At 68.9% G+C, this 57,671-nt stretch carries 40 protein-coding genes and 7 pseudogenes (2 of these 47 only partly in view); 29 read left to right on the forward strand and 18 right to left on the reverse strand.

The window, feature by feature from the left end; translation table 11 throughout:
* The 4 genes from QUE33_RS14360 to QUE33_RS14375 all read left to right on the forward strand — a co-directional run.
* Window positions 1-709 carry the 3' portion of an inositol monophosphatase family protein gene (locus QUE33_RS14360; RefSeq protein ID WP_286300904.1) on the forward strand. The gene continues 140 nt to the left of window position 1, outside the view, so 709 of the gene's 849 nt are visible here — the last part of the coding sequence; the start codon falls outside the window, past its left edge; it ends in the stop codon at window positions 707-709.
* 31 nt (window positions 710-740) lie between these two features.
* Entirely contained in the window at window positions 741-1,529 is a 789-nt protein-coding gene (locus tag QUE33_RS14365) for an HAD family hydrolase (RefSeq protein ID WP_286300905.1), read from the forward strand.
* Between the two features lie 64 nt (window positions 1,530-1,593).
* A complete protein-coding gene (locus tag QUE33_RS14370; RefSeq protein WP_286300906.1) occupies window positions 1,594-2,358 on the forward strand; it encodes an inositol monophosphatase family protein in 765 nt (254 codons plus the stop codon).
* 151 nt (window positions 2,359-2,509) lie between these two features.
* A complete protein-coding gene (locus QUE33_RS14375) occupies window positions 2,510-3,688 on the forward strand; it encodes a thiolase family protein (RefSeq protein WP_286300907.1) in 1,179 nt (392 codons plus the stop codon).
* 64 nt (window positions 3,689-3,752) lie between these two features.
* On the opposite strand, the gene QUE33_RS14380 is transcribed toward QUE33_RS14375, so the two are convergent.
* A complete protein-coding gene (locus QUE33_RS14380) occupies window positions 3,753-4,754 on the reverse strand; it encodes a hypothetical protein (protein WP_286300908.1) in 1,002 nt (333 codons plus the stop codon).
* Between the two features lie 315 nt (window positions 4,755-5,069).
* Between QUE33_RS14380 and pulA the strand changes: the two are divergent.
* The 6 genes and pseudogenes from pulA (at window position 5,070) to QUE33_RS14410 (ending at window position 16,335) form a co-directional block, all read left to right on the forward strand.
* Window positions 5,070-11,292, forward strand: a pseudogene (gene pulA / locus QUE33_RS14385) (pullulanase-type alpha-1,6-glucosidase).
* A gap of 90 nt (window positions 11,293-11,382) precedes the next feature.
* Window positions 11,383-12,893, forward strand: a pseudogene (locus QUE33_RS14390) (CoA-acylating methylmalonate-semialdehyde dehydrogenase).
* On the forward strand, window positions 12,893-14,080 hold the full coding sequence (locus QUE33_RS14395; RefSeq protein ID WP_286300910.1) for an acyl-CoA dehydrogenase family protein: 1,188 nt from the start codon (window positions 12,893-12,895) through the stop codon (window positions 14,078-14,080). The pseudogene QUE33_RS14390 and the gene QUE33_RS14395 overlap by 1 nt, the downstream one beginning before the upstream one ends.
* A pseudogene (gene mmsB, locus QUE33_RS14400) lies at window positions 14,077-14,963 on the forward strand (3-hydroxyisobutyrate dehydrogenase). Before QUE33_RS14395 ends, mmsB begins: the two are co-directional and overlap by 4 nt.
* Before the next feature lie 147 nt (window positions 14,964-15,110).
* A pseudogene (locus QUE33_RS14405) lies at window positions 15,111-15,886 on the forward strand (enoyl-CoA hydratase-related protein).
* 101 nt (window positions 15,887-15,987) lie between these two features.
* Window positions 15,988-16,335: a putative immunity protein gene (locus QUE33_RS14410; protein ID WP_350226563.1), complete on the forward strand. Its 348-nt coding sequence runs from the start codon at window positions 15,988-15,990 to the stop codon at window positions 16,333-16,335.
* 196 nt (window positions 16,336-16,531) lie between these two features.
* On the opposite strand, the gene QUE33_RS14415 is transcribed toward QUE33_RS14410, so the two are convergent.
* The 3 genes from QUE33_RS14415 to QUE33_RS14425 all read right to left on the reverse strand — a co-directional run bounded on the left by QUE33_RS14415 (window position 16,532) and on the right by QUE33_RS14425 (window position 18,162).
* On the reverse strand, window positions 16,532-16,975 hold the full coding sequence (locus QUE33_RS14415) for a YdeI/OmpD-associated family protein (protein WP_286300914.1): 444 nt from the start codon (window positions 16,973-16,975) through the stop codon (window positions 16,532-16,534).
* Between the two features lie 201 nt (window positions 16,976-17,176).
* Window positions 17,177-17,626 carry an SRPBCC family protein gene (locus QUE33_RS14420; protein ID WP_286300916.1) on the reverse strand — a complete coding sequence of 150 codons (450 nt, stop codon included), beginning with the start codon at window positions 17,624-17,626 and terminating at the stop codon, window positions 17,177-17,179.
* Window positions 17,626-18,162, reverse strand: a complete 537-nt coding sequence (locus QUE33_RS14425; protein WP_286300917.1) for a MarR family winged helix-turn-helix transcriptional regulator — start codon at window positions 18,160-18,162, stop codon at window positions 17,626-17,628. The genes QUE33_RS14420 and QUE33_RS14425 overlap by 1 nt, the downstream gene beginning before the upstream one ends.
* Window positions 18,163-18,305: 143 nt before the next feature.
* Between QUE33_RS14425 and QUE33_RS14430 the strand changes: the two are divergent.
* The 5 genes and pseudogenes from QUE33_RS14430 (at window position 18,306) to pntB (ending at window position 24,899) form a co-directional block, all read left to right on the forward strand.
* A pseudogene (locus tag QUE33_RS14430) lies at window positions 18,306-19,080 on the forward strand (electron transfer flavoprotein subunit beta/FixA family protein).
* A 2-nt stretch (window positions 19,081-19,082) separates the two neighbouring features.
* Entirely contained in the window at window positions 19,083-20,051 is a 969-nt protein-coding gene (locus QUE33_RS14435) for an electron transfer flavoprotein subunit alpha/FixB family protein (protein WP_286303175.1), read from the forward strand.
* 2 nt (window positions 20,052-20,053) lie between these two features.
* Window positions 20,054-21,823 (forward strand): cytochrome b/b6 domain-containing protein, encoded by a 1,770-nt coding sequence (locus tag QUE33_RS14440; RefSeq protein WP_286300918.1) that lies wholly within the window; start codon window positions 20,054-20,056, stop codon window positions 21,821-21,823.
* A gap of 137 nt (window positions 21,824-21,960) precedes the next feature.
* On the forward strand, window positions 21,961-23,502 hold the full coding sequence (locus tag QUE33_RS14445; RefSeq protein ID WP_286300919.1) for a Re/Si-specific NAD(P)(+) transhydrogenase subunit alpha: 1,542 nt from the start codon (window positions 21,961-21,963) through the stop codon (window positions 23,500-23,502).
* Window positions 23,499-24,899 (forward strand): Re/Si-specific NAD(P)(+) transhydrogenase subunit beta, encoded by a 1,401-nt coding sequence (gene pntB, locus QUE33_RS14450; protein ID WP_286300920.1) that lies wholly within the window; start codon window positions 23,499-23,501, stop codon window positions 24,897-24,899. Before QUE33_RS14445 ends, pntB begins: the two co-directional genes overlap by 4 nt.
* Before the next feature lie 119 nt (window positions 24,900-25,018).
* Here the strand turns inward: pntB and QUE33_RS14455 are convergent, their stop codons facing one another.
* Window positions 25,019-25,525 carry a GNAT family N-acetyltransferase gene (locus QUE33_RS14455; RefSeq protein WP_286300921.1) on the reverse strand — a complete coding sequence of 169 codons (507 nt, stop codon included), beginning with the start codon at window positions 25,523-25,525 and terminating at the stop codon, window positions 25,019-25,021.
* Between the two features lie 119 nt (window positions 25,526-25,644).
* On the opposite strand from QUE33_RS14455, the gene QUE33_RS14460 reads away from it, so the two are divergent.
* From QUE33_RS14460 to QUE33_RS14470, 3 genes are all read left to right on the forward strand, one after another.
* The gene (locus tag QUE33_RS14460) at window positions 25,645-26,205 is read left to right on the forward strand and encodes an acyl-CoA thioesterase (protein ID WP_286300922.1); all 561 of its coding nucleotides are present in this window, start codon (window positions 25,645-25,647) and stop codon (window positions 26,203-26,205) included.
* A gap of 65 nt (window positions 26,206-26,270) precedes the next feature.
* Window positions 26,271-26,924: a hypothetical protein gene (locus tag QUE33_RS14465; RefSeq protein WP_286300923.1), complete on the forward strand. Its 654-nt coding sequence runs from the start codon at window positions 26,271-26,273 to the stop codon at window positions 26,922-26,924.
* 78 nt (window positions 26,925-27,002) lie between these two features.
* Window positions 27,003-28,442 (forward strand): hypothetical protein, encoded by a 1,440-nt coding sequence (locus QUE33_RS14470; protein WP_286300926.1) that lies wholly within the window; start codon window positions 27,003-27,005, stop codon window positions 28,440-28,442.
* Here the strand turns inward: QUE33_RS14470 and QUE33_RS14475 are convergent.
* Genes QUE33_RS14475 through QUE33_RS14485 form a run of 3 tightly spaced genes read right to left on the reverse strand, consistent with a single transcriptional unit; the run spans window position 28,331 to window position 30,179 of the window.
* Entirely contained in the window at window positions 28,331-28,936 is a 606-nt protein-coding gene (locus QUE33_RS14475; RefSeq protein WP_286300927.1) for a hotdog family protein, read from the reverse strand. The two genes, QUE33_RS14470 and QUE33_RS14475, sit on opposite strands and share 112 nt — an antisense overlap.
* Window positions 28,936-29,484 (reverse strand): DUF4352 domain-containing protein, encoded by a 549-nt coding sequence (locus tag QUE33_RS14480; protein ID WP_286300929.1) that lies wholly within the window; start codon window positions 29,482-29,484, stop codon window positions 28,936-28,938. The genes QUE33_RS14475 and QUE33_RS14480 overlap by 1 nt, the downstream gene beginning before the upstream one ends.
* Entirely contained in the window at window positions 29,481-30,179 is a 699-nt protein-coding gene (locus QUE33_RS14485) for a hypothetical protein (protein ID WP_286300931.1), read from the reverse strand. The genes QUE33_RS14480 and QUE33_RS14485 overlap by 4 nt, the downstream gene beginning before the upstream one ends.
* A gap of 79 nt (window positions 30,180-30,258) precedes the next feature.
* On the opposite strand from QUE33_RS14485, the gene QUE33_RS14490 reads away from it, so the two are divergent.
* Window positions 30,259-33,963: a proline dehydrogenase family protein gene (locus tag QUE33_RS14490; protein ID WP_286300933.1), complete on the forward strand. Its 3,705-nt coding sequence runs from the start codon at window positions 30,259-30,261 to the stop codon at window positions 33,961-33,963.
* A gap of 259 nt (window positions 33,964-34,222) precedes the next feature.
* A pseudogene (gene ddaH / locus QUE33_RS14495) lies at window positions 34,223-35,103 on the forward strand (dimethylargininase).
* Window positions 35,104-35,306: 203 nt separating this feature from the next.
* On the opposite strand, the gene QUE33_RS14500 reads toward ddaH, so the two are convergent.
* Together QUE33_RS14500 and QUE33_RS14505 are read right to left on the reverse strand one after the other, a co-directional pair.
* A complete protein-coding gene (locus tag QUE33_RS14500; protein ID WP_286303176.1) occupies window positions 35,307-36,641 on the reverse strand; it encodes an MFS transporter in 1,335 nt (444 codons plus the stop codon).
* Between the two features lie 5 nt (window positions 36,642-36,646).
* On the reverse strand, window positions 36,647-37,078 hold the full coding sequence (locus QUE33_RS14505; protein ID WP_286300934.1) for a MarR family winged helix-turn-helix transcriptional regulator: 432 nt from the start codon (window positions 37,076-37,078) through the stop codon (window positions 36,647-36,649).
* 95 nt (window positions 37,079-37,173) lie between these two features.
* Here QUE33_RS14505 and QUE33_RS14510 point away from each other — a divergent pair, with 95 nt between their 5' ends.
* From QUE33_RS14510 to QUE33_RS14530, 5 genes are all read left to right on the forward strand, one after another.
* A complete protein-coding gene (locus QUE33_RS14510) occupies window positions 37,174-37,923 on the forward strand; it encodes a copper homeostasis protein CutC (protein WP_378761058.1) in 750 nt (249 codons plus the stop codon).
* A 142-nt stretch (window positions 37,924-38,065) separates the two neighbouring features.
* Window positions 38,066-38,479 carry a PRC-barrel domain-containing protein gene (locus QUE33_RS14515; RefSeq protein ID WP_286300936.1) on the forward strand — a complete coding sequence of 138 codons (414 nt, stop codon included), beginning with the start codon at window positions 38,066-38,068 and terminating at the stop codon, window positions 38,477-38,479.
* Between the two features lie 83 nt (window positions 38,480-38,562).
* Window positions 38,563-39,426: an alpha/beta fold hydrolase gene (locus QUE33_RS14520; protein WP_286300937.1), complete on the forward strand. Its 864-nt coding sequence runs from the start codon at window positions 38,563-38,565 to the stop codon at window positions 39,424-39,426.
* Between the two features lie 45 nt (window positions 39,427-39,471).
* Complete coding sequence (gene lplAB, locus QUE33_RS14525; protein WP_286300938.1) at window positions 39,472-40,521, forward strand: lipoate-protein ligase LplAB; 1,050 nt, start codon at window positions 39,472-39,474, stop codon at window positions 40,519-40,521.
* Window positions 40,518-41,477, forward strand: a complete 960-nt coding sequence (locus QUE33_RS14530; RefSeq protein WP_286300939.1) for a DNA-methyltransferase — start codon at window positions 40,518-40,520, stop codon at window positions 41,475-41,477. Before lplAB ends, QUE33_RS14530 begins: the two co-directional genes overlap by 4 nt.
* 211 nt (window positions 41,478-41,688) lie before the next feature.
* On the opposite strand, the gene QUE33_RS14535 is transcribed toward QUE33_RS14530, so the two are convergent.
* A protein-coding gene (locus QUE33_RS14535; RefSeq protein WP_378761055.1) for an IS3 family transposase occupies window positions 41,689-43,181 on the reverse strand; the annotation gives its coding sequence in 2 pieces (ribosomal slippage) (window positions 41,689-42,809 and window positions 42,809-43,181; 1,494 coding nt in all).
* A gap of 969 nt (window positions 43,182-44,150) precedes the next feature.
* Here QUE33_RS14535 and QUE33_RS16295 point away from each other — a divergent pair.
* Complete coding sequence (locus QUE33_RS16295) at window positions 44,151-44,426, forward strand: matrixin family metalloprotease (RefSeq protein ID WP_350226564.1); 276 nt, start codon at window positions 44,151-44,153, stop codon at window positions 44,424-44,426.
* A 215-nt stretch (window positions 44,427-44,641) separates the two neighbouring features.
* Here QUE33_RS16295 and QUE33_RS14540 read toward each other — a convergent pair whose 3' ends face one another.
* Window positions 44,642-45,535 (reverse strand): LysR family transcriptional regulator, encoded by an 894-nt coding sequence (locus QUE33_RS14540; RefSeq protein ID WP_286300940.1) that lies wholly within the window; start codon window positions 45,533-45,535, stop codon window positions 44,642-44,644.
* 192 nt (window positions 45,536-45,727) lie between these two features.
* Here QUE33_RS14540 and QUE33_RS14545 point away from each other — a divergent pair, with 192 nt between their 5' ends.
* The gene (locus QUE33_RS14545) at window positions 45,728-49,183 is read left to right on the forward strand and encodes a bifunctional proline dehydrogenase/L-glutamate gamma-semialdehyde dehydrogenase (RefSeq protein WP_286300941.1); all 3,456 of its coding nucleotides are present in this window, start codon (window positions 45,728-45,730) and stop codon (window positions 49,181-49,183) included.
* Window positions 49,184-49,348: 165 nt separating this feature from the next.
* On the opposite strand, the gene QUE33_RS14550 is transcribed toward QUE33_RS14545, so the two are convergent.
* From QUE33_RS14550 to galT, 5 genes and pseudogenes are all read right to left on the reverse strand, one after another.
* Complete coding sequence (locus QUE33_RS14550) at window positions 49,349-50,785, reverse strand: carboxylesterase/lipase family protein (protein WP_286300942.1); 1,437 nt, start codon at window positions 50,783-50,785, stop codon at window positions 49,349-49,351.
* Between the two features lie 129 nt (window positions 50,786-50,914).
* Window positions 50,915-51,424: a GNAT family N-acetyltransferase gene (locus QUE33_RS14555; RefSeq protein WP_286300943.1), complete on the reverse strand. Its 510-nt coding sequence runs from the start codon at window positions 51,422-51,424 to the stop codon at window positions 50,915-50,917.
* Between the two features lie 17 nt (window positions 51,425-51,441).
* Window positions 51,442-52,419, reverse strand: coding sequence for a UDP-glucose 4-epimerase GalE (gene galE, locus QUE33_RS14560; protein WP_286300944.1), 978 nt, complete (start codon window positions 52,417-52,419; stop codon window positions 51,442-51,444).
* 115 nt (window positions 52,420-52,534) lie between these two features.
* A complete protein-coding gene (galK, locus tag QUE33_RS14565; protein WP_286300945.1) occupies window positions 52,535-53,716 on the reverse strand; it encodes a galactokinase in 1,182 nt (393 codons plus the stop codon).
* Between the two features lie 109 nt (window positions 53,717-53,825).
* Window positions 53,826-54,979, reverse strand: a pseudogene (galT, locus tag QUE33_RS14570) (galactose-1-phosphate uridylyltransferase).
* A 157-nt stretch (window positions 54,980-55,136) separates the two neighbouring features.
* Between galT and QUE33_RS14575 the strand changes: the two are divergent.
* Entirely contained in the window at window positions 55,137-56,111 is a 975-nt protein-coding gene (locus QUE33_RS14575) for a LacI family DNA-binding transcriptional regulator (protein WP_286300946.1), read from the forward strand.
* Between the two features lie 30 nt (window positions 56,112-56,141).
* On the opposite strand, the gene QUE33_RS14580 is transcribed toward QUE33_RS14575, so the two are convergent.
* Complete coding sequence (locus QUE33_RS14580; protein WP_286300947.1) at window positions 56,142-57,170, reverse strand: zinc-dependent alcohol dehydrogenase family protein; 1,029 nt, start codon at window positions 57,168-57,170, stop codon at window positions 56,142-56,144.
* A 186-nt stretch (window positions 57,171-57,356) separates the two neighbouring features.
* Here QUE33_RS14580 and QUE33_RS14585 point away from each other — a divergent pair, with 186 nt between their 5' ends.
* Window positions 57,357-57,671, forward strand: the beginning of a protein-coding gene (locus QUE33_RS14585; protein ID WP_286300948.1) for a DUF2264 domain-containing protein. The gene runs 1,641 nt beyond the window's last position; only the first 315 of its 1,956 coding nucleotides appear in the window; it begins with the start codon at window positions 57,357-57,359; its stop codon lies beyond the right edge, outside the window.

Below are 57,671 nucleotides of genomic sequence, written 5' to 3' on the forward strand. Positions count from 1 at the left end.
CGTGCACGACAAGGCGGCCGAGCGCAGCATCACCGCGGTGCTGCTCGATGAGCACCCAGACTCGATGATCGTGGGCGAGGAGGGCGGCGTCAGCGGTTCCGGCCGAGTGCAGTGGCATATCGACCCGATCGACGGCACCTCCAACTTCGCCCGCGGCCTGGCCTACTGGTGCGTGTCGATCGCCGCCGTCATCGATGACGCGGTCGTCGCCGGGGTCGTCCTCGACCCGATGACCGGCAACCTGTTCAGTGCCGACGCCGACGGAGCCCTGCTGGGCGACGCCCCGCTGAGCTCCCGTGCCGCTGCGCGCGAGATCGACGCGACGCTGATCTCGAGCTTCCCGAACCCGAAGGACACCTGGCTCTTCGGCGAGAGCGCGTACCAGGCGCAGTCGCGCCTGGTCGACGCCTTCCAGGCCGTGCGCAATCTCGGCAGCGGAGCGCTGAACCTGGTGCACGTGGCCGCCGGATGGGCGGATGCCACGATGGGCTTCTACACGAACTCGTGGGACATCTCCGCAGGAGGATTCATCCTGCAGCAGGCCGGCGGCAGCATCCGGGGCCTTGCCGGCGGCGAGAACCGCGAGCCCTTCCACACCTCACCCGACTACTACGCGATCGGCGCGGGCGGCGACTATCCCACCCTCTCCGACGTGATGCGGACCTGGTCGTCGCGCTACGACGCGACCAACCCGCCGCCGCGTCCCTGACACACCACCCACACCGAGGAGAAGAACAAGAATGACGAAACTCATCAGGCCCCGCGGTCTGCTGGTCGACTTCGGCGGCGTCATCGTCGAGACGGCCAACCGCACCGGCTGGCAGTCCGAGCTGGCCCAGATCGTGCAGTCGCGACTGACCGAGGCGGGGATCGATCTCCCCGCGCTGACGGAGGACGTGATCGAGAACGACATCCGTGAAGGGGCCAAGGCCGACTCGCGCTGGAAGGATGCGATGTCCCGCCCCTTCGCGCCGGCCGAGCTGAAGTACGAGGAGTTCTGGGAAGGGTTCGTGGCGGGGGACTGGCCGACGGTGGCCCGGGAGTACGTGCGCGAGCACGCCAAGGAGCTGTGTCGCGTGATGGGCGAGATGAAGCAGGAGCGCACCACGCGCGACGGGTTCATCGAGGTGCTCGATCTGGCGGACGAGGCATCCATCCCGGTCGTGATCGTCAGCAACACGCTGATGGGACAGGTGCACCGCGACTATCTCACCCGCAACGGTCTGACCGATCGCTTCGTGGAGCAGATCTACAGCGACGAGGTACGGGTGCGCAAGCCCAACCCCGAGATGATCCACCTCGGTGCGCGGGCCATCGATGAGACCGCGGCGACCTGCTGGTACGTCGGCGACAACTTCGACCGAGACGTGCTGTGCGGTGTTCGCGCCGGGGTCGGAGGCAACATCCTCATGGAGGCCCGCAGCACCTACGACCTGCCCTATCAGCTCTCCGTGACGGCCGACGCGATCGTCGCCGACCCGCGGGGCCTGCGCGACCTGATGGTCGCCTCGCTGGAGCGCGTGGCATGAGCAGCGAGTCGGCGACGGCGCAGTCGCGCCGGCTGCGCGCGATCGCCGAGGCGCTGCGCGCTGCGTGCAGGAGCAGCTGCGCGCGGCGTTCCGCGGGCAGATGTCGATCGATCACAAGCGTGATGCGCGCGATGTGGTCACCGTGCACGACAAGAACGCTGAGAAGGCCATCTCGGCGTACATCTTCAAGCAGGAGCCCGACTCGCGGATCCTCGGTGAAGAGGGCGGTGCGGTCGGCGACGGTGCGGTGGCCTGGTTCGTGGATCCGATCGACGGCACGAGCAACTTCGTCGACGGCATCGCGTTCTGGTGCGTATCGGTCGCCGCGGCCGTGGACGGCGAGGTCGTCGCGGCCGCGATTCTGGATCCGATGGCCGACGATCTGTTCTCGGCCGACCTGGAGGGCGCGCTGCTGAACGGTGAGCCGCTGCTGTCGACGGCCGCGGCCACCGAGGCGGAGGCCACGCTGATCACCGGGTATCCGAACGCCCGACAGCTCACCGCGCACGGTGGCGTCGCCCTGACCGACTTCGCCGAGCTGGTGCTGGCGTTCCGGGCTCTGCGCCGCCCCGGCAGCGCGGCGCTGACTCTGGCTCACGTCGCCGCCGGCTGGGCGGATGCCGCTGCCGGCTTCAACGTGAACCCCTGGGACATCAGTGCCGCCGAGCTGATCGTGAAGAAGGCGGGCGGCAGCTACATCCCCCTGGCGGTCGGCCAGCACGAGCGCCCGGTGCACTCCTACGACCATCGCGGCTACGTGGCGGTCGGAGGCGGTGCGTCGTATCCCACGCTGATGTCCATCGCCCGCGACATCGCCGCACGCAGCTAGCAGTCCCCCTGCGCGGCCACCCGGTTCGGTCCGTCCGCTACCTCCCCTGCCTCCCCCGCAGAATCCGCTCCCGTCGCGAAAACCGTCGCCCCGAACCAGGGAAAGCGACGGAAAGTGCGACGGGAGCGGAGTGCACGGGCATGATGGAGGCATGAGCAGCGAAGCCGTGATCGTCGATGTCGTCCGCACCCCGGTCGGACGAGGCAAGCCCGGAGGATCCCTGTCGGGGGTGCATCCGGTGGACCTCGCGGCGGGGGTGCTGCAGGCGATCCTGGAGCGCAGCGGACTGGAATCCGGGCAGATCGACGACGTGATGCTGGGCTGCGTCAGCCAGGTCGGCGACCAGGCGATGAACATCGCCCGCCAGGCCGTGCTCGCCGCCGGCTTCGACGAGCGCATCCCGGGCACCACGATCGACCGGCAGTGCGGCTCCAGCCAGCAGGCCGTCCATTTCGCCGCGGCAGGCATCGCCGCAGGCGAAAACGACATCGTCATCGTCGGCGGGGTGGAGTCGATGAGCCGGGTGCCGCTGGGCTCTTCGGCATCCGGTGGTTCGCCGATGTCGCCGCGACTGCGCTCTCGCTACCCGGACGGACTCGTGAACCAGGGCGTCAGTGCCGAGCTCATCGCGCAGCGATGGGGCCTGGGCCGCGAGGCGCTGGACTCCTTCGCGGCCGAGTCGCATGCGCGGGCGGCCGCGGCCTGGCGCGACGGATTCTTCGACCGCACGGTCGTCGCGGTGCCCGAGGCTCCGGATGCCGCAACCGACGAGACCGTGCGGGAGGGGACGACGGTCGAGAAGCTCGCCGGTCTTGCCGCCTCCTTCCGCACCGATGCGCTCGCAGAGCGATTTCCTGACCTCGAATGGAGCATCACGCCGGGCAACTCGTCCCCGCTCACCGACGGGGCCTCCGCCGCGCTGATGATGAGCGCCGACCGTGCGGAGCAGCTCGGGCTCACCCCGCGGGCGCGCTTCCGTGCCTTCGACGTGATCGGGGATGATCCCTTCTTCATGCTGACCGGTCCCATCCCCGCCACCCGCCGCGCGCTCGAGCGCGCCGGCCTCGGCATCGACGACCTCGACGCCTATGAGGTCAACGAGGCGTTCGCCTCGGTGCCGTTGGCGTGGGCGGCAGAACTCGGAGCCGACCCCGCGAAGCTGAACCCGCGTGGCGGTGCGATTGCCCTCGGCCATGCGCTCGGCTCCTCGGGCACCCGTCTGCTGGGCACGCTGCTCGACCACCTCGAGGCCACCGGCGGCCGACTGGGGCTGCAGACCATGTGCGAGGGCGGCGGAATGGCGAACGCCCTGGTGCTCGAGCGGCTCTGACCCCCTCCTCTGGCTTCATGTAGCGCAAATTGCTCCCGTCAGCCTCTGATTCGAGCAATTTGCGCTACACGAAGATCGGGTGGGCGAGGGCGTCGGCGACTCGCCGGACCAGTTCCTCGGGGCGCTTCAGCAGTGGTGAGGTGATCTCGACGACCGTCCACCCGGCGGCTCGCAGCGCTGCGAGCCGCTCGACATCGGCGGCCCATTGCTCGCCGTGCAGCATTCCCAGGTACTCCACCGCGACACGCTGATCCGGGTACGCCATGTCGACGCAGCCGAGGAACCTGCCGCCGGAGTCGAACACATCGACGTTGAGCTCTGGTTCGGGCAGGTGGGCCTCGAGAAGGATGCAGCGCACGAGCGACTCGCGCGGCGACCACGAGTCCTCGCGGATCAGCGAGAGCGCCTCGCGCAGTCGAGCTGCTCCATACCGTCGGCCCGCCTCCAGCGCCGCCTCGAGATCTGCTCTGGTCGCGAGGGGTGCTCGGCCGGCATCCGGTCTGCCATAGCCCTCCCGCCATTCGCGGCAGAAGAAGTCGCCGAGCGCGACCAGATCGTGAACCGAGAGCCCGCCCAGTGATACCCAGGTGGTCGCCGGGGATGCCACGCGCAGCCCGATGTGCTCTGTGACGGTGGTGAGGCTCGAGTAGGTGCGATGCCCGACGATGCCGGATGCGCGAGGGAAGGGCAGGTATCCGAGCACACTGACGTGCAGCGCCAGCGCATCTCCTTCGGCGAGGGCCCCCGATTCCGTGAACTCGATCGGCAGGGGTGCTCCCCAGATCGACGCGGCAGTCTGATGGCTGAAGAAGTGCCCCGTGTGCAGCCTGGCTGCGTAGGTTCGTGCCCGTTCGATGCGGAAACGGCGCTGCCGCTCGTAGGGGTTCTCGATCCCGGCGATCGCGACGGCTGCGGGCTCCACGGCGTTGGACTGTGCGCGCACGCCGTGGAAGGGAGCCTGCAGATCGTGCCCGCGCAATCGGCCATGGCCGATTCCGTGCGCTCGGGCGACCCGCACCGAGAAGATCTCTCCGAATCGATCAGCCAGGTTCTCGTCGCCGTTCATGTGCTCACTGTTCCACGTGCAGCGGCCCTCGCGCGGAAGTTATCCACAGGCCAGATCATCGTTCGTGTAGCGCAAATTGCTCCACTTCCCCCGGAATCGGAGCAATTTGCGCTACACGAACGAGGGGAGGGGAGCTTCTGGAAACGGTTGCTGAATGACGGGAGAGAATCTGAGGTGGGGCGCGGGGAATCGCGGGAATATTACTGGAAGCGCTTGCAATCAAGTCGCATCCCCTGCTAGCTTCACAGGAATCGCCTGGGCGCACAGCCGTGCCCGCCGTCCCTCCCTGGAGCATCCGTGTCGAAGAAGACCGCTGTGTCGAACGCCCGCACCACCCGCCGCCTCGCCGTGCTCACCATCGCCGGCCTGCTGGCATCCGGACTCTCTGCGCTGGGCGTGACGGCTGTCCCCGCGGTCGCCGCCGACCGCACCGTCGCCCTCGTCGGCGACCTGCAGTCCGAGCTGGGCTGCAGTGCGGACTGGGCACCCGACTGCGCGGCGACCGAGCTTGCGCCGACGGGCGCCGAGGGCATCTACTCCGCCGTGTTCGACGTTCCTGCCGGAACATACGAGTACAAGGTCGCGCTGAACGGCGGGTGGGATGAGGCCTATGGCCTCGACGGTGGCGGTGACAACATCCCGCTCACCATCGACGGCCCGGTCTCCCTGCGCTTCACCTTCGACGACGATCTCAAGCGCATCGGCGTCGAGGTGGCCGAGCCGAGCACCGGCTACTCAGCATCCGACGACGCGCTCATCGCGAAACCGGTGCGTCAGGCCGGCTCGGACGAGCAGTTCTACTTCGTCATGACGGATCGGTTCACGAACGGCGACACCTCCAACGATGAGGGCGGCCTCAGCGGCGATCGGATGGTCACCGGCTTCGATCCGTCGGACAAGGGGTTCTACCAGGGCGGGGATCTCGCCGGCCTGCGCGATCGGCTCGACTACATCCAGGGGCTGGGCACCTCGGCGATCTGGCTCACACCCAGCTTCGCCAACAAGCCCGTGCAGGGCGTCGGAGCGGACGCCTCCGCCGGGTACCACGGCTACTGGGTCACTGACTTCACCCGCATCGATCCGCACCTGGGCACCAATGCCGAGCTCGAGAACCTGATCGCCGATGCGCACGACCGCGGCATCAAGGTGTACTTCGACATCATCACCAACCACACCGCCGACGTCATCGACTACTCCGAGAAGCAGTACTCCTACATCGACCAGGCCACCCGCCCCTACACGGATGCGAGCGGCGACGCCTTCGATCCGTCCGATCTGGCGGGCACGAGCGCCTTCCCCGCTCTCGACCCCGCCACGAGCTTCCCCTACACACCGGTCATCGCCGAAGCAGACAAGGATGCCAAGACGCCGGCCTGGTTGAACGATCCGACCCTGTACCACAACCGCGGCAACTCGACCTGGACAGGCGAGTCGGTCACGTACGGCGACTTCGATGGCCTCGATGATCTGATGACCGAGGATCCGGCCGTCGTGGACGGCTTCGTGAAGGTGTACCAGGACTGGGTCGACCTCGGCATCGACGGCTTCCGCATCGACACCGTGAAGCATGTGAACTTCGAGTTCTGGAAGACCTGGAGCACCCGGGTGCTCGACTACGCGCACGACAAGGGCAAGAAGGACTTCTTCATGTTCGGCGAGGTCTACGACGCCGACCCGGTCAAGCTCGCCCCGTACATCCGCGACACCGATATGAACTCGGTGCTCGACTTCACGTTCCAGTCCTCGGCGGTCAGCTACGCCTCCGGCAACTCGGCCAAGGGCCTTCAGACGCTGTTCGCCGGCGACGACCGGTACACGACGCCGGATTCCTCGGCATCCGCTCTGCCCACCTTCCTCGGCAACCACGACATGGGCCGCGTGGGGTCGTTCCTGCAGAACACCGACGCCCCGCTCGAGCGCGTGGAGCTCGCGAACGAGCTGATGTTCCTGACCCGCGGCCAGCCGGTGGTCTACTACGGCGATGAGCAGGGCTTCGCCGGCTCTGGTGGTGACAAGGACGCCAGGCAGACGCTGTTCGCGACCCAGGTGGACGAGTACGCCGACCAGAAGCTCATCACCGGTGAGCAGGCCGGATCCGTCGATCGCTATGCGACCGATGCGCCGATATACCGGCAGATCGCCGCGCTGTCCCAGCTGCGCCGCGAGAACCCCGCCCTTCTGGACGGTGCTCAGATCGAGCGATACGCGGCATCCGGCGCCGGTGTCTACGCGTTCTCACGGGTCGCCGCTGCCGACAAGATCGAGTATCTGGTGGCGGTGAACAACGCCACCACCGCACAGACGGTCGAGTTGACCACGCTCACCGCCGACGCCTCGTACGCGGTGCTGCACGGAGACGCGGCGCCGATCAGCACGGATGCTGGCGCCGCGACCTCCTCACCGTCCCCGCCCTGTCGGCCGTGGTGTGGAAGGCGGATGCCACGGTCACCGCGCCCGCCGAGCCGGCGCCGATCGCCCTCACTGTCCCCGCCGCCGGAGCCGGCATCTCCGGCCAGTCCGCCGTACAGGCCCAGATCGCCGATCAGTGGGCGCAGACCAGCTTCTCGTGGCGCGTGGTCGGCTCCGACACCTGGCACGCGCTCGGCACCGCCGAGAACACCACCCCGCGTGTCTACCACGACATCCGCGGGCTGAAGAATGGCACGCTGGTCGAGTACCGCGCCGTCACCACGGATGCCGCGGGGCAGCACGCCGCAGCATCCACCTACGCCTCGGTCGGAAACTCCGTCGCACTCGGCGCCCCCGAAGAGCAGCCCGAGTCTCCGGTCTCGATGGTGACCGTGCCCGGCAGCCTGAACTCCGAGATGGGGTGCGCCGGGGACTGGACCCCGGATTGCGAGGGGGCGAAGCTCACCGAGCGCACCGACGGGGTGTGGGAGGGCACCTTCGACCTGCCCGCCGGCGACTACGAGTACAAGGCGGCGATCGACGGCAGCTGGGCGGTCAACTACGGTGCGAACGGCGTGCTGGACGGGCCGAACATCGCGATCAGCCACCCGGGCGGCTCGATCACGTTCTACTTCGACCCGCGCACGAATGTCGTGCAGTCCACCTCAGAGGGACCGATCATCACGCTCGCCGGCTCGCTGCAGGACGAGCTCGGCTGCTCCGGTGACTGGATGCCGGACTGCCTGAGCACGCTCATGGCCGATGGCGACCACGACGGCGTCTACGAGTTCTCGACGGCGGATCTGCCCACCGGCGCCTACGAAGTCAAGGCCGCACACGGTCTGAGCTGGGCCGAGAACTACGGCGCCGACGGCGTGCGCGACGGTGCGAACATCTCGTTCAGCGCCACCGAAGGCAAGGTCACGAGCTTCCGCTACACCCTCAGCACCCACGTGCTCGAGATCACCAGCGACGACCCGCCGCTGCCCGGGACGGGCGAGCAGCGTGCGCAGTGGATCGACCGCGACACCATCGCGTGGCCGGCGAAGCTCGGCCGGGCCGATCGCGCCGCGTACCGGCTGTTCGCGTCGCCCGACGCGGCGCTGACCGTCGCCGACGGCGAGGTGACTGGTGCAGAGCCGATCGCGCTCAGCGTGGTCGAGGGTGGCCTCACGGATGCTCAGAGGCAGCGCTTCCCCGCGCTGGCTGGTTACCTTGCTCTGCAGGTGCCGTCGGATGCCGACGTGCCCGCACTGCTGCGCACGCAGCTCGCGGTGGCTCAGACCGACACCGCCGGCGAACTGACCGCGTTCACCGGCGTGCAGATCCCTGGCGTGCTCGACGACCTGTACGCGGCCGAATCCGCCGATCTGGAGCTGGGCGTGACGTTCAGCGGCGATGCCCCCACCTTCCGGCTCTGGGCGCCCACCGCGCAGTCGGCGACACTGCTCACCTGGGACGCCGACGCGGCAGCCGGCGACCCGATCCGTCACGAGGCCGACTACGACGCGGCCTCGGGAGTCTGGGCCGTGAAGGGCGGTGATGCTCTCCGGGGTGACGAGTATCTGTGGCAGGTCGAGGTCTACGCGCCGACCACGGGGAGGATCGAGGCCAACAGCGTCACCGATCCCTATTCGGTCGCGCTCACGGTTAACTCCACGCGCTCTGTCGCCGTCGACCTCGCCGACGCGGCCTTCCAGCCCGAGCAGTGGCGGACGACCGCGAGCCCCGTGATCGACAAGCCCGTCGACCGGGCGATCTACGAGCTGCACATCCGTGACTTCTCCATCGGCGACGACACCGTTCCCGAGGCCGAGCGCGGCACCTATCTCGCCTTCACGCGTGACAGCGCGGGCACGAAGCAGCTGCGACAGCTGGCGGATGCCGGGATCGACACCGTGCATCTGCTGCCCTCCTTCGACATCGCCTCCATAGAAGAGGAGCGCTCTGCGCAGGCGGTGCCCGACTGCGACCTGGCCTCGTACGGCCCGGCCGATACGGCGCAGCAGGCCTGTATCGCGGCTGTCGCCGGTCAGGACGGCTTCAACTGGGGGTACGACCCGTACCACTACACGACTCCCGACGGCGCGTACGCCGTGAACCCTGAGGGCGGCGAGCGGATCTCGGAGTTCCGCTCCATGGTCGGTGCGCTGCACGGCATGGGCCTGCAGGTCGTACTGGACCAGGTGTTCAACCACACCGCCGAGTCCGGACAGTCCGAGCGGAGCATACTCGACCGCGTGGTGCCCGGCTACTACCACCGTCTCAACGCGGCCGGCTCTGTGGAGACGTCGACCTGCTGCCAGAACGTGGCGACGGAGCATCTGCTGGCGCAGAAGCTCATGATCGACTCCGTGGTCACCTGGGCGCGCCACTACAAGATCGATGGCTTCCGCTTCGATCTGATGGGCCACCACTCGGCGCAAAACATGAAGCAGCTCCGAGCCGCTCTCGATCGACTGACGGTCGAGAAGGACGGCGTCGACGGCACGGCCATCTATCTCTACGGCGAGGGCTGGAACTTCGGAGAGGTCGCCGACAATGCCCTGTTCGAGCAGGCCACACAGGGTCAGCTGGGCGGCACCGGCATCGGCACCTTCAACGACCGCCTGCGCGACGCCGTGCACGGCGGCAGCCCGGTCGACAGCGGATCCACGTTCATGCAGGGCTTCGGCACCGGCCTCGGAACCGACCCGAACGGCGACGACATCAACGGCACCCCCGAGCAGCAGCTCGCAGCCCTCGGTCATGCCACCGATCTGGTCAAGCTCGGCCTCGCCGGCAACCTGCGCACCTTCTCGTTCCTCACCAGTGACGGCACGGTGAAGGAGGGATCTGAGATCGACTACAACGGCCAGCGGGCGGGCTACGCCGATCAGCCCGACGAGACCGTCAACTACGTCGACGCGCACGACAACGAGACGCTGTACGACCTGTCGGTGTTCAAGCTGCCGGTGGACACGCCCATGGCCGACCGGGTGCGCATGAACACTCTGGAGCTGGCCACGGTCACACTCTCGCAGTCGCCGTCGTTCTGGCATGCGGGCACCGAGCTGCTGCGCTCCAAGTCGCTGGATCGCAACAGCTATGACTCCGGCGACTGGTTCAACCGCATCGACTGGACCGGCCAGGAATCCACCTTCGGCTCGGGGCTGCCGATGGCGGCCGACAACGAGGACAAGTGGGCGATCATGGCGCCGCTGCTGTCGAATCCCGCGCTCAAACCGGCACCGTCCGACATTGCATCGGCCGAGGCCTCGGCGCTGGATCTGCTTCGGGTGCGCCGTGAGGTCGGCCTGCTGAGGCTCGGCTCGGCCGGCGCGATAGCGAAGAAGGTCACGTTCCCGAACGGGGAGCGGATGCCGTTCCCGGCGTCATCCTCATGCAGATCGACGACACGGTCGGCGCCGACATCGATCCGGATCTGGACGGTGCGCTCGTGGTGTTCAACGCCTCGACGGAAGCCGTCACGCAGACAGTGGCCGGACTCGCCGGACGCGAGTTCGCGCTGACCCCGGCGCAGGCCGACGGGGCGGATGCCGTGGTGAAGGCCACGACATGGGATGCCGAGGCCGGCACCGTCACCGTGCCCGCCCGCACGGTCGCCGTGCTCGTGGACGCGCAGGAGACCCCGGCCGAGCCAGGTGACCCCGGCGAGCCCGGTGACGACGGTGATGAGGGTGATGACGAGGTGACGCTTGAGCTGTCCGGCAGCACGGTCGAGCAGGGCGGCTCCGTGACCGTCACGGTGCGCGGTCTGCATGTCGGTGAACAGCTCGCCGCCACCCTGCACAGCGACCCGCTGGTGATCTCGGGTGTTCCCGTGGCGGATGCCCAGGGCGTGGTGCGCTTCGCGGTGCACATCCCGGCTGACTTCAGCGTCGGGCTGCACACGCTCGTGGTGACCACAGACACCCGGGCGCCGCTGCGCGCATCGCTGACGGTGGTCGCCGCGGGAGACCTGGCAACCACGGGTATGACATTCCCCTGGGGCTTCTGGGTGACCATCGCGGTGCTGCTCCTGCTGGGCGGCGTGATCACCGCGCGCCGTCGCCGCCTCGCCCCCGGCCGTTCATGTAGCGCAAGTTGCTCCGATCGGCACCGATTCGGAGCAACTTGCGCTACATGAGACCTGAGATAGTAGGTGTCCCTAGTAATTCGATTGGGGGCCGACTACCATGGTCACTGTGCCAACGACGGCGCAGAGGAGTGTCACACAATGACCCGTTTCATCCCCCATTTCGTAGGCGGAAAGTCGCTGGAACCTACCGGTGGCCGCGTCGCGGATGTCTTCGACCCGAGCACAGGACAGGTGCAGGCGCGGGTGCCGCTGGCCACGGCCGACGAGGTGCGTGCCGTCATCGAGAACGCCGCGGAGGCGCAGCCGGCGTGGGCGGCGACCAGCCCGCAGAAGCGCGCCCGCGTGATGATGCGCTTCGTCGAACTCGCGCACCAGAACATGGACGAGCTGGCACGGCTGCTCTCCAGCGAACATGGCAAGACCTTCGATGATGCCAAAGGCGACGTCATGCGCGGCCTCGACGTGATCGAGTTCTGCATCGGGGCCCCGCACCTGCTCAAGGGCGAGTACTCCACCGAGGCGGGCACCGGCATCGACGTGTACTCGATGCGCCAGCCGCTCGGCGTGGTCGCCGGCATCACCCCGTTCAACTTTCCCGCCATGATCCCGCTGTGGAAGGCCGGTCCGGCTCTCGCCGCGGGCAACGCCTTCGTGCTCAAGCCCAGCGAGCGCGACCCCTCCGTGCCGGTGCGCCTGGCAGAGCTGTTCCTCGAGGCGGGTCTGCCCGCCGGCATCCTCAACGTCGTTCACGGCGACAAGGAAGCCGTCGACACGATCCTCACCGATCCGCGCATCCAGGCCGTCGGGTTCGTCGGCTCCACCCCGATCGCCGAGTACATCTACGCCACCGCCGCCGCCAACGGAAAGCGTGCTCAGTGCTTCGGCGGGGCGAAGAACCACCTTGTGATCCTGCCGGATGCCGACCTCGACCAGGCCGCCGACGCCCTCATCGGTGCGGGGTTCGGCTCGGCCGGCGAGCGCTGCATGGCCATCTCGGTGGCCGTTCCCGTCGGCGAGGAGACTGCCGACGCCCTGGTCGCCAAGCTCACCGAGCGACTGCGCGATCTGAAGGTCGGCCCCGGCCTGCAGGAAGGCGTCGACTACGGCCCGCTGGTCTCGGCCGCCGCGAAGGAGCGCGTGGAGGGACTGATCCAGGAGGGGTGGATGCCGGTGCGGTGCTCGTCGCCGACGGCCGCGGCCTGACCATCGACGGACACGAGAACGGCTTCTACCTCGGACCCACGCTGTTCGACCACGTCACCGCCGACATGTCGATCTACCGGGAGGAGATCTTCGGGCCGGTGCTCTCGGTCGTGCGCGCCGCGGACTACGAGCAGGCGCTCGCCCTGGCATCCGATAATCCCTACGGCAACGGTGTCGGCATCTTCACCCGCGACGGCGACGCCGCCCGTGACTTCGCCGCGCGCGTGAACGTCGGCATGGTCGGGGTGAACATCCCCATCCCGGTCCCGATCGCCTCCTTCACGTTCGGCGGGTGGAAGGCCTCCGGATTCGGCGACCTCAACCAGCACGGCGCCGACGGGTTCCGCTTCTACACGAAGACCAAGACGGTCACCAGCCGCTGGCCCTCCGGCATCCGCGGGGGCGCCAGCTTCGTCATGCCGGCCACGACGGGGGAGGGGCACTGATGACCATGATCGACAGCACTGTCACCGCAGAGGAGCGCGAGGCGATCCTCGAAGCCGTGCGCGACTTCACCGAGGCCGAGCTCACCCCGTTCGCGTCCGAACGGGACGAGAAGCACCTCTTCCCACGCGAGACGCTGAACCGGGCGGGCGAGCTGGGGCTCGGCGGCATCTACGTCCGCGAGGAGTTCGGCGGCACGGGCCTGGACCGCGTCGACACCGTGGCGATCTTCGAGGAGCTCGCCAAGGGAGATCCCGCGGTCGCCGCGTACATCTCCATCCACAACATGGTCGCGTGGATGATTGACAGCTACGGCACCGATGCGCAGCGTGCGCAGTGGCTGCCGTCACTCACCGCGATGTCCGAGTTCGGCGGCTACTGCCTCACCGAGCCCGGCGCGGGGTCGGATGCCGCGAACATCGCCACCAGCGCCGTGCGCGACGGCGATGACTACCTGCTCACCGGCGTGAAGCAGTTCATCTCCGGCGCGGGAGAGGCGGGTGTCTACGTCGTCATGGCGCGCACCGGCGGGCCGGGCTCCGGCGCGAAGGGGATCAGCGCGTTCCTCGTGCCCGGCGATGCGGCGGGACTGAGCTTCGGCGCCCCCGAGAAGAAGATGGGATGGCACGCTCAGCCCACGCGCCAGGTGATCTTCGACGGCGTGCGGGTACCGGCATCCGCCCTGCTCGGCGAGGAGGGCCGCGGCTTCGCGATCGCGATGTCCGGGCTCAACGGCGGGCGGCTGAACATCGCGGCCTGCTCGCTGGGCGGTGCGCAGTGGGCGCTGGAGAAGGCGGTGCAGTACGTGCAGGAGCGGGTCGCCTTCGGCGAGCCGCTCGCCGAGATGCAGTCGGTGCTGTTCCAGGTCGCCGACATGCGCACCAAGCTGCAGGCCGCGCGCCTGATGGTGCGCGATGGTGCGCAGGCGGTCGACGAGCACGCTCCGGATGCCACGATGCGCTGCGCCATGGCCAAGAGGTTCGCCACGGATGCCGGGTTCGAGGTCGCCAACCGGGCCCTTCAGCTGCACGGCGGATATGGGTACCTTCAGGACTACGGTATCGAGAAGGTCGTGCGTGACCTGCGCGTGCATCAGATCCTGGAAGGGACGAACGAGATCATGCGACTCATCGTCGGCCGCGAGATGCTGCGGCCCGCGGGCTCGGCGTCGATGAGGGAGGCATCATGACCCGCATCGCGTTCCTCGGACTGGGACACATGGGCCTGCCCATGGCCGTGAACCTCGTCGAGGCCGGCCACGAAGTGCACGGCTTCGACCTCGTGCCCGCCGCTGTCGACGCGGCGCGCACCGCCGGCATCCCGGTGGCGGCCAGCGGAGCGGATGCCGTGGCCGATGCGGATGTCGTGATCACGATGTTCCCCGCCGGGAAGCATGTCATCGCGGCCTATCAGGACGAGCTGCTGGCTGCCGCGAGACCGGGCACATTGTTCATCGAGTCGTCGACCATCGCCGTGGACGAGGCGCGCAGTGCGCATCAGCTGGCCGTCGACGCGGGGCACCGCAACATCGACGCCCCCGTCTCGGGCGGCGTGGTGGGTGCCGAGGCCGGAACGCTGGCGTTCATGGTCGGCGGGGCCGAGGACGACTTCGCGGCGGCGCTGCCGCTGCTGGAAGTGATGGGCAAGCGCATCGTGCACTGCGGTGGACCCGGTCTCGGTCAGGCCGCGAAGGTGTGCAACAACATGATTCTCGGCATCTCGCAGATCGCCGTCGCCGAGGCGTTCGTGCTGGCTGAGCGACTCGGGCTGGAGCATCAGGCGATGTACGACGTCGTGTCGCAGGCGTCCGGTCAGTGCTGGGCGCTCACCACCAACTGCCCTGTGCCGGGGCCGGTGCCCGCCAGCCCCGCGAACCGCGATTACCAGCCCGGCTTCGCCGGCGCCCTGATGGCGAAGGACCTCGGGCTCGCGTTGCAGGCGATCGAGCAGACGTCGACGGATGCCAGGATGGGCCGTCTCGCGCAGGAGCTTTACGCCGCCTTCGCCGATGGCGAGGAGCGGGGCGCGACTTCTCCGGCATCATCACCGACATCCGCGCCGGCACCGTCTGACAAGCCCGTCTATTTGGCGCTCGTGCACGGCTTCTGCGGCGTGTCGCGTGCACGAGCGCCAAATAGACGGGTGGTCGGTGTGGCCCGGTGAGCTCGGGCACCTGGAATACTGGAGGGGTCGCAGTGCCGCGGCTGAGGGAGTGACACATGGCTGATTACGAGACGATCCTTGTCGAGCAGCGAGGACGAGTGGGGTGGATCACCCTGAACCGGCCGGAGGCGCTCAACGCGCTGAACGGCCAGGTCTCCCAGGAGGTCGCCGCCGCGGCATCCGCCTTCGATTCCGACGAGAGCATCGGCGCGATCGTCGTCACCGGCTCCGAGAAGGCCTTCGCCGCCGGGGCAGACATCAAGGAGATGGAGTCCAAGACCGGTGCCGAGATGCTCGACACCGACCACTTCGGGGCCTGGACGCGCTTCGCCGCCGTGCGCACCCCCGTCATCGCCGCCGTCGCCGGCTACGCGCTGGGCGGCGGATGCGAGCTGGCGATGATGTGCGACATCATCCTCGCCGCCGACAGTGCCACCTTCGGCCAGCCCGAGATCAACCTCGGCGTCATCCCCGGCATGGGCGGCACGCAGCGGCTCATCCGCGCCGTCGGCTACTACAAGGCTGCGGAGCTCGTGCTGTCCGGCCGGCTGATCAAGGCCGACGAGGCCGAGCGCATCGGACTCGTGTCGCGTGTGGTGCCGGCATCCGATCTGCTCGACGAGGCGACGAAGCTGTCCGAGACCATCGCGTCGAAGTCGCTGCCGTCGCTGTACGCCGCGAAGGCGACGCTGGATGCCGCCATGGAGACCACCCTCGAGGCCGGGCTCACCGTCGAGAAGCGCGCGTTCGCCGCCCTGTTCGACACCGCCGACCAGAAGGAGGGGATGGCTGCCTTCCGCGAGAAGCGCCCCCTCACTTCCAGCACAGGTGATCGCGGTGACGACCGACACGCTTCCGGAGGACACCGACCTGACACTGTCGGAGGCCGATCGTCGAGAACTCGTGGAGTGGACCATCGCCTGCGCCGAGCGGATGCTGCCGCTGTTCTTCGCGGAACGGCCCGACGATGTGCGCCCGCGGGAGGCGCTGGATGCCGCGCGGGCGTTCCTGCGCGGGGAGATGACCATCGAAGCCGTGCGCGAGAAGGCGTTCGCCAGCCATGCCGCCGCCCGCGAGGCAGGAGACCCCGGAGCGCTGGCCGCGGCGCGGGTGTGCGGGCAGGCCGCAGCCGTGGCGCACATGGCCGGCCACGCACGGCAGGTGCCGCGGTACACGGCCAAGGCGTTCCCGGGCGATCGCTCCCGCCGTGACGAGGAGCTCGCCTGGCAGCGGATGAACGTACCCGACCGCTTCGACCGCTACGTGTACGACGGGGATTGAGGCCTGGCCCGGGCGCGAGACTTCTCCTGGGGTGCGAGACATCTCCTGGGGTGCGAGACATCTCCTGGGGCGCGAGACTTCTCTTGGGGCACGAGACTTCTTCGTAGGGTTGCGAGACTTCCTTTCGAGCACGAGACATGGCGCAGCGCAGCATGTCTCGTGCCCGAAGAGAAGTCTCAGCGGAGGGCGCCGGGCGTCAGCCTCGTAGATCAGCAAGGGCCTTCGCGAGGCGGCGCTCGCGGGTGGCATCCTGCTTCGCGTCGGCGATCAAGCGGGCGATCTCCTTGCGGCGCGAGTAGGACAGCGCGTCGAAGGCCGCTTTCGCGGTGGAATCGGATGCCAGGGCCGCGGCCAGTGCATCCGGAATCTGCACCGTTCGCTCGGCGGTATCGGAGGCGATGATCACGTCGATCTCGTCGCCCAGCTCCACAGCCATCTCGGCGCGGACGGCCTTGCTGAAGCCGATCAGGTTCTTCCCGCCCATGCGCGCCAGCCGCAGCCGCGCGGTGCGTTCGCCGATGGTCACGACGACCGGGAATGCCTTGGCCGTGCTCAGCTGCGCGACCTGATCGTCATCGAGCACGATCGCTCCCGCCGGCCCCATCGCCTCGAGTACCGTGTGCAGCTTCAGCTCGCTCATGTGGGTCAGCCTAACTTCGGCACCCCGATCGCGCGAGACTTCCTTCCAGCACGAGCCGGTGCTTCTGCTGGTGAGTCTCGTGCTGGAAGGGAAGTCTCGGGGTGGGTGGGGAACTCTCGGGGAACCTCGGGGCCTCGGGGAACCTCGGAACCTCGGGACCTCGGAGAACTTTGGGGCGGGGAGGAGCGGGCGGAGCGGTGCTCAGGAGAAGTGCGCGCTGATGGCGTCGTTGCGCTCGGTGATGACGCCGATCAGGTGGCGGCGCATCACCACGGCATCCACCAGCCGGCCCAGCGGGCCGAGCGGCGAGCGGAACTCGATGGTGTCGCGCATCAGCGTCCCGCCGTCGTCGGCGGCGAGGAACTCGTGCGTGTGCAGGAACGAACGGAACGGCCCGCGCGTCTGGCGGTCGCGGAATCGGTGCGGACGGTCGACGTCGAACACGATCGACGACAGGCGGAATCGGATGCCGAAATGCCGGGCGCTCCAGGTGACCTCGTCGCCCTCGCCCAGCATCCCGCTGGTGGTGCCGGCGACCGCGCGCTCACCGCGGGAGCTCTGGGATGCCAGGTGCAGTCCGACATCGAGCGACAGATCGAACACAGCCTTCGGAGGAGCCGCGACGATCCGCTCCAGGGTGAATGACGCCATCAGAGCGGATCGGGCACCGGACGCGGATCGGTGAAGTCGCCGGCATTCTTGCGCAGCCGCGCGACGATGCCCACGAGGGCAGTCGCGTCGTCGGCATCGATGCCCGGGTTGCTGAACACCTCGGTGTTCAGTGCACGCGTCGCCCGTTCGACCAGATCTCGGCCGGCATCGGTGAGCGTCAGCAGAGCCGCGCGGCCGTCGTGCGGATGCGGTTCGCGCAGCACCAGGCCGTCGCGCACCAGGCGCTCGGCGGTGCTCGTGACACTGGTCGCATGCACCTGCAGGCGGGCGACCACGCTCGACAGCGGCAGCGTTCCCTCCCGGCTGAAGGCCAGCAGGCGCAAGACCTCGTACCGCGCGAACGAGAGAGCGAAGGGCTTGAGCGCTGCATCCACCCTTGCCAGCAGCAGCTGCTGCGCGCGCATCACCGAGGTGACCACCGTCATGCCGTCTGCGGCATCCTCCCAACCGTGCGCGAGCCACTGCCGTTTCGCTTCGGCGAGCGGATCGATCGACAGAGGGCGGGGGCGGGCCATGGGACTACGTTATCCGTCAGCGACCGGGTTCGTGCGCGGAGCGCTGACACTCAGTATCATTACGATAGGTATTCAATTCCGTTCCGCGAGTCGAAGCGGCGGGACTCGCCCGACTACAATCGACACAGGCGCGAGGAGGCTCGATGAAGATCTATGTCCTGGTGAAAGAAGTCCCCGACACCTACGGCGACCGAAAACTCGATCTCGAGACCGGGCTGGCCGATCGTGCGGCCGGGGATGTCGTGCTCGACGAGATCACCGAGCGCGCTCTCGAGGTCGCGCTGACCTATGCGGGCAAGGATCCCGATACCGAGGTGGTCGCGCTGACGATGTCGCCGGAGTCGTCCACGGCATCCGTTCGTCGTGCTCTGGCGATCGGCGCCGGATCGGCGGTGCACATCGTCGATGAGCAGCTGCGCGGCGCTGACCTCAGCCTGACGGCCGAGACGCTCGCGGCCGCCATCCGCCGCGGTGAGCCCGACCTCGTGATCACCGGGAACCTCTCCACCGACGGCTCGGGCGGCGTGATCCCGGCGATGCTCGCCGAGCACCTCGGCTGGGCGCAGGCCACCGCGCTGAGCGCCGTCGAGATCTCGGCCGACCAGGTCACCGGAACCCGCGCCGGCGATGACGGCACCCAGCAGGTCACAGCGACCCTGCCCGCGGTCATCTCGATCACCGAGGCGCTTCCGGATGCCCGGTTCCCGAACTTCAAGGGCATCATGGCGGCGAAGAAGAAGCCCTCGAGGTGCTCTCCTCGCTGATCTGGGCGTCTCGGCCGATCCGGCCGACGCTCCCCACACGATCCTGACGGCGGTCTCCGAGAAGCCGCCGCGCGCCGCCGGAGTCAAGATCGTCGACGAGGGCGATGCCGCCGAACAGCTCGTCGAGTTCCTCGCGCAGAACAGGCTGGTGTGACCATGGGCTACCCCGAGAAGTCGATCCTCGTCCTCGTCGACGTCGACCCGAGCGGCAACGCCGCCAGCAGCACCGCCGCACTGATCGGTGCGGCATCGACGATCGGAGCGCCGGTCGCGCTGATCGTCGGCGGCACGCCGGAGGCCACGGATGCCGTGACCGCGGCCGGCGCGCAGGTCATCCTCACCGCCGCGGCCGACGCCACCGCGCTCACGGTTCCGATCGTCGACGCGCTGCAGGCCGCGTATCAGCAGGTTCAGCCGGATGCCGTGCTGATCTCCAACTCGATCAGCGGCCGTGACGCCGCCGGGCGTCTCGCCGTGCGCGAGAGGCTCGCCCTGTCCGTGGATGCCGTCGGCGTCTCCCGCGATGACGAGGGCATCGTCGCCCACCACTCCGTCTACGGCGGCTCGTTCCTCACGGATTCGGCCCCCACATTCGGCGCCCCGGTGATCACCGTCCGCCAGGGTGCGGTGGACACCCGAGCCGAGGCGACCACCCCGGTGGTCGAAGAGCTCGCCGTCACGGCATCCGGTGCCGTCGCAGCCACCGCCGGCGAGATCGCCGCCGAAGAGAAGACCTCCTCGCGCCCCGAGCTGCGCGGCGCGGCGAAGGTCGTCTCGGGAGGACGCGGACTGGGGTCGAAGGAGAAGTTCGAGCTCGTCGAGCAGCTCGCCGATGCGCTGGGGGCGGCTGTCGGAGCGTCGCGTGCCGCGGTGGATGCCGGATATGTCCCCTACGCGCACCAGGTCGGTCAGACCGGCGTCTCGGTGTCGCCACAGCTGTACATCGCGCTCGGCATCTCGGGAGCGATCCAGCACCGCGCCGGCATGCAGACCGCCAAGACGATCGTCGCGATCAACAAGGACGGCGAGGCACCGATCTTCGACGTCGCCGACTTCGGCATCGTCGGTGACGTGTTCACCATCGTGCCGCAGCTGATCGAGGCGATCGAAGCACGGAAGAAGTAACGATGGCGACCCGGATGCTGCGCCGCGGCCTGCCGCGGGTGAAGGGCGGCGAGGCCTGGCCTCCCGCCGTTGAGATCGAGGATGCCACCGCACCGGCGGCCGGCGCAGCGGAATCGCCGAGTGTCGCCGCCTCGCCGAGTGCGCCGGGAGCCGCCGAGAGCACGGGTGCTCTGCGCACGGAAGCCGTGCAGTCGACGGGATCCGGTGCCGCGGACGTCACGCCTGCGCCGGAATCGTCGACGACGGATGCCGCTCCCGCCCCGTCCGCGAGCACCGCCCCGTCCGCGAGCACCGCCCCGTCCGCGAGTGCCACGCCCGTCGCCCTGCGCAGGGGTCTCCCGCGCGTTGCCGGCGGAGAGCCCTGGCCCCCGGCATCCGCCGCCCCGACTGCACCCGTCGCTTCGCCGAGCGCACCGGAACTCGCTGAGAGCACGGCACCTCCGCGCGACGAAGCCGCGCAGTCGACGGCATCCGGTGCAGTCGACGCGCAGGGCGCCGCTGCCACGCAGACCGACGCCGCAGGCCGGGCCCCAGCCGCTGCGGCGTCCCCGGCATCCGGAACCGCCGCCGCAGGCGCCACGCTGCGCCGCGGTCTCCCGCGGGTCGCCGGCGGTGAGCCCTGGCCACCTGCGGGCTCGGCGCACATCCGCGCCACTTCTCAGCATCCGCTGCAGGAAACGATGGCGCCGTTGCAGGAAACTGCAGCGGATGCCGACGCACCCGCTGCCGACGCACCCACGTCCGCTGCGGTCGCGGTGGCATCCGCCAAGCCGGACGTCTCCACCCCGCTGCCGTTCACGCGCACGGTGTGGCAGGGCGCTGCGCCGCGCCACGCCGTGACACCGGAGCGCGAACCGTCGCGACTGCGACCGACCTGGCCGCAGGCCATCTCGGGGCTGCTGGCGCTGGCGGGGCTCGGGCTGCTCGCCGTCTCGGCCGTGTTCTTCGTCCGCGCCTTCCTCAGCACCCCGTTCATGCAGGACTTCCTGGCGACGTACCCCGGTGAGTACCACGTGGACGTCGAGCCCGGATTCGCACCATGGGTGGGCTGGCAGCACTTCTTCAACATGTTCCTGATGGTGCTGATCATCCGCTCCGGTCTGCGCGTGCGCACCGAGAAGCGTCCGACTGCATTCTGGACAGCACGCGGCAACGCCAAGAGCAAGATCAGCCTGACGCTGTGGTTCCACCAGGCGCTGGACGTGCTGTGGATGGTCAACGGCGTCGTCTTCGTGGTGCTGCTGTTCGTCACCGGGCACTGGCTGCGTCTCGTGCCGACCAGCTGGGAGGTCTTCCCGAACGCACTCTCGGCGGGCCTGCAGTACATCTCCTTCGACTGGCCGACCGACAACGGCTGGGTGAACTACAACAGCCTGCAGCAGCTGGCCTACTTCACCACGATCTTCCTCGCCGCCCCGCTGGCCGCCATCACCGGATTCCGGATGTCGGGACTGTGGCCGAAGAAGGCCGAGAAGCTGTCGAAGGCCTACCCGGTGGAGTGGGCACGCGCGCTGCACTTCCCGGTGATGCTGTACTTCGTGGCGTTCATCATCGTGCACGTCGCGCTGGTCTTCCTCACCGGCGCCCTGCGCAACCTGAACCACATGTTCGCCTCGCAGGGCTCGGTCGACGGCGTGCAGTATGCCGCGAACTGGACCGGCTTCGGGGTGTTCGTGCTCGCGGTCGTCGTGATCGCCGGAGGCTGGTTCGCTGCGCGGCCGCTGGTGCTCGCACCGATCGCGAAGCTGTTCGGGCAGGTGTCCGGACGCTGATCCGCAGTCTTTCCGTTCGCGCAAAGAACGGCGAATCTTGCACGGTCACAGAGCGGATTTCGGCGTGTTCCTTCGCGAGCGGTCAGTAGTCTGAGCGAAACGTGAACCCGGCGCCGTCGCCGGGTGGAAGGAACACGATGACGCAGATCGGAATCGTGCAGGAGGGGCCGGACGAGGCGCGGGTCGCCGCGACCCCGGCCACCGTGCAGACCCTGCAGAAGCTCGGCTACCAAGTGGTTGTGGAAGAAGGCGCCGGCGAGCGCTCGTCCTACCCGGATGAGGAGTACCGGCAGGCGGGAGCGCAGGTCGTCTCGGTGACGGATGCCTGGGCCAGCCCGGTCGTGCTGAAGATCAACGCGCCGACGGATGCCGAGATCGCCCGGCTCTCGGACGGTGCCACGCTTATCGCCCTGCTCTCCCCGGCGCTGCGGCCTGAGCTGGTCGAGTCGCTCGCGCAGCGCGGGATCACCGCTCTGGCCCTGGACGCGGTGCCGCGCATCTCGCGCGCCCAGTCGATGGACGTGCTCAGCTCGATGGCGAACATCGCCGGCTACCGGGCCATCGTCGAGGCCGCCCACGAGTTCGGGCGCTTCTTCACGGGTCAGGTGACGGCTGCGGGCAAGGTGCCGCCGGCGAAGGTGCTCGTTGCCGGTGCCGGGGTCGCCGGGCTCGCCGCCATCGGCGCGGCCTCCAGCCTCGGTGCGATCGTGCGTGCCACCGACCCGCGTCCCGAGGTCGCCGATCAGGTCTCCTCCATCGGCGGCACCTACATCCCCGTCGATGTCGAGGTGGAGAAGTCCGCCGACGGCTACGCCAAGGCGACCAGCGCCGACTACGACCGTCGCGCCGCCGAGATCTACACCGAGCAGGCCGCCGACGTCGACATCATCGTCACGACGGCGCTCATCCCGGGGCGCGCGGCGCCGCGTCTGATCACGGCATCCGACATCTCCCTCATGAAACCGGGCAGCGTGATCGTCGACATGGCCGCCGCGCAGGGCGGCAACGTCGAGGGCTCCGTCGCAGGCGAGCGCATCGTCACCGACAACGGCGTGATCATCCTCGGCTACACCGATCTCGCCTCGCGGCTGGCCGCCCAGGCATCGCAGCTGTACGGCACGAACGTCGCCAACCTCGTCGCCCTGCTCACGCCCGGCAAGGACGGCGCACTCACCCTCGACTTCGACGACGTCGTGCAGCGCTCGGTCACCGTTGTCCGCGACGGCGAGGTCACCTGGCCGCCGCCTCCGGTGCAGGTCGCGGCAGCTCCCACGGCATCCGCTCCGACGCAGGAGCCCACCGCCCTCGCCGAGCCACAGAAGATGTCCGCAGGACGCAGGATCGGGCTCATCGTCGTCGGCATCGCCGCACTGTTCGCGGTGAACGCCTTCGCCCCCGACCCGCTTCCGCAGCACTTCACCGTGCTGATGCTGTCGGTGGTGATCGGCTTCTACGTGATCGGTAAGGTGCACCATGCGCTGCACACGCCGCTCATGTCGGTCACCAACGCGATCTCGGGGGTGATCATCGTCGGCGCCATGCTGCAGATCACCGACGCGAATCCCGTGGTGCAGGTGATCGCCGCGGTCGCGGTGCTCGTGGCCAGCATCAACATCTTCGGCGGCTTCGCCGTCACCCGTCGAATGCTCAGCATGTTCACGAAGGGCGGCACCCAGTGACCGTCGACGCTCTCGCCGGGGCCGCGTACATCGTCGCCGCCCTGCTGTTCATCCTGAGCCTCGCCGGCCTCAGCCGCCACGAATCCGCCCGCGCCGGCGTGGTCTACGGCATCGTCGGGATGGCGATCGCCCTCGCCTCAACCCTGGCTCTGACGATCGCCGACGCCTGGGGAGGCAGCGGAGCCCTGCTGGGGCTGAGCCTGCTCGGGGCCGCCGTGCTCGTCGGCGCCGCAATCGGCCTGTGGCGGGCGCGGGTCGTGAAGATGACCGGGATGCCCGAGCTCATCGCCCTGCTGCACAGCTTCGTCGGTCTCGCAGCCGTGCTCGTGGGGTGGAACGGCCACCTCGCGCACGCCGCGATCCCGCCGCAGCTGGTCGACATCCACAACGCCGAGGTCTTCATCGGCATCTTCATCGGCGGTGTGACCTTCACCGGGTCCATCGTGGCCTACCTCAAGCTCGCAGCGAAGATCTCGTCGCGGCCGCTCATGCTGCCGGGCAAGAACCTGCTCAACGTGCTCGCACTTGTCGCGTTCCTGGTCTTCACGGTCTGGTTCGTGATCGATCAGCAGCTCTGGCTGCTGATCGCCGTCACCCTGCTCTCCTTCGCGCTCGGCTGGCACCTGGTGGCCTCGATCGGCGGCGGAGACATGCCCGTGGTCGTCTCGATGCTGAACAGCTACTCGGGATGGGCCGCGGCCGCAGCCGGATTCCTACTGAACAACGACCTGCTCATCGTCACCGGTGCGCTCGTCGGCTCCTCGGGTGCATACCTGTCGTACATCATGTGCAAGGCGATGAACCGGTCGTTCATCTCAGTGATCGCCGGCGGGTTCGGCATCGTGGCATCCGCTTCGGGCGACGAGGACTACGGCGAGCATCGCGAGACGAACGCCGAGGCGGCCGCCGACCTGCTCTCGCACGCGAAGACGGTCGTGATCACGCCCGGCTACGGCATGGCCGTGGCCCAGGCGCAGTATCCGGTCGCCGACCTCGTCGCCCGGCTGCGCGAGCGCGGTGTGGACGTGCGCTTCGGCATCCACCCCGTCGCCGGTCGCCTGCCCGGGCACATGAACGTGCTGCTCGCCGAGGCGAAAGTGCCCTACGACATCGTGCTGGGCATGGAGGAGATCAACGACGACCTCGCCTCGACGAGTGTCGTGCTGGTGATCGGCGCCAACGACACGGTCAACCCGGCCGCCGCCGAGGATCCGGGCAGCCCGATCGCCGGGATGCCGGTGCTGCGCGTGTGGGAGGCCGAGAACGTGATCGTGTTCAAACGCTCGATGGCCGCCGGCTATGCGGGCGTGCAGAACCCGCTGTTCTTCCGGGAGAACACGCGGATGCTGTTCGGCGACGCCAAGGAGCGCGTGGAGGACATCATCCGCGCGCTGTGACCCTCACCGCACACACCGACACACACACACGCCGAGACCCCTCACCAGCGCCGAGACCCCTCCTGAAACACGCGAATCAGGAGGGGTCTCGGCAACCAGGAGGGGTCTCGGCGGATGGATCAGCGGACGAAGCGGACCTCGGTGAGGGTCTCGCCGAGGAACGGCTCGGTGTGGGTGGCACCGTCGAGGGTGAAGCCGTTGCGCACATAGAAGCGGTGCGCACGGGGGTTGTCCTCCGCGACCCACAGGTACAGCGGCTCACCCTCGTCGACGGCGGCGTCGAAGAGCTGCTGGCCCAGGCCGGTGCCCTGGTACTGCGCCAGCAGATAGATGAAGTACAGCTCGCGCATCGCCGGGGCGTCCTTGTCGCGAGCGGGGCCGGAGCCCACGAAGCCGACGATCTCGCCGTCGACGAGGGCGGCGCTCATCTTGAAGTCGTCGCCCTGGCGGGCCCAGTTGGTCCACAGCTCGGCCATGCGGCGCGGGGAGATGCGCGCCAGTGCGGCCTTGCTGATCAGGTGGTCGTAGGTCTCATGCCAGGTCTGCGCATGCACGCGACCGAGGGCTTCCGCATCCACATCGCGGACCGGACGGACGATGATCTCGGGCTGGGCTTCGGCGCTCATGCCGTGACTCTACGCGCGCAGACCCACCAGGTGAAATCGGCCAGTAACGGACGGCGAGTTATGTAGCATCCGTCCAAAGAACTTGGGCGGTCTGTCGTGGATCACTACTATCGGCGACTGTGAATGTGATCTGGCGCACCCTTCTCATCATCGCCCGGGCCCGTCGTCGGATGCGCCGGGAAGGCGCTCTCGAATCCTCGGAGGTCGGCCGGATCAGCCTGACGACGCTCCCCACCGACCTCGACATCCTGCGGCACATGAACAACGGTCGCTATCTGTCGCTGTTCGACCTCGGGCGCTGGGATCTGCTCATCCGCACCGGTCTGTTCGACGCGATGAAGAAGCGCGGCTGGTACGCCGTCGTCTCCAGCGAGACCATCACCTTCCGCAAGTCGCTGCAGCTGTGGCAGCGCTTCGACATCGAATCGCGATTCGTCGGACACGACGAGAAGGCGATGTTCCTGGAGCACCGGGCGGTCGTGGACGGCGAGGTGTACGCCCGGGTGATCGTGCGGGCGCGGATGCTGCGCCGCAGCGGTGGCACGGTTCCGCACGACGAGCTGTTCGCGGCCGTCGGCACACCGGCGGGGATCCCGGACATCGACGACTGGATCCACGACTGGGCCACGGCATCCGCCCTGCCCTCCACGCGCAAGCCGGCGCCCAGCGTCTGGGGCTGACGCCGACATCACTGCCGTGAACCCTCCGCCGCTCTAAGCTGAGTTGCATCAACGAGGGGGAATCCATGTCGTACGATCCGTCGAACTCCGGTGAGCAGCCGCCCCGAGTCGTGCCGCCGCCACCCGCGTCGGAGCCGGTGCCGCCACAGGCGGACGCGGTACCGTCGCCGTCAGACTATGCGCCGCCGGCGCCTCCGACGCAGCCACCCGGCTACCAGCCGCCGGGGGCCGGCTACGCTCCGCCGGGCTACCAGGCGCCGGCGCAGCCCGGCTACGCGCAGCCCGGCTACGCGCAGCCCGGCTACGTACAGCCCGGGCCCGCACAGCATCCGGGCTACCAGCCGACCACCCAGCAGCCCGGCTACCCGAATGCGCCCGGTCAGCCGCCGTACGTGGGCTACTCCGCGCCGCGGGCACTCACTCCGCAGGGCTACCCGGTCGCGTCCTATCCCGGGTATGCGGGCGCGGGTTACGCGCCGCCGTCGCCTGGTGTCGGCGGCCTCGCGATCGCGGCGATCATCGTGTCGGGAGTCGCGTTCCTGGCCGGATGGATGCCGGTCATCGGCGTGGTCCTGGCGCTCGCCGGGCTTCTGCTCAGCATCTTGGCCGTGCGTCGCCAGTCAGGCCGGGTGCTCGGGATCATCGGCATCGTGCTGTCGTCGCTGGCGCTCGTCACCAGCCTGTTGATGACGATCGGGCTGTTCGCCACCTTCCGGTGAGCGCGGAACCCCGGTGAGCGACGAACCCTCGGTGAGCGACGACCTTCTCGGGAGAGGAGCAGGACGACCGTGCTGACGATGCTGCGGACCACGGGCCGAGCGGTGCTGCGGCACTGGCCCGCGATGCTGGCGTGGTACCTCGGCGGCGTCCTGGTGCACTACGTCATCGTGCAGGTGGCCGGCGTGGTCGGCGCGCACTCGGCCACCATCGGATTTCTCATCCTGCCGCTGGCCATCCTCGCGCGGCTCGTCAGCTACGTGGCGATGTTCCTGGTGCTGAGAGACGGCCTGCGCGAGCTGACCGCCATCGCTCCGCTGCCCGAGTCGGCGGCGGCGCGTCGGGGAACCTTCCTCACGGCACTGCTCACCGGCATCCTGCCGTTCTTCGCGGTGTACTGGGGTCAGGGGCTTCTGGGCGAGGACGTGGTGGCGTACTCGGCGCGCGCCCTGCGCGAGCGCACGGACATCATCTGGATGAGCGTGTTCGAGACCGGCCAGCCGCTGGACGACACCGACCGGGTGCTGAACCTGCCGCTGAACCTGTGGACGGCGGCGATCATCGTGGTCGCCTTCGCAGCCCGGTGGACGTGGACGAAATGGCAGCAGCGCATCCCGGGATGGGTGTCGCCGATCGCGGTGTACCTCGAGGTCGTCTGGGTGTTCTTCTCGGTGATGGTGATCGGCGACCTCACCGATCGGGTGAAGGAATGGGTCGACTCGCGGGCGGCGATGGCCTGGCTGGAGCAGATCCGCGAGGGGGTGCTCACTGCGATCGCACCGCTGCGCTGGGCCTGGGATGGGATCGGCTGGGCGATCGGCGAGGCCGGCCCGATCCTGCTCTCTCCGCTGGCCTGGCTCACCGTCGGCGGAGTCGTCTACGGGCAGGCGATCGTCGCGGAGAAGCTGCGTCTCGAGAACGAGATGCTTGCCACGCTGCGCGAGCACGCCGCCGTCATTCCGAACCCGCTGATGCGCCGGCTGAAGGATCTCGGCGACGAGCTGGGATCGCGTTTCGTGCCGATCGGACGCGCCCTGCTGCTGATGTGGCGGGCGGGGCCGGTGCTGATCGCATCGTACGCGCTGCTGCACGTGGCGGTGAAGACCCTCGAGACCTATCTGCAGTACGGTGCCTCGCGACTGGTCGGCCCGCACGAGCTGATGTTCTGGAGCATCGTGCTGCCCCTGGTGTCGCTGGTGCCGCTGCTGCTGACCGAGCCGGTGCGCGTCGCAGTGATCGCCGGCGCGTACGACGCGACGCTCGGGCGCCTGCGCACGCGGCAGCAGCAGCGTGCCGACGCCGGTGACATCTCGCAGGGCGAGGCGGATGCCAGGGCCGTCGCGGATGCTGCGGGAGTGCTGCCGGATGCCGTGCTCGAAGCCGGCCGGGAACCTCAGACGACGAGCGGTCAGGGATCGATCGAGAATCTGACGAACCGGCCGTCGCCGACCGGGTCCACCTCGAGCCAGAAGGGCCCCTCCACGTCGGAGGGAACCACGAACGCGACGGTCAGCGAGTAGGGCTGCGCGGATTCGGGATCGTCCTCATCCGCCAGGCTGCTGATGCACCTCTCCGGTTCGTCGGAGTTGTAGGGGATGCCGATCTCCGAGCGCATCGGCGTCCACTCCCTGCCGGTGCTCTGCTGCACGAGCACCGGCGGCTCGCAGGACACCGCCCGCCCCTCGGGCGCGACCGGGACGATGGCTGCCAGCAGGCGGGTGCCCTCGGGCATGTCCATGCCGCTGGTATCGGCGATCTCGCCGCTGCGCACCGGGCCCCAGGCGGCACCGCTCAACTCCACGGTTCCCTGGTCGGGAACGACGACCGGGGTGACCTTGCGCATGCCGTACCCGAAGTACGAGTACCACTCGTTCGCGCCCACGCCGAGGCCGACTGCGGGCGCGAGCAGCACCAGCGCGATCAGCGCCAGCCGGTTGGTGCGCCACCAGCCGGGTCGGTGCGGCGCATCGGCTCCGGCTGCGACTGCGGATGCCGGCGGTGTCGGCACGGTCATCAGCGCGCCCAGCCCGTCTCTGGAAGGGCGACCTCGTTCTCGATCGGGATGTCGTCCAGATCGATGGGCACCTCGATGAGGCCGTCGTACCGGGCATCGGGCGGAATGCCCAAGCGTAGTGCGGCGGTTCCGGTGAGCGCGTCATCGGGCAGCTCGAAAGCCAGGCCGCCGCGTCTCATCACCCCGGTCACGAGACGCTGCTGGTAGAACGTGTCGGCGCGCTCGGTCGCGCGGAACGTGCGCTCGCCGATGATCAGTTCGGCGAAGCCGAGCCGGGCTGCGTACTGGGAGTCCCGTGCCGCGGCATCCACGTCGACGACGAGCCAGGTGCCATCTGCCGACCATCCGCTCGCCGACGTCACGGTGCGCGCGGCGCGCACATCGGTCACCGTGAGGGTGAGGTTGCGGGTGGTGGCCGCTTCGCCGACCGTTGTGCGGGTGATGAAACTCGCCTCCGACGATCCGTCCGGAAGCGCCACGGCGTTCAGCACCCATGCACCGGCGAGCAGCACGGCAGTGAGCCCCCAGGGCATGAGCTTCGACGTCACGATGCACCCCCATCGGAATCCGTGGCGACCTCGCGCACGGCGGCGGTCAGGTGAGCGCCCACGGTCACGTCTTCCCAGATGTCCACTCCGCGCTGCACGTTCGTTCCCACGCGGTGCGTGGAGGCGGGCAGGGTGAGAGCGAGTTCGTCCCCATCGCGCAGGTCGTCGGAGCCCACGACCCAGGCCAACTCCAGACGGGTCGGCACATCCGGCTGCAGGGTGGTCACCGGGCTGCCGTCGGCACGGGAGATCGCCGGCTTGGCGTCGATCCCCTCCACCCGGATGCCGTCGACCACGGGCGAGGTCGTGCTGAGCGAGGTGGCCAGCCGCGGCTTGTCGAAGGTGTTCACCACGTCCACGATCACCGCGAGCACCCGCTCGCCCTTCTCCCGATCCGGGAAGACCGACGTGGTGCCGCGTTCCGACCGCAGCTCCACGCCCTGCACCGTCAGCTGCAGATCGGAGCCGGAGTACGCTTCGCCGATCGCCACCGTCGGAACGGGTGGGGGCGGCACTTCCTCCAGTCCGCCGAAACCGGCCGTCGCCGCCAGCAGCACTCCGCCGCCGGCGGTGAGCAGCCATGGCGTCGGGATCAGGCTCGCCATGCGTCGCACTCGGGTGAGCAGGGTCCGCTCAGGCACAGCCGCGGGCTCAGGCACGGCCGCGGACTCGGGCGAGGACGAAGCGGCGGTCACGAGATCAGCATAGGGCGAATCGCCGCGCCATCAGCGGGATCACCTGACCACCGGGCGGTCCGCGGCATACCCTGGGAACATGCCTGATCAGCCGTCTGTCGCACCCGGGGCACGTCTGGAGGACGCCGCCGTCGAACTCGCACGCCGGTGGGTGCAGCAGGAGGCATCCATTCCGGTCGACCCGGCCGCCCAGCGTCTGGCCGGAGTGCTGCACGACCCGAACGGGCTGCCCTTCACCCTCGGCTTCATCGACGGCGTGATGCGCCCCGAGAGTGCATCCGCCGCCGCATCCAACCTGCACCGGGTCGCCCCGCTGGCACCCGCGTTCCTGCCCTGGTATCTGCGCGGCGTCGTGCGGGTCGGCGGCGGCATCGCCCCCGCCCTGCCGCTGCCCACCGTCCCGATCGCGCGGCGCGTGCTGCGCGAGATGGTCGATCATCTCGTCGTCGATGCGCGCCCCGACAAGCTCGGTGCCGCGCTGGAGCGCATCCGCCGGCCCGCCGCTGATCCCGCCGACGCGGACGAGGCGGCACGGGCGCCGAGACTGAATCTCAACCTGCTCGGCGAGGCAGTGCTCGGCGAAGCCGAGGCGAAGAGACGGCTCGACGGCATCCACGAGCTCATCCGCCGCGACGACGTCGACTACGTCTCGGTGAAGGTCTCGGCGATCATGAGCCGCATCTCGATGTGGGCGTTCGACGAGGTCGTCGACGAGGTCGTCGAACGGCTCACCCCGCTCTACCTGACCGCTTCGGCCGATGAGACGTTCATCAACCTCGACATGGAGGAGTACAAGGATCTCGATCTGACCATCGCGGTGTTCACGCGGCTCCTCGAGGACCCGCGACTGAAGCACCTCGAGGCCGGCATCGTGCTGCAGACCTATCTGCCCGACGCGCTGCCGGCGCTGCGCGAGCTGACCGCGTGGGCGCGGGATCGGGTGCAACACGGCGGCGCGCCCATCAAGGTGCGCTTGGTCAAGGGCGCGAATCTCGCCATGGAGAAGGTGGATGCCGTGATGCACGGCTGGACGCAGGCTCCCTACGGTTCCAAGCTCGACACGGATGCCAACTACCTGCGCTGCCTGGACGAGGCGCTCCAGCCGCGCAACGTCGCGGCGGTGCGCATCGGCGTCGCCGGACACAACCTGTTCGACATCGCGTTCGCCTGGCTGCTCGCCGGGGAGCGCGGGGTGCGCGAGCAGGTGGAGTTCGAGATGCTGCTCGGCATGGCGCAGGCGCAGGTGGCCGCCGTCTCGCGCACCGTCGGCCCGGTGCTGCTGTACGTCCCTGTGGTGCACCCGCACGAGTTCGATGTGGCGATCAGCTACCTCGTGCGCCGCCTGGAGGAGAACGCGTCCACGTCGAACTTCCTCTCCGCGGCGTTCGATCTCGCCGCCGACCCCTCGCTGTTCGAACGGGAACGGCTGCGCTTCGTCGACTCGGTCAGCAGAGCCCGCGACCAGTCCCTGCAGATCGGACCGCGCCGCACGCAGGACCGCACCGCACCCGTGCACGAATCGGTGCGCCCGCGAACCCGGCCGAGATCCGAGACCGAGGACCTCACCGGGCTCGTGCTCGACATCGCACGCGGCTCCTCCGGCGAGGACGTGGACAACGATCCCTTCCTGCAGACGGCGGTCTACTCGCGTCAGGAGATCGTCGGCTCCGCGGCCGGTGCGCCCGGCTTCGCGAACACCCCCGACAGCGACCCCGCACTCGCGGCCAACCGGGAGTGGGGTCGCGGGATCCTCGCGCGGATCGCCGCCGCGGACGGTCCGGACGGCAGCAGAGGTGGCGATGCGCTCGGCGCCGCGACCCTGCGCGCCGCCCGCATCGACGACGAGCGGATGCTGCAGCAGACCATCGCGTGCGTGCGCGCCGCGGCATCCGAGTGGGGGAGCCGCCCGGCATCCGAGCGGTCGGAGGTGCTGCTGCGCGCGGCCGCGGCACTGTCCGGGCGCCGCGCCGATCTCATCGAGGTCGCGGCGGTCGAGACGGGCAAGACGCTCGCCGAGGGCGACGTCGAGGTGAGCGAGGCCGTCGACTTCGCCTCGTACTATGCCGCCACCTGCCGGGAGCTGGACGGCGTCGCAGGCGCCCGCTTCGAACCGGCCCGCGTGACCGTGGTCACCCCGCCGTGGAACTTCCCGATCTCCATCCCCGCCGGCGGTGTGCTCGCCGCACTCGCTGCGGGATCCGGTGTCGTCTTCAAACCTGCCCCGCAGGCCCGGCGGTGCGCCGCCGTCATCGCCGAGGCTCTCTGGCAGGCGGGCATCCCGCGCGACGTGCTCGTGCTCGCCGATGTGGAGGAGGGGTCGCTCGGGCGGCAGCTCATCTCGCATCCGGATGTCGATCGCGTGATCCTCACCGGGTCATGGGACACGGCGGCGCTGTTCCGCTCCTGGCGAGCCGATCTGCCGCTGCTGGCCGAGACCAGTGGCAAGAACGCCATGATCATCACTCCGACGGCCGATCTCGACCTGGCCGTCGCCGACCTGGTCAAGAGCGCGTTCGGGCACGCCGGGCAGAAGTGCTCCGCCGCGTCGCTGGTGATCCTGGTGGGCGCTGCCGGGCGATCCAAGCGCTTCGCCCGGCAGCTGGTGGATGCCACCCGGTCGCTGCGCGTCGCCTGGCCCGCCGATGCGCAGGCGGAGGTCGGACCGGTGATCGAGAAGCCGACGGGCAAGCTCGCCTGGGCGCTCTCGCAGCTGGAGGGCGAGGAGAAGTGGCTGATCGAGCCGAGGTCGCTGGACGAGACCGGGCGGCTGTGGAGCCCCGGCATCCGCGTCGGGGTGCAGCCGGGCTCGCGCACGCATCTGGAGGAGTTCTTCGGTCCGATGCTCGGCGTCATGCACGCCCCGAACCTCGCTGCCGCGATCGAACTGCAGAACGCCGTCGCCTACGGGCTCACCGCTGGACTGCACACCCAGGATCCCGCCGAGCTGGCGCTGTGGCTGGATCGGGTGCAGGCCGGCAACCTGTACGTGAACCGCGGCATCACCGGCGCCATCGTGCAGCGGCAGCCCTTCGGTGGCTGGAAGCGCTCGTCGGTCGGCCCCGGAGCGAAGGCGGGCGGTCCGAACTATCTGATCGGCCTCGGTTCGTGGCGGTCGCAGCCGCGCGGAAAGTCGTCGAGCACCCTGCATCTGCGCGGGCTGGATGTGCGGATCTCGGGGCTCATCGAGGCGGCCCAGTCCTCGCTGGACTTCGACTCCTTCGAATGGCTGCGGCAGGCCGCGCTGGCGGATGCCGTGGCCTGGGATCGCGAGTTCGGGCAGGTGCGCGATGTGTCCCAGCTCGGGGTGGAGCGCAATCTGCTGCGGTACCGTCCGGTGGCCGTCTCGGCGCGGGCGACGGCGGATGCGGGGCTGCACGAGGTGCTGAGGGTGGTGCTGGCCGGCATCCGCTCCGGTGCGGACTTCTTCGTCTCGGTGCCCGACGGCGTGCCCGCCGGAGTGCGGGCGGAGCTCGGTGCGCTGGGTGTGCCCGTGTCTGTGGAGAGCGATGCGGAGTGGATCGAGCGGATGCAGAGCCGCGGCGAGCCTGCGGAGGGCGCCGTGCGTCCGGGGCGGGTGCGCCTGATCGGCGGGCGGGATGCGGTGGCCGAGCTGCACCGCACGCTGGCAGAGGCCGTGGACGGCGACCCCGACCTGGCCGTCTACGACGATGAGGTGACCTCGGCGGGGCGTCTGGAGCTGCTGCCGTTCGTGCACGAGCAGGCCATCTCGATCACCGCGCACCGCTACGGCAACCCCGACCCCTGGAGTGCCGAGGTCATCTGACTCTCACTCAGGTCGCAATGGTTGTCGCTGCGGTCGCGTCTGGGCGGCAACCATTGCGACCTGGACCGTAGGAGCCACCGAATCCGACGGATGAGCCTGCGGCCTGACGCGATTTTCGGTGGGTTGCTGGCATCGCGGACGTCCGGATGCAAAAATATAGCTGGCGTGCCTGTGTCGCATCTTCCCCGCCTCGGTGTGGGTCGAACTTCCGCCGGGCCCCTGGACAGCGTCCGCCGCACCTTCCCAGAGGAGCACACACATGTCCACGCCTCAGACCGCGACCCTTCGACAGGCCGAGGGGACCCGCAAGGCCCACCACCGCCGCTACCTGATGTGCCGGCCCGAGTACTTCACGGTCGACTACACGATCAACCCGTGGATGGACCCGGCCGCGCCCACCGACACCGCCAAGGCCGTCGCGCAGTGGCAGAAGCTGCACGACCTGTACCTGGAGCTCGGTCACGAGGTCGAGCTGATCGAGCCGCTGCCCGGCTACCCCGACATGGTGTACACCGCCAACGGCGGATTCACGATCGACGGCAGGGCGTACGTTCCGGAGTTCTACTTCGAACAGCGCCAGGGCGAGTCGCCGGCCTTCGCCGAGTGGTTCCGCGAGCACGGCTTCGACACCGTGCTGCCGAAGGAGGTCAACGAGGGCGAGGGCGACTTCCTGCTCGCCGGTGACGTGATCCTGGCGGGCACCGGTTTCCGCTCCGCCGGCGACAGCCACCGCGAGGTGCACGAGATCTTCGACCGCGAGGTGGTGTCGCTGACCCTCGTCGACCCGCGCTTCTACCACCTCGACACCGCGCTCACCGTGCTCGACCCGGTGCAGGGCGTGCAGAACGGCGGCCCGGAGCACGCCAACATCGCCTACCTGCCGAACGCCTTCGACGAGGCCTCCCAGAAGATCCTGCGGGAGCGCTTCCCCGACGCGATCCTCGTCGCCGACGAGGACGGTGCCGTGTTCGGTTTGAACTCGGCATCCGACGGGTACAACGTGATCATCTCACCGCGCGCGACGGGCTTCGAGAAGCAGCGCGCGAGCGCGGCTACAACCCGATCACGGTCGACCTCTCCGAGCTGCTGCTCGGCGGCGGCGGCATCAAGTGCTGCACGCTGGAGCTGCGCGGCGCCTGACGCTCGCCCCCATCCGCCGAGACTTCCTCTCCAGCATCAGACTTGCCGCATGCGCGCGTGTCTCGTGCCCGAGGGGAAGTCTCGCGCCTGAGGGGAAGTCTCGCGTCTGAGGGGAAGTCTCGTGCCCGAGGGGAAGTCTCGCGTCTGAGAGGAAGTCTCGCACCCAGCGCCAGCATGAGCGAGCGCGGATGCCGTGCCACCGGTCAGTCCGACTTCCGGTGGGGCAGCCGGATCGGCGTCGTGGCGGCGGTCCGATCGTTGAACAGCGACGGGTCCATCGCCTGCACCACTGACAGCGGCCGGGTCTCGTCGAGCGTGAGCATGAACCGGGTGCGCTCGGCACGGTGCAGACGGCCCGACCACAGCATCCAGCCGACGCCGATCGCACTCGCCAGCAGCCCCGCCACACCGCCGACGGTGATGGCCATGCGCGGGCCGAACATGTCGGCCACCCAGCCGGCGATCGGGGCGCCGATCGGGGTGGAGCCCATCAGCACCGCCATGTACAGCGCCATCACGCGTCCACGCACCCCGGCATCCGTCGTGGTCTGCACGTAGCCGTTCGCGGTGGTCAGCATCGTCACCGTCGAGAACCCGACGAAGATCAGCACGACGGCGTAGCTCCAGTAGGAGGGCATCAGCGCGGAGATCACGGATGCTGCGCCGAACCCCGCTGCGGATGCGATGATCACCCGTACCCGCGCGCGATCGCGGCGGGCGGCGAGCAGCGCACCGGCCAGCGAGCCGATGGCCAGCACCGAGCTGAGCAGGCCGTAGCCGTCGGCGCCCTGATGGAACTCCAGTGCCATCGTCGACGCGAAGATCGGGAAGTTCATCCCGAAGGCGCCGACGAGGAACACCATCACGAACACGACCATCAGGTCGGGACGGTGGATCACATAGCGGAATCCGCCGGCGAGACCGCCGCCGTGCTTGCCGCTCTTCACGCGCGGCATGAGCTCGTTCTTGCGGATCAGCAGCAGGGCGATCAGCATCGCCAGGAAGGTGACCGCGTTGGCGATGAACACCCATCCCGAGCCCATCACCACGATCAGCACACCGCCGACGGCGGGGCCGATCAGGCGGGCCATGTTGAAGGATGCCGAGTTCAGCGCGACGGCGTTCGAGGTGTCCTCCATGCTCACCATGTCGGAGACGAACGCCTGCCGGGCGGGCGCATCGAAGGCGTTGGTGATGCCGAAGGCGGCGGCGAAGCCGAACATCATCGGCAGCGTCATGATGCCGGTCAGCAGCATCACGGCCACGCCGACGGCCAGGACCATCAGTGTGGACTGCGTGGTGAGCAGGATCTTGCGGCGGTCGAACCGGTCGGCGACCCATCCGGTCAGCCCCACCAGCACCAGCGGCGGCCCGAACTGCAGGGCCATGGTCGCTCCCATGGCCGTGGCGTCGTTGTTCGTCAGCTCGGTGAGCACCACCCAGTCCTGCGCGGTGGCCTGCATCCAGCCGCCGATGTTCGAGATGACGGCGCCGAGGAACCAGGTGCGGTAGTTGAACGTCGCGAAGGAGCGGAACATGGCGTTCATGCGTCGGCCACCTTCTTGAGCACCGCTGCGGCCTCGCGCAGCACCTGCAGCTCATGGTCGTCGAGATCGAGGCCGACGATCATGTTCGCCAGCACCTCGTCGCGGCGCCGGATGGTCGCCGCGACGACCTCCCTGCCCTGCTCGGTGATCTCCACGTGTACGCGTCGGCGATCGTCCTCGTCGGGGACGCGCACCACCAGCCCGAGCTCGGCCAGTCCGTTCACCGTCGCGCTCATGGTCGGGGCGGTCACCCGCTCCCGCTCTGCGAGCCGTGAGAGCGTCTGCCGGCCGTGGGCGCGGAGTGTGCCGAGGGTTGCGAGTTGCGCGTCGGTGGTCGCGTCCGTCGCGCGTACGCAGCGCAAGCGTCTGGTGAGCCGGAAGAGGGCGTAGCGGAGTTCGGATGCGGTGGCGGAGAAGTCTTCGGTCATTACTTAGATAGTCTAACTAAACATCCCCGCCCCGGCGGAATGAAAATTTTATTCACATTCTTGGATTTTGCCGCCTTGGTGCGAAAATGGTTCTCGTGCCCCTTGAGTTCGAACTCGCCGTCCAGAATCCCGCCGGCATGCGCATCGCCCGCGACCTGGGCGCCGCGCGCGTGGAACTCGCGCAGGCGCTCGCACTGGGCGGGCTCACCCCCTCGCGCGGGACGCTGCGGAGCGTTCTCGATGCTGCCGGCGAGTCGGGGCCGGAGGTGCACGTCCTGATCCGTCCTCGAGCGGGCGGCTTCCACTACGGCCGCGACGCTCTCGAGGTGATGATCCACGATGTGCGCGACGTGCTGGCCGCAGGCGCCCACGGCGTGGTGGTCGGATGCCAGGACGGCTCGGGAGCGCTCGATCGAGACGCCCTGGCGCGAATCGTCGACGCCGCGGACGGTGCCTCCGTCTCGCTGCACCGCGTGATCGATGTGACCCCCGACCCCCTCGCTTCGCTGCGGATCGCCCGCGACCTCGGCCTGCGACGTGTGCTGACCTCGGGCTGCGCTTCGCGCGCTGCCGACGGCATCGACACGCTCCGCGAGCTGGTGGCGGAGGCCGACGGCCGTATCGAGGTGATGGCCGGCGGCGGCATCGACGCATCCAGTGCCGTGGCCGTGATCGCGACAGGCGTCGACGCCGTGCACTTCTCCGCGAAGCGCACGATCGTCTCGGACGGCGCCGTGCGGATGGGATCAGCCAGCGATGGCGTCGGCGCCCATGAGGTCACCGACCGTGACACCGCTCACGCGATCGTCGCCGCGCTGAGGCAGTCGGCCTCGTCCGCGGCCTGATCCCCGTCCGCAACCTGATCCCCGGCCGATCGTGCCGGGCTGAGTGCGGCTGGCACACCCTACGCGCGTCGTCCCCGCAACGCCAGCCTCTCGCGGCGTCTCGCTCCCGCTGAGATCGTGACATCAGCGGAAGGAGAGTGACATGACCGCTGGTGAGCACGAACTGATCGCCCTCGGCGACAGCGACCGGACCGTGGCGAAGGACGACGACATCCGCGGACGCACCGTCATCGACGTCGGCGGTGAGGAGATCGGGAAGATCGACGATCTGCTCATCGACGCCGAGGAGCAGAAGGTGCGCTTCCTCATCGTCGCGTCGGGCGGGTTCCTCGGCATCGGGGAGCAGAAGTCGTACATCCCCGTCGATGCCGTCGCCTCCGTCGACGACGATCGGGTGCGGATCGACCAGAGCCGGGAGCGGTTGCGCTCCGCTCCGGTGTACGACCCCGATCTGATCAACGACGTTGCCTACAACGAGGATGTGTTCGCCTTCTACGGCCTCGAGCCGTTCTGGTCGGCCGGGTACACGTATCCGACGTACCCGTTCTACCGCTGACCGGCCCCGAGCCGCCGGATGCCGGATCACGGCCGATGTCGTCATGATCTCCACGCGATCCCCGGCATCCGTAGACTCAGGACATGGTCGCGATGAGAACAGCGGAGTTCACGGACGCCCACGGGGTCGCCATCGTCTACGACGTGCACGAGGCGTCGGGCGAGGCGCGCGGTGTCGTGCAGCTGCTGCACGGCGTCGGCGAGCACGCCGGCCGGTACGGGGCGCTGATCGAAGCGCTCACCGGAGCAGGCTTCCACGTCTACGCCGATGACCACCGCGGACACGGGCGCACCGGCATCCGGCAGTGGGGCGGCCCCGCCAAACTGGGGCACCTCGGTCGCGGCGGCATGCGCGCCGCCGTCGACGGATGCTGGCAGCTGACCGGCATCATCCACGAGGAGCACCCCGATCTGCCGTTGGTGCTGCTCGGCCACTCGTGGGGGTCGTTCCTCGCGCAGATGCTGTTCGATCAGCATCCGGACGCCTACGATGCCGTCGTGCTCAGCGGATCGGCGTACCGCACCCCGACCGACCTCAACGCCGCGCCGTTGAACGCGCGGTGGAAGGGCCCGGACGCCGACGGGCTGGAGTGGCTCTCGCGCGACCCGGCGGTGTGGCAGGCGTTCCACGATGATCCCCTGACGGTGGAGACGCCGCTGCTGAAGCTGTTCGGGCCGATCGAGGCGGCACGGCTCTACGGGCGCCCGCGCAGGGATCTCGGCCACGATGTGCCGCTGCTGCTGCTCGTCGGCCGCGACGACCCGGTGGGCGGCCCGCGCAGCGTGCACAAGCTCGCGGATGCCTACCGCAGCCGGTCGGGTCTGAGCGATGTGACCACGCTGGTGTACCCGGATGCCAGGCATGAGATCTTCAACGAGCTGCAGGCCGCCGACGTGCGCGCCGATCTGCTCGCGTGGCTGGACAAGCGGGTGCCTGCGCGGGGGTGAGGGCATCGCCCGGAGCGCGGACGAACGGCGCGGCTTGCTGGAGCCGTGCATGGTGAGTACAAGGTTCCCGGTGGCAAGCTCGTCGTCGTCGATCTCGAGGTGGAAGACGGTCTGATCCGCGACTTCCGCCTGGCGGGCGACTTCTTCCTCGAGCCGGACACGGCTCTCGAGGCGATCAACGCGGCGGTCGAGGGGATGCCGGTGGAGACCGACGCGTCGACGATCGCCGCAGCCGTTCGCGCGGCACTGCCCGATGGCGCACAGCTGCTGGGATTCTCGCCCGACGCGGTCGGCACCGTCGTGCGTCGCGCCCTGGTGACCGCTCCCGGATGGCGCGACTTCGACTGGGAGATCGTGCACGAGAAGGCTGTCTCGCCGCGGATGAACCTGGCCCTCGACGAGGTGCTCACCGCTCGGGTGGGCGAGGGGCGACGCCGCCCGACCCTGCGCATCTGGGAGTGGGACGAATCGGCCGTCGTGATCGGGTCGTTCCAGTCGTACCGCAACGAGATCGACCCGGAGGGGGCGGCGAAGCACGGCTTCGACGTCGTGCGGCGCATCTCCGGCGGCGGCGCGATGATGATGGCCGCCGGCCAGATCATCACCTACTCGCTGTACGTGCCGGCCTCCCTCGTGCAGGGCATGACCTTCGTCGACTCGTACGCCTTCCTCGATGACTGGGTGCTGCAGGCGCTGCGCTCGATCGGGATCGAGGCCACCTATCAGCCGCTGAACGACATCGCCTCGCCCACCGGCAAGATCGGCGGCGCGGCCCAGAAGCGGCTCGCCAATGGCGGGGTGCTGCACCACGCCACCATCTCGTACGACATCGATGGTCAGACCATGACTGAGGTGCTGCGCATCGGGCGCGAGAAGCTCAGCGACAAGGGCACCACCTCGGCCGCCAAGCGCGTCGACCCGCTGCGCACGCAGACCGGCATGGAGAGAGCCGAGATCATCGAGCGCTTCAAGGAGACCTTCCGCTCGCTCACCGGGGCTGAGGACGGGGCGATCACCGCCGACGAGTACGCGGATGCCGAGGCGCTGGTCGAATCGAAGTTCTCGACCGACGCGTGGCTGCATCGGGTGCCGTGAGCTCTTCTCCGGTCGTTGAGCGAGCGAAGCGAGACGAAACGCCGGGTGCCGTCGAGATCATCGAGGGCGACAACCTCGAGGTCGCGGCATCCCTGGCATCCGGATCCTTCACCCTCGTCTACCTGGACCCGCCGTTCAACACCGGCCGCACGCAGGAGCGGCAGGTGGTCACTGCGCGGCGCAGCGGCGCCGACGACGAACCCGCCGATGGTGAATCCGCACGCGAGGTGCGGCACGGCTTCCACGGGCACGCTTACGAGCGGGTGCGAGGGATGCTGCGCACCTACGACGACCGTTTCGACGACTACGGCGAGTTCCTCATGCCGCGACTGGAGGAGGCCTGGCGGCTGCTCTCCGACGACGGCACCCTGTACCTGCACCTGGACTACCGCGAGGCGCACTACGCCAAAGTGATGATGGATGCCGTGTTCGGACGGGACGCGTTCCTCAACGAGCTGATCTGGGCGTACGACTACGGGGCGAAGTCACGCAGCCGCTGGCCCACCAAGCACGACACGATCCTGGTGTACGTGAAGAATCCGCGGGAGTACTTCTTCGATTCGGATGCCGTGGATCGCGAGCCCTATATGGCGCCGGGGCTCGTGACGCCGGAGAAGGCCGCTCGAGGCAAGCTGCCCACCGACGTCTGGTGGCACACGATCGTGCCGACCTCCGGACGTGAGAAGACCGGCTACCCGACTCAGAAGCCCGAGGGCATCCTGCGCCGCATCGTGCAGGCATCATCCCGGCCGGGCGACCGCGTGCTGGACCTGTTCGCCGGATCCGGGACGACCGGTGCCGTGGCATCCGCCCTGGGTCGCGACGCGGTGCTGGTCGACTCGAGTCCCGAGGCCGTCAGAGTGATGCGCGAGCGGATGCCGCACGCGAGTGTGCGCATGCCCCAGCGCCCGACCCCAGGACATCTTGCACGCGACAGTTCTGAGCTAGATGCGTGACGAGATCTCCGTGCTTCCCTCGCGCCGACAGTGACAGGACAACATCTTCGATCGCTCCAACCAGTGTTGCCGTTTAGCGACCACTGCCGAGCAGAGTGTCTGTTCCTGCCCGGGTTCAACGACGCCGACCACGCCCGATCAAGCAACCGATGGAAAATCGAGGCTAGACGATGATCGGGCGCAATATCCTGTTGAACCGTGCTGCATCCTGTTAGCCGTCGGAATTTGTCAAGGCGGATGAGGCCGGTGGGTGTTGGGCGGCGAGTTGAATCTCGTCGGTGGGTGGCTGGTTGATCCATGCTGTGGGGTCGCGGTCGAGGATCTTCGGTCGTGGTGTCACGCGGCTGGTGAAGCGTTCGGGGTGGGCGCGGCGTGTAGCATCGAGCGCGGCGTCACGGTCACGGTCGATGGCATCAGCCAGCCCGTAGTGGACGTCCGCGGGGGTGTGCATGCCGATCCCGGTATGCCGGTGGTGGTGGTTGTAGGCATTGACGAACTCGCCCAAGAACTGCCGGGCGTGGCCGAGCGAGCTGAACCGGTCGGGAAAGACGGGCAGGTACTTCATCGTCTTGAACAGTGCTTCGGAGTAGGGGTTGTCGTTGGAGACGTGGGGGCGGGATCGTGACCGGACGATGCCGACGTCGGCGAGCAGGATCCTGACCGTCTTCGAGGTCATCGATGGGCCGCCGTCGGAGTGCACGACCTCGGGGGTGCCGTGGAGCCCGGACGCGTCGATCATCATCTCTTTGGCGAGGAGGCCGTCCTCGCAGGAGTGCACGATCGCGCCGACGATGTACCGCGAGAAGATGTCGATCATCACGTAGGCGTCGTAGTAGACACCACGGGCAGGTCCCGCGAGTTTCGTGATGTCCCACGAGTAGACCTGCCCCGCCGCTGTGGCGATCAGCTCGGGCACCTTCCGCGGCGGGTGCGTGGCCAGTCGGCGCCGCTCGCGGACCTGCATGTTCTCCCGCAGCACCCGATACATCGTCGCGACCGAGCCGACGTACTGGCCGCGTTCGAGGAGGATCGCGTAGACCTGCAACGGCGGCTTGTCGACGAACTCGTCACTGCTCAACGTCGCCAACACGAGCGCACGCTCGCCATCGATGAGCTTGTGCGCCGGCACCGGACGCGCCGCCGGTTCTGGTTCGGGGCGGCCGGCTCGTGCGGCCTGGCGGGCAGCAGTTACCCGAGGCACCCCGGTCAGCGACGACGCGTCACGGGTCGGTATCCCTGCACCGATCAACGCGGTATACGTGCCCATCAGCGCTTCGGCCGCTTCGGGTTGGTGTCCGCGCTCTCGGAGATCTGCTCCAAGAGCGCGTGTGCTTTTCCCATGATCTCCAACGCGGTCCGCGCCATCGACAGCTCCGCCTCGGCCTTACGCAGCTGCGCCTTCAACCGGGCGTTCTCCGCTTGCGCTGCGGATGGGCGCCCGACCGCTTGTCCGGGCTGCTTTCCCTCGAGCAGGCCCGCATCGCGCTGCTTGCGCCACTCCGAGATCAGCGAGGAGTACAAGCCCTGACGGCGCAGGAACGCGGCGCCCTGGCCGGTCTCACACGCGGTCTCGTACTCGGACAAGTACTTCAGCTTCTGCGCGGGCGTGAACGAGCGACGGCGCGTCGGCCCGTCAGGATTCGCAGGTGCACTCACGACTCCATCATCGGACGACAGCAGCACGACGGGGGAACTCAAACTCATCAGTAATCGGTGATCCTTCACCTCGCCCTGCAGGCGGACTTGCTGTGAACCCGTGGACTCACCCAACCCTGACACGCAGGGCGTGCTGCGCACTCCATGAACGACATGTTTACCCGTCGTTCAGAAATTTGGCACGCGCTCTCCCGGACGTCCGAAACTGAGCCTTGACGCGCACTGATAAATGTGCTGAGATCAGGCCAAAGGTGGGGTCTAAAGCGAGTTTCGGAGGGCATCTTGCGTTTCAGGCGATGGGCGGTAACTGCGGGTTCGATTGCTGCAGTGATTATTTCAATAGGCGGATTGGGTCCGGCTTATGCCTCAGCGGCTCTCGTGGATTGCGGGCAGCGTCCCGACGTTCAAATCGAGTCACTAGAGTCGATTCCCAAATCGTGTGATTTGGGTGGGACGGACGTTCTTGTTCCAACTGCGTCAGGCACGGTTGAAATGACGATCCCGGAACCCGGATACACGGTTGTACGGTCAGCGTTGGGCAGTGAAATAGGTGAAGAGATTGCAGTCTACTCATCGCCCAACGGTGGCGTTGCCGCATCAGTGAATGACGTCATGATGGGTGAACCGGGTGCCGTGGCTGAGTTGATCGAACAGACGGAGGCCAGTGGGAGCATAGTCGGAACAAATGCTCCTACCAATTCGAAATGTAGTGCTACGGCACCGGGTTCCATTTCATATACCTGGAATAACGTAAATTCCTTCAAGAAAATGGCTTGGCGATGGAACGGTAGTGGGGCTCCGTCTGGTGCATTCGATCGCGTCAAGGCGGGGGCCGACACCGTCGAACAAGGCCGGTCAACTACCTGTGGCAATTTGTCAAATGGGTTCGACCTTATTTACGAGGGGACAACAACTCAGACGGCGTCGGTGAATTCTTCTGGAGGATGCACGAACCTTTCGTATCAGAGCACCATTTCGTTCGGTGACATCACGAATTCCGCGAATAACTGGCTCGCGATGACGTGCACCTATCTCTTATTGGGAACCCTCGTAGAGGCGGACATTAAGTTTGACACATCGAGCCGCGTATGGAACACCAATTCGTCTTCGTGTTCCGCCGGATACGACCTTCAAGGCGTGGCGACCCACGAATTCGGTCATGCGGTCGGGATGAACCATGTTGCCCAAAATTCTGGTCAAGTGATGGCGCCGTCGACCGGGACGTGCAATCTCTCCCAGCGCCAGTTGGGCCGTGGCGATCAGAATATCCTGAGGTCGAAATATGGCTCCTAACAAGCGAGAACGGCTTCGCACAGTGATCAGTGTGGTCGTTGCCGTTGTGGTCATCGTGGGCGTTGGCTGGCTTCTTGTGCAGATGCTGACTACGTCGATCGGGCAACCCGCAGGCTGAGCACTCCTGTGGTAGTCAGAAGACCTTGCTACGACGGAGTGTCGACAGCATTCGTTCGCCGACGTGTAGATTCCGCCAGGGTGACGTTGGTTCGGTTCTACGGCGCCACGCGGCGGTGGGCGGCAAACGCGTCGCGCAGCGCAGCGCGCACCAGCGAGACCGACTCGTCGGCGTGGGAGGATGTGCGCACCGCGGTGAACACTTCGCGCACGGGCGAGCCGGGCAGGTCGGCGACCGTCAGCGGACTGGGCTCATCGCCCCAGATCAGATCGGGCAGCATCCCGACGGCGTGACCGGATGCCACCAGTCGCACGTGCGTGGTCAGGTCGGCGGCCTCGAAGCGCACGTCGGGCTCGAATCCCGCCGCGCGGCACTGCTGAACGGCCCACTGCCGTGCCGCGGTGCCCTCCGGCTCCATCACCCAGGCGCGGTCGCGCAGGTCGGACAGCTGGGTCGGATGCTCCGACGGCGGCAGCACGATGCGGATCGGGTCCTCACCCAGCAGGTCGTGCTCCACGCCGTCGCGCTGCTCGCGCGTGTACCCCGGGTACTGCTCCGCGATCACCAGGTCGAAGCGGCGCGCCCACAGTTCGAAAAGGCTCTCCTCGGGCGGCAGCTCGGCCAGCTCCACGCGCAGCTCGGGCGCGCGTTCGGCGAGCGCGGTCAGGGCGGCCGGCACGATCGTCTCCGCCGCGGTGGGCATCGCCGACAGGCGCACCGGCTCCCACCCGGGGGTGTCGATGAGTTCCGCTCGCGCGGCCTCATCGAGCTCCAGCGCGCGCGCGGCGTGCTGCGCCAGCATCCGCCCCTGCGGTGTCAGCCGCACCCGTCTTCCGTCGGGTTCCAGCAGTGTCACGCCGGCCTCGCGCTCCAGCAGCGAGAGCTGCTGGGAGACCGTCGAGGGGGAGTAGGACAGGGATGCGGCGACCTCGGCGATCGTGCCGCGCAGCGCCAGCTCGTGCAGCAATCGCAGCCGTCTCAGTTCGAACATCGGGGCTCCTGTCTCTTCTTCATCGGGAACAGGAGATTCGTTCAGAACAGGACGGATGCCGAGAAATCGTCCTGTCCTCGCGAGATCTCCTGTCCTCGGTGGATCGCCATCGCAGACACGACGATTCTATCGAACATTATGCTTCATAAAACGTCGCTTTTCATAGTGAGTTCCGGGAGGCATCCTGAGAACATGACCACCCCTGTGCGCGCCACCGGCGCCGTTCTCTCCGACCTCACCGAACTGGCCGACGACGCCGTCGCGCTGGTCAAGAAGTGGCTGGTCGACAGCCGTGCCGTGCCGGTGGATGCCGCCGGTGAGCGCCTTGCCGGCGTGCTGCGCGACCCCAACGGCCTGGACTTCACCGTCGGCTTCGTCGACGGCGTCGTGCGCCCCGAGGACCTGAAGGTCGCCGCTGCCAAGCTCAAGGAGCTCGTGCCGCTGACCCCCGCGTTCCTGCCCGCGATCATGCGCGGCGCGATCGGCCTCGGCGGCGCCACCGCCGGCATGCTCCCCGGCATCGTGGTCCCCTCGGCGCGGGCCGTGCTGCGCCAGATGGTGCGCCACCTGATCGTCGACGCCCGTGATGAGAAGCTGGGCGCGGCGATCAAGCACATCCGCGAGACGCAGGGCGTGAAGCTCAACATCAACCTGCTCGGCGAGGCCATCCTCGGCAAGGACGAGGCCGAGCGCCGCCTGGAGGGTACCCGCCGTCTGCTGCTGCGCGACGACGTGGACTACGTCTCCATCAAGGTGTCCTCCACCGTCGCCCCGCACAGCCCGTGGGCCTTCGAGCAGGCCGTCGCCGAGGCATCCGAGGCACTGCACCCGCTGTACGAGATCGCCGCCCGCCCGGCGCGCGGGGCGAAGAAGTTCATCAACCTCGACATGGAGGAGTACAAGGACCTCGACCTCACGATCGCGGTCTTCACCAGCATCCTCGACCGTCCCGAGTTCCACGACCTCGAGGCCGGCATCGTGCTGCAGGCCTACCTGCCTGACGCCCTCTCCGCCATGATGCGTCTGCAGGAGTGGGCCGCGAAGCGCGTCGCCGACGGCGGTGCGCCCATCAAGGTGCGCGTCGTCAAGGGCGCCAACCTGCCGATGGAGACCGTGGATGCCGAGACCCACGGCTGGGAGCTGGCGACCTGGTCGAGCAAGCAGGAGTCCGACTCCTCGTACAAGGCCGTGCTCGAATATGCGCTGCGCCCTGACCACATCGGGAACGTGCGCATCGGCGTCGCCGGTCACAACCTCTTCGACATCGCCCTGGCCTGGCTGCTCGCCTCGAAGCGCGGCGTGCAGGACGGCATCGAGTTCGAGATGCTGCTGGGCATGGCGTCCGCGCAGGCCGAGGTCGTCAAGCGCACCGTCGGCTCGCTGCTGCTCTACACGCCAGTCGTGCACCCCGACGAGTTCGACGTCGCGATCGCGTACCTGATCCGCCGCCTCGAAGAGGGCGCGAGCCACGAGAACTTCATGTCGGCCGTCTTCGACCTCGACTCCGACCCGGCCCTGTTCGACCGCGAGAAGCAGCGCTTCCTGGCATCCGTCGCCGGCATCCCCGCGGAGGTCCCCGGACCCAACCGCACCCAGAACCGCCAGCTGTCGCCCGCACCCGCGCAGCGCGACGGCTTCACGAACACCCCTGACACCGACCCGTCGCTGGCCGCCAACCGCGAGTGGGCCGACGGCATCCGCTCGCGCATGGTCGCCTCCACCCTCGGTGACGACACAGTCGCGGCGAACACCCTCTCCACCGCCGCCGAGGTCTCCGAACGCATCGCCGCCGGCGTCGCGGCGGGCGAGGCCTGGCGCGCACTGGGCGCCGCCGGACGCGCCGAGATCCTGCACCGCGCGGGCGACGTGCTCGAGGCGCGCCGAGCCGAGCTGCTCGAGGTGATGGGCTCCGAAGCCGGCAAGGTCATCGAGCAGGGCGACCCCGAGGTCTCCGAGGCGATCGACTTCGCGCACTACTACGCCGAGAGCGCCAAGAAGCTCGCCGACGTCGACGGCGCGGTCATGCACCCGGTCGGGCTGACCGTCGTCACCCCGCCGTGGAACTTCCCCGTCGCGATCCCTGCCGGCTCCACGCTGGCGGCGCTGGCCACCGGATCGCCGGTGATCATCAAGCCCGCCCGTCAGGCCCGCCGCTCGGGCGCCGTCATGATCGAGGCGCTCTGGGAGGCCGGCGTGCCGCGAGACGTGCTGCAGTACGTGCAGCTCGACGGTCGGGAGCTGGGTGAGCGGCTCATCAGCGATCCCGCTGTCGAACGCGTCATCCTCACCGGCGGCTACGAGACCGCCGAGCTGTTCCGCAGCTTCCGCCCTGATCTGCCGCTGTTGGCCGAGACCAGTGGCAAGAACGCGATCATCGTCACCCCCTCCGCCGATTTCGATCTGGCCGCGAAGGACGTCGCCTACTCGGCGTTCGGCCACGCCGGGCAGAAGTGCTCGGCTGCATCACTCGTGGTGCTGGTCGGCTCGGCGGCGCACTCGGAGCGGTTCCGCCGACAGCTCGTCGACGCCGTGCGCTCCTACGAGGTGGGCGCGCCCGAAGACGGCACCACCCGGATCGGTCCGCTGATCGGCCCGGCCGAGGGCAAGCTGCGCAGCGCGCTCACCGAGCTGCATCCGGGTCAGTCATGGCTGCTCGAGCCGGAGAAGCTCGACGACGCCGGTCAGCTGTGGCGCCCGGGCATCCGCGAGGGGGTCGTCCGCGGCAGCGAGTTCCACCGGGTGGAGTACTTCGGACCGGTGCTGGGCATCATGACCGCGTCGTCGCTGAACGAGGCCATCGACATCGTGAACGACATCGACTACGGGCTCACCAGCGGCATCCACTCGCTCGACGAGGACGAGATCCAGCAGTGGCTGGCGACCATCCAGGCCGGCAACGTGTACGTCAACCGCGGCACCACCGGCGCGATCGTGCAGCGCCAGCCCTTCGGGGGCTGGAAGAAGGCCGCCGTCGGTGCCGGTTCCAAGGCAGGCGGACCGAACTACCTGGTCGGGCTGTCGGAGTGGACGGATGCCGAGACCACGACGACCCGACCACTCGACGAGCTGGGTCTCTCTGCGGCCGCGCTGGCTTCCGAGGGTGAGGACGCCTCCTGGCTGCGTGGGGCGCTGGCCACCGACATCGACGCGTGGGCCACGGAGTTCGGCATCGTCCGCGATGCGACCGGCCTGACCACCGAGCAGAACGCGCTGCGCTACCAGGCGCTGCCGGTCACCGTGCGATACGAGGGAACGCGGGTGGCCGAGCTGGTGCGGGTGGTCGCCGCGGGGCTGCGTGCCCGCTCCCGGGTGACCGTGAGCACGGCATCCGCGCTGCCCTCCGCCGTCGTCACCTGGCTGGGTGCGCACGATGTCGTCGTCGTGACCGAGGATGCGTCGGCCTGGTCGGCGCATGCTCGTCGTCTGGCTGCCGCGGGTGGACGCGTGCGGCTGATCGGCACGGATGCTGCCGCCACGGCATCCGCGGTGAACGGATCGCCGAGCCTGGCGATCTACGCCAACCCGGTCGTCTCAGCGGGGCGGGTGGAGCTGCTGACGTTCCTGCGCGAGCAGGCCGTCTCGATCACCGCGCACCGGTTCGGCACCCCGCACCGCTACGAGATCCCTGTCCTCGACCCCGTGCGCTGAGCACCGTCCCTGCCCTCAGCCTCCCAGCCTCCCAGCCTCCCAGCCTCCTCGGCCCTCCAGCCTCTGACTTCAGGTGTCGCAGCTGGTTGCCTCAGTGCGGGTGGATGCGGCGTGTTGCGCCACCTGAAGCCTCGAGAAAGGGGGCAGGAGGCAGGGGCGCCGCCTTCACACCAGGGGCAGGGCGTCGTCGTAGGCAGAGCGCGACAGGGCGGGCTGGTCACCGAACACACGGGTGATGCCCGGCTCGGTGCGCCAGGCCGGCCACCCCGGAGCGCCGTCGCGTACGAACGCCACGGCGGCCGTATGCATCTCGTCGGCCAGAGCCAGCGGCGGATGATCCCCGGCCATCTTCGGAACGTGCGGCTCGTCGAGGCAGTCGAACCAGAACGGCACGTCCAGGCAGTGGTGCGCCCAGCCGTTGACGGGGGAGCGCCACGCGAAGCGGTAGACCCAGGTGCCCGCATCCCGTCGTACCTCGGCGACCCGCAGCACCAGTGAGCGGAACACCTGGTCGCTGACGTACCGGCCCAGTGCGGGCCCGGTGCGACGGCCACGGTTCGCACGATGCCAGGCGCGTCTGACGCTACCGGCCTTCTCGACCACCCGCAGCGCCAGCCGCACCGGCACCCAGCGCAGCCAGCGCGGCGCGCTGTCGAAAGCCATCGTGAACTCGTCGTCGGTGGCGCCCAGCAGCAGGGGCTTGTCCGCGCCGACGCCGGCAGCGAGCGATTCGGGTGTGGGCTGCGCGATCAGCTCACCGTCGATCACCGGACCCCACGGCAGCCCGTCGACCAGAGTCGCAGTGGTCGCGGCGAGACCGGTCTTCCCCAGCAGCGACGCCTTGTACTGATGGCGGGTCAGTTCGCGCTCCTTCACGGCACGGAACCCGTCGAGAGTGGGCTCGGTGCCCGCCATCTCGGCCAGGCCGATGCTGCGGCGGCGCACCAGATCACGCGGCAGATCGCCGAGTGCGCCGCTGAACGACATCCCGGCATGGAACAGGTGCTGGGCACTCGGCATCCCGAACAGGGTGAGCACCGCACCACCGCCGGCGGATTGCCCGGCGATCGTCACCCGGCCGGGGTCGCCGCCGAAGGCCGCGACATTGCGCTGCACCCATTCGAGTGCCGCGATCCAGTCCCGTACACCACGATTGTCGGGCACGCCGTCGATCACGCCGAAGCCGTCGAAGCCGAGCCGGTACGAGATGCTCACCGTCACCACGCCGTCGCGGCTGAAAGTGCGGCCGTCGTACCACGGGCTCGCGGCGGAGCCGGCGGAGTACCCGCCGCCATGGATCCACACCAGCACCGGGAGTGCACCCTCGAGAGCAGGAGTGAAGACGTTCAGGTTCAGCGTCGCAGCGCCGGGCACACTCGGCTCGGGGATGATCGCGTTCGGCTCCTCGCGGCGCTGCGGGGTCGCGCCGTACGCGGTGGCATCGAGCGGGTCGGTCCAGGGATCGACCGGCTGGGGCGGCAGGAACCTCCGGCGCCCGGTGGGCGGGGCGGCGTACGGGATGCCGAGGAAGGCCAGGTCGTCCGAGCGACGGATGCCGCGCACCGGCCCCTCGACGGTCTGCGCGATCGGTGACTCATTCATCGCCGCCCAGCGTACTCGGCACCCGTCGCTGCGCGGCGCTCGCGCGGATGCAGAACGTCGGTGCGGAAGCGCTGGAACCAGCCATTTCCATCCGTGCCGATGCGGCGACGACTCAGGCGGTGCGGATGCTCAGCCCAGTCGCTTCACGTGCCGACGCTCATGCAGCACCATCCCGGGCCGGCGATCGACCTTCGTCGCACCGTCGGATGCCCAGCCGTGCCGCTCGTAGAACGACGCCGCGCGCTCATTCCCCTCCAGCACCCACAGGTACGCCGCCTCGTGGCCGGCATCGACCAGTGCCCGCTCGACACCATCGATCAGCAGATGCCCGACACCCGTCGACCAGGCATCCGGATGCGCGTAGATCCCCCACAGTTCGCCGGTGCCGGCGGCATCCGCATCCCGGGCATCGCCGAAACTCGCCCAGCCCACCAGCGTCCCCGCGCGCTCGACGACCAGGGTCTGCGACCCGCGAACGGTCTCGGTGAGGATCCGTGCCCAGCCCGCCTCCCGCTCGGCGATTGAGAGCCCGTCGAGGACGTGCTGCGGCATCAGCCCGCGGTACCCCGCCTGCCAGGACCGCACATGCACCACGGCGATGCCATGCGCGTCGTCGACGGTCGCGGCGCGCAACAGCATCCGCTCCTCGCCCACGCTCACCCGGCGGCGCGCCGGGCCTCCCAGCCGGTGCGCACCATCTCGTCGACCGTGTAGCGCATGGTCCAGCCCAGGTCGCGCGCGGCGAGATCGCCGGCGGCCACGATCCGGTCCGGGTCGCCAGGGCGGCGCGGCCCGATCGCGGGCTCGAAGTCGATGCCGGTGACGCGCACCATGGCATCCATGATCTGCTTCACGCTCAGCCCGTCGCCGGAGCCGAGGTTGTAGGCGGGCTCGATCGGCTGACCGGATGCCAGGCGCTTCGCCGCCTCGACGTGGGCGGCCGCGATGTCGCCGACGTGCACGTAGTCGCGCACATTCGTGCCGTCGGGGGTGTCGTAGTCGTCGCCGAAGATCGACGGCGTGCGGCCCTCGAGCAGCGCCTCGAATACGATCGGGAAGAGGTTGTGCGGGCTGACGTCGTACACCGTCGGGTCCGCGGAGCCCACGACGTTGAAGTAGCGCAGCGAGGTGTGCCGCAGCGGCGTGTCGGATGCCGCGGTCGCGACGCCCTGATCGCGCAGCAGCCACTCGCCGATCAGCTTCGATTCGCCGTACGGACTGGCCGGATGCTTGGGGGTGTCCTCGGTGACGAGTGCCACATCGGGGGTGCCGTAGACGGCCGCCGACGAGGAGAAGACGATGTTCGCGACCCCGGCGGACTGCATCGCCTCGAGGATCACGCGGGTGCCCTCGACGTTCTGGGCATAGGTGTGCAGGGGGCGCTGCACCGAGACGCCCGCGTACTTGAATCCGGCGACGTGGATCACGCCCTCCACGTCGTGTTCGCGCAGCGTGCGCTCGACCAGCTCGCGGTCGAGGATCGTGCCCTCCACGAGGGCGACGTCCTCGGTCACGAACGACGGGCGGCCGCTGGAGAGGTCGTCCAGCACGACCGGGGTGAGCCCCGCCGATGACAGTGCGCGGACGACGTGTGCTCCGATATAGCCGGCGCCGCCGGTGACAAGCCAGGACATGGGACTCCTTCCGGTGCGCGGTTGCGCAGTGTTCATTGTGTCAAACCGCGTTCGAATCGCTTAAATCGCTCCATTCCGGGAGGTTTTCGAGCCATTTGCGCGATTCGAACGGCGGTCAGGCGTCCCGGTGCGGGCCCGCCGAGGGAGAGACGGCGAAGATGTGCGGGGCGGTGAAGCCGGCATCCGCGAACGCCTGCGTCACGGCATCCGTCACGCGATCCACCACATCGTGCGCGACCAGGGCGATCGCGGCCCCGCCGAAGCCGCCGCCGGTCATCCGGGCGCCGATCGCACCGTGCGCCAGCGCGGTGTCGACGGCGACGTCGAGCTCGGGCGCCGAGATCTCGAAGTCGTCGCGCATCGACGCATGCGAGGCGACCAGCAGTTCGCCTATCGCCCGCGGACCCTGCTCGGTGAGGGCCGCGACGGTGTCGAGCACACGCTGGTTCTCAGTGACGATGTGCCGCACCCGGCGGAAGGTCACCTCGTCCATCGCCTCTGCGGCACGCGGCAGGTCGGAGATGCTCGCGTCGCGCAGCGAGCGGATGCCGAGCAGCGCCGCCCCGCGCTCACAGGACTCGCGGCGCTCACGGTACCCGCCGGTGGAGTGCGCGTGCGATACCTGCGTGTCGATCACGAGCACCTCGAGCCCAGCGGCGGTGAACCCGGTCGGGATCGAGCGGGTCTCGAGCGTGCGGCAGTCCAGGAACGTCGCCGCATCGGGCCGGCCGAGCATGGATGCCATCTGATCCATGATCCCGGTGGGCGCGCCGACGGCCTCGTTCTCGGCGCGACGACCCACCTGTGCCAGCGCGACAGGATCCAGCCCCAGGCCCCACAGCTCGTTCAGGGCGGATGCCACGGCGCCCTCGATCGCGGCGGACGACGACAGTCCGGCGCCGACCGGAACGTCGGAGGCGATCGCGATGTCGACTCCCGGGGTGGGGGCGTCGGGCTGCCGCGCACGCAGCGCCCAGGCGATGCCGAGCACGTACGCCGACCACTCCGGCACGGCCGGGCTCGCGTCGGGTGCGGTGGGGAACAGCTCGTCGAGCTCGTTCAGCGGCACCTCGACGGGCTCGTCCGCGAAGGTCGAGGCGACGCGGATCCGGTCATCGTCGCGCAGCGCGACCGCAGCATAGGTGCGGTGCGGGATCGCGAACGGCAGCACGAAGCCCTCGTTGTAGTCGGTGTGCTCGCCGATCAGGTTCACCCGGCCGGGTGCCGACCAGATGCCCTCGGGCTCGCGCCCGGTCATCCCGGTGAGCAGCTCGCGCGCGGCGGTCGATGCAGTCATGCGATGTCTCCTGGGTGGTGTGGCAGATCTTCGGAGATCTGCAGGATCTCGGGGACGGATGCCGGGAATGCTCCGGGATTGTGCAGATCTCCGTGGAAGCGGTGTGGGCTCACGCCTCGGGGACGGATGCGATGGCTGTGCGCAGGCGCTCGGCGGCCACCTCGGGGAGGATCTCGGCCGTCCAGGCGGCCATCGCGGCCTCGGAGCCGGCGAGGAACTTCAGCTTGTCGGCGGCGCGGCGAGGGCTGGTGAGCTCCAGGCGCATGCGCACCGTGTCGCGGCCGGTGTGCACGGGCGCCTGATGCCAGGCGGCGATGTACGGTGTCGGCGTCTCGTAGAGCGCATCCACACCGCGCAGCAGGCGCAGGTAGAGGGTGCGAGCTCATCGCGCTCGGCATCGGTCAGCGCCGCGAAGTCGGGTACGTGCCGATGTGGCATCAGCTGCACCTCCAGCGGCCAGCGCGCGGCGAAGGGGACGAAGGCGGTCCAGTGCTCGCCCTGCAGTACGACGCGCTCGGAGCTGCGTTCGCTCTCCAGCACGCGCGACATGAGGTCGGGCACGGTGCGGTGGATGCTGTCCAGCAGTCGCTGCGTGCGCGGGGTGACATAGGGGTAGGCGTAGATCTGCCCGTGCGGGTGCGGCAGGGTGACGCCGATCGCCTCGCCGCGGTTCTCGAACGGGAAGACCTGCTCGATCCCGGGCAGCGCGGACAGTGCCGCGGTGCGGTCGGCCCACGCCTCGATCACGGTGCGTGCGCGGGTGACGGACTGAGTGCCGAACGAGCCCTCGGCTTCGGGGCTGAAGCAGACCACCTCGCATCGGCCGACGCTGGTGCGGGTGCGTCCGAGGCCGAGCTCGGCGAGGTCGTCGAGTCCGCGGGTGGGGTTGGCGGCGGCGGGAGCGCCGTCGGTGGCCTCGTTGAGTGCGGGGCCGAAGGAGGGCGAGCGGTTCTCGAACACCGCGACGTCGTAGCGTGCGGGAACCTCGGAGGGGTTGCTCGGCGTCTGGGGAGCGAGCGGATCGGCGTCGGCGCCGGGCATCATCACGCGGTTCTGCCGCTTGGTGGCGAAGGTGATCCAGTCGCCGCTGAGGATGTCCTGACGCATGGTCGCGGTCTCCGGACGCTCGTCGAGCTCCCGGGCGTCGACGGCTCGCTCCGGGCCGAGCGTCGTGTCGGGGTCATCGAAGTAGAACAGCTCGCGGCCGTCGGCCAGGCGGGTGCCGCGTTTGACCACGCCGGCGCCGAGCTCGGTCGTCTGCATCTCCGGAGTTCTGCGCATGTTCACGTCAACACGCTACCGCGCTCATCGTGGTAGCGTCAACACCACCACCCGTCTAGCTGGCGCTTATGCACGTGAATCCCGGCGTGTCGCGTGCACGAGCGCCAGATAGACGGGCCGTCGGGAGAGAGGAGAGCGGATGCCGCAGCAGCGCGTGTCGATGGCGATGGTCGCCACGCGAGCGGGGGTGTCTGGGCAGACCGTCTCGCGCGTCGCCAACGGCAGTCCGAAGGTCGACCCCGACACACGGGCGCGTGTGGAGCGGGCCATGGCAGAGCTCGGCTACCGCCCGAACCGCGCCGCACGGGCACTGCGCACCGGACGCACGCACACCCTCGGATTGGTCGCACAGACCCTCGCCACGGTCGGGAACTCACGGATGCTGCAGGCGGTGGCCGAATCCGCGGCCTCCCGCGGCTACGCGGTCACGGTCGTCACGCTCGGATCGGACGGCGACATCGACGGCGCGTTCGACAGTCTGCGCGATCAGGGCGTGGACGGGGCGATCGTGCTCAACGAGGCGACCGCGCTCGCGCGCGATGCGGCATCCGCCGGCCTCCGCCTGGTCGTCGTCGATTCCCCGCCGGACGAGCGCTTCACCGTCATCGGCACGGATCACGCCGTGGGCGCGCGGGCGGCCACGGCGCATCTGCTCACGGCAGGGCACAGTACCGTGCACCACCTCGCCGGTCCCGGTGACTCCTTCGCGGCATCCGAACGCGAACGCGGCTGGCGCGAAGCGCTCGCCGCCGCCGGTGTCGAGGCGCCCCCTGTCGTGCGGGGCGACTGGACGGCGGCATCCGGCCGTGCGCAGACGGAGCGGATGCTGGCATCCGCCGACCTGAGCGCGCTGTTCGCGGCCAACGACCAGATGGCGCTCGGTGCGCTGCGCGCCATCGCAGAATCCGGCCGGTGTGTGCCGGAGGACATCGCCGTGGTCGGCTTCGACGACATCGCGGACGCCGCGGAGTTTCAGCCGCCGCTCACGACCGTGCGACAGGATTTCGATGCGCTCGGCGAGCAGGCCGTCAGCCGACTCGTCGCCTGGATCGAGGGTGAGCACCCCGCCGATCTGCTGCTGACACCGGTTCTCGTCACTCGCGCGAGCGCCTGACCGCTCAGCGGGATCGGCGCCGTCCGCGCGTCAGAACTCCAGCAGCACCTTCGTCGCGCGGCGCTCGTCCATGGCGCGATAGCCCTCGGCGGCGGCGGCGGCGTCGAAGGGGAGTGTGAGATCGAACACCGCACCGGGGTCGATCCGGTCGGTCATGATCAGCTCGATCAGCTCGGGCAGGAACCGCCGCACGGGTGCAGGGCCGCCGTGCAGGTGCACGCCCGAGAAGAACAGCTCGGCGCCGTCGAGGGCGACGCCGTGCGAGACGCCGACGAAGCCGACGTGCCCACCGGCGCGGGTGGCGCGGATCGCCTGCTCCATGGACTCCTGCGTGCCCACTGCCTCGATGGTGGAGTGCGCACCGTAACCGCCGGTGAGCTCCTTGATCCGCGCGACGCCGGCGTCTCCGCGCTCCTCGACGATGTCTGTCGCCCCGAAGCGGCGGGCCAGCGCCTGCCGGTCGGCGTGGCGCGACATCGCGATGATCCGCTCGGCGCCCAGACGCGACGCGGCGAGGATGCCGAGCAGGCCGACAGCACCGTCGCCCACCACGGCCACGGTCTTGCCCGGCCCGGCTTCGGCGGCGACGGCGGCGAACCAGCCGGTGCCGAGCACATCGGAGGCGGCGAGCAGGCTCCGCCGCCGCTCCGGCGTGATCTCGCCGGCGACCTTCACCAGCGTGCCGTCGGCCCAGGGGATGCGCGCGTATTCGGCCTGCGTGCCCACCGACCCCATGCCGACGACGTGGATGCAACGGGACTGGTAGCCGGCCGCGCAGATCTCGCAGGTGCCGTCGGATGCCATGAACGAGCCGACCACGAAGTCGCCGACCGCGAGGTCGCGCACCTCGGGGCCGATCTGCTCGATCAGGCCGATGTACTCGTGACCCATCCGCGTCGGCCGCTTCTGCTTCTCGATGCCCCGGTACGGCCACAGGTCGGATCCGCAGATGCAGGCGGCGTCGACGCGGATGATCGCGTCGGTCGGCTCGACGAGCTGCGGGGTGGGGACGTCTTCGACCCGGACGTCGCCGGGCCCGTGCATGATCACTGCGCGCATGCTTCCACTTCATCACGTCGGCGGTGTCGGCAAGCGTTTACCCGCTAAAACAGGACACGTTTCGATAAACGAACAGAACCGTTCATGATAGAACGCAAATCTTCTTGAGCCGAACAAATCGGATTGCTAATCTCCTGAAACAGTCACCCCTCGTCGGGGTGCCGATCACTGCTCGAAGGAGAACCCGTGACCCGCACATCGCAGCCGTCCGAGCGCAGCTCGATGCGGACGGGATCGCGGGACGCGCTGGTCGCGTTCGCCGACCGGATGCTGAGCGGAGCCGCCGCATGGGCCTCACCGGGCTTCGCCCGCATCACACCTCCCGGAGCGCCGGGCGGCTACGGAACCGCCGTCGACGGGCTGGAGGGCTTCGCCCGCACCTTCCTGCTCGCCGGATTCCGCATCGTCGGTGCGCACGGTGAGGGCGTCGACGGACTGATCCGCGACTACACCCGCGGCATCGTCGCCGGCGTCGACCCGGCCTCCGAGGAGCGCTGGGTG

Origin of the sequence: Microbacterium suwonense, assembly GCF_030296555.1 — a bacterium.
Taxonomy (GTDB): Bacteria; Actinomycetota; Actinomycetes; order Actinomycetales; family Microbacteriaceae; genus Microbacterium; species Microbacterium suwonense.

Excerpts from the sequence above, each read along its gene's own strand:
- QUE33_RS14365 (WP_286300905.1), top strand. The coding sequence starts at position 741 with ATGACGAAACTCATCAGGCCCCGCGGTCTGCTGGTCGACTTCGGCGGC.
- QUE33_RS14375 (WP_286300907.1), top strand. The coding sequence starts at position 2,510 with ATGAGCAGCGAAGCCGTGATCGTCGATGTCGTCCGCACCCCGGTCGGA.
- QUE33_RS14380 (WP_286300908.1), bottom strand. The coding sequence starts at position 4,754 with ATGAACGGCGACGAGAACCTGGCTGATCGATTCGGAGAGATCTTCTCG.
- QUE33_RS14395 (WP_286300910.1), top strand. The coding sequence starts at position 12,893 with ATGACCATGATCGACAGCACTGTCACCGCAGAGGAGCGCGAGGCGATC.
- QUE33_RS14410 (WP_350226563.1), top strand. The coding sequence starts at position 15,988 with ATGCTGCCGCTGTTCTTCGCGGAACGGCCCGACGATGTGCGCCCGCGG.
- QUE33_RS14415 (WP_286300914.1), bottom strand. The coding sequence starts at position 16,975 with ATGAGCGAGCTGAAGCTGCACACGGTACTCGAGGCGATGGGGCCGGCG.
- QUE33_RS14420 (WP_286300916.1), bottom strand. The coding sequence starts at position 17,626 with ATGGCGTCATTCACCCTGGAGCGGATCGTCGCGGCTCCTCCGAAGGCT.
- QUE33_RS14425 (WP_286300917.1), bottom strand. The coding sequence starts at position 18,162 with ATGGCCCGCCCCCGCCCTCTGTCGATCGATCCGCTCGCCGAAGCGAAA.
- QUE33_RS14435 (WP_286303175.1), top strand. The coding sequence starts at position 19,083 with ATGGGCTACCCCGAGAAGTCGATCCTCGTCCTCGTCGACGTCGACCCG.
- QUE33_RS14440 (WP_286300918.1), top strand. The coding sequence starts at position 20,054 with ATGGCGACCCGGATGCTGCGCCGCGGCCTGCCGCGGGTGAAGGGCGGC.
- QUE33_RS14445 (WP_286300919.1), top strand. The coding sequence starts at position 21,961 with ATGACGCAGATCGGAATCGTGCAGGAGGGGCCGGACGAGGCGCGGGTC.
- QUE33_RS14455 (WP_286300921.1), bottom strand. The coding sequence starts at position 25,525 with ATGAGCGCCGAAGCCCAGCCCGAGATCATCGTCCGTCCGGTCCGCGAT.
- QUE33_RS14465 (WP_286300923.1), top strand. The coding sequence starts at position 26,271 with ATGTCGTACGATCCGTCGAACTCCGGTGAGCAGCCGCCCCGAGTCGTG.
- QUE33_RS14470 (WP_286300926.1), top strand. The coding sequence starts at position 27,003 with ATGCTGCGGACCACGGGCCGAGCGGTGCTGCGGCACTGGCCCGCGATG.
- QUE33_RS14475 (WP_286300927.1), bottom strand. The coding sequence starts at position 28,936 with ATGACCGTGCCGACACCGCCGGCATCCGCAGTCGCAGCCGGAGCCGAT.
- QUE33_RS14490 (WP_286300933.1), top strand. The coding sequence starts at position 30,259 with ATGCCTGATCAGCCGTCTGTCGCACCCGGGGCACGTCTGGAGGACGCC.
- QUE33_RS14500 (WP_286303176.1), bottom strand. The coding sequence starts at position 36,641 with ATGTTCCGCTCCTTCGCGACGTTCAACTACCGCACCTGGTTCCTCGGC.
- QUE33_RS14505 (WP_286300934.1), bottom strand. The coding sequence starts at position 37,078 with ATGACCGAAGACTTCTCCGCCACCGCATCCGAACTCCGCTACGCCCTC.
- QUE33_RS14515 (WP_286300936.1), top strand. The coding sequence starts at position 38,066 with ATGACCGCTGGTGAGCACGAACTGATCGCCCTCGGCGACAGCGACCGG.
- QUE33_RS14520 (WP_286300937.1), top strand. The coding sequence starts at position 38,563 with ATGGTCGCGATGAGAACAGCGGAGTTCACGGACGCCCACGGGGTCGCC.
- QUE33_RS16295 (WP_350226564.1), top strand. The coding sequence starts at position 44,151 with ATGACGTGCACCTATCTCTTATTGGGAACCCTCGTAGAGGCGGACATT.
- QUE33_RS14540 (WP_286300940.1), bottom strand. The coding sequence starts at position 45,535 with ATGTTCGAACTGAGACGGCTGCGATTGCTGCACGAGCTGGCGCTGCGC.
- QUE33_RS14545 (WP_286300941.1), top strand. The coding sequence starts at position 45,728 with ATGACCACCCCTGTGCGCGCCACCGGCGCCGTTCTCTCCGACCTCACC.
- QUE33_RS14550 (WP_286300942.1), bottom strand. The coding sequence starts at position 50,785 with ATGAATGAGTCACCGATCGCGCAGACCGTCGAGGGGCCGGTGCGCGGC.
- QUE33_RS14555 (WP_286300943.1), bottom strand. The coding sequence starts at position 51,424 with ATGCTGTTGCGCGCCGCGACCGTCGACGACGCGCATGGCATCGCCGTG.
- galE (WP_286300944.1), bottom strand. The coding sequence starts at position 52,419 with ATGTCCTGGCTTGTCACCGGCGGCGCCGGCTATATCGGAGCACACGTC.
- galK (WP_286300945.1), bottom strand. The coding sequence starts at position 53,716 with ATGACTGCATCGACCGCCGCGCGCGAGCTGCTCACCGGGATGACCGGG.
- QUE33_RS14575 (WP_286300946.1), top strand. The coding sequence starts at position 55,137 with ATGCCGCAGCAGCGCGTGTCGATGGCGATGGTCGCCACGCGAGCGGGG.
- QUE33_RS14580 (WP_286300947.1), bottom strand. The coding sequence starts at position 57,170 with ATGCGCGCAGTGATCATGCACGGGCCCGGCGACGTCCGGGTCGAAGAC.